This window comes from Acerihabitans sp., assembly GCF_036398755.1.
Taxonomy (GTDB): Bacteria; Pseudomonadota; Gammaproteobacteria; order Enterobacterales; family Enterobacteriaceae; genus Acerihabitans.
Map to the genome: position 1 here is coordinate 57,672 of NZ_DASWOM010000064.1, position 56,420 is coordinate 114,091.

59 protein-coding genes (2 of these 59 cut by a window edge) are annotated in these 56,420 nt (G+C 55.7%); 21 read left to right on the forward strand and 38 right to left on the reverse strand.

Annotated elements, in window-relative coordinates:
* From deoC to VGC33_RS10530, 10 genes are all read left to right on the forward strand, one after another.
* Positions 1-362 carry the 3' portion of a deoxyribose-phosphate aldolase gene (gene deoC / locus VGC33_RS10485; protein WP_331120695.1) on the forward strand. Its footprint begins 340 nt before the window's first position, so only the last 362 of its 702 coding nucleotides appear in the window; the start codon falls outside the window, past its left edge; its stop codon occupies positions 360-362.
* A gap of 87 nt (positions 363-449) precedes the next feature.
* On the forward strand, positions 450-1,370 hold the full coding sequence (locus VGC33_RS10490) for a ribokinase (protein WP_331120696.1): 921 nt from the start codon (positions 450-452) through the stop codon (positions 1,368-1,370).
* A 22-nt stretch (positions 1,371-1,392) separates the two neighbouring features.
* A complete protein-coding gene (locus tag VGC33_RS10495) occupies positions 1,393-1,893 on the forward strand; it encodes an RbsD/FucU domain-containing protein (protein ID WP_331120697.1) in 501 nt (166 codons plus the stop codon).
* A gap of 42 nt (positions 1,894-1,935) precedes the next feature.
* Positions 1,936-3,075, forward strand: a complete 1,140-nt coding sequence (locus VGC33_RS10500; protein ID WP_331120698.1) for a mandelate racemase/muconate lactonizing enzyme family protein — start codon at positions 1,936-1,938, stop codon at positions 3,073-3,075.
* A gap of 44 nt (positions 3,076-3,119) precedes the next feature.
* A complete protein-coding gene (locus tag VGC33_RS10505) occupies positions 3,120-4,070 on the forward strand; it encodes an aldo/keto reductase (RefSeq protein ID WP_331120699.1) in 951 nt (316 codons plus the stop codon).
* Positions 4,067-4,921 carry an amidohydrolase family protein gene (locus VGC33_RS10510; RefSeq protein WP_331120700.1) on the forward strand — a complete coding sequence of 285 codons (855 nt, stop codon included), beginning with the start codon at positions 4,067-4,069 and terminating at the stop codon, positions 4,919-4,921. Before VGC33_RS10505 ends, VGC33_RS10510 begins: the two co-directional genes overlap by 4 nt.
* 125 nt (positions 4,922-5,046) lie before the next feature.
* Entirely contained in the window at positions 5,047-6,351 is a 1,305-nt protein-coding gene (locus VGC33_RS10515; protein WP_331120701.1) for an MFS transporter, read from the forward strand.
* Positions 6,352-6,587: 236 nt separating this feature from the next.
* Complete coding sequence (locus VGC33_RS10520) at positions 6,588-6,917, forward strand: L-rhamnose mutarotase (RefSeq protein ID WP_331120702.1); 330 nt, start codon at positions 6,588-6,590, stop codon at positions 6,915-6,917.
* Between the two features lie 137 nt (positions 6,918-7,054).
* Positions 7,055-8,629: a carbohydrate porin gene (locus VGC33_RS10525; protein ID WP_331120703.1), complete on the forward strand. Its 1,575-nt coding sequence runs from the start codon at positions 7,055-7,057 to the stop codon at positions 8,627-8,629.
* A gap of 88 nt (positions 8,630-8,717) precedes the next feature.
* Entirely contained in the window at positions 8,718-10,091 is a 1,374-nt protein-coding gene (locus tag VGC33_RS10530) for a cation:proton antiporter (protein ID WP_331120704.1), read from the forward strand.
* Between the two features lie 17 nt (positions 10,092-10,108).
* Here VGC33_RS10530 and gorA read toward each other — a convergent pair whose 3' ends face one another.
* From gorA to VGC33_RS10565, 7 genes are all read right to left on the reverse strand, one after another.
* Positions 10,109-11,461: a glutathione-disulfide reductase gene (gorA, locus tag VGC33_RS10535; protein WP_331120705.1), complete on the reverse strand. Its 1,353-nt coding sequence runs from the start codon at positions 11,459-11,461 to the stop codon at positions 10,109-10,111.
* 110 nt (positions 11,462-11,571) lie between these two features.
* Positions 11,572-12,414 (reverse strand): 23S rRNA (adenine(2030)-N(6))-methyltransferase RlmJ, encoded by an 843-nt coding sequence (locus VGC33_RS10540; protein WP_331120706.1) that lies wholly within the window; start codon positions 12,412-12,414, stop codon positions 11,572-11,574.
* A 298-nt stretch (positions 12,415-12,712) separates the two neighbouring features.
* Complete coding sequence (locus VGC33_RS10545; RefSeq protein WP_331120707.1) at positions 12,713-12,982, reverse strand: hypothetical protein; 270 nt, start codon at positions 12,980-12,982, stop codon at positions 12,713-12,715.
* 82 nt (positions 12,983-13,064) lie between these two features.
* Complete coding sequence (locus VGC33_RS10550; protein ID WP_331120708.1) at positions 13,065-13,664, reverse strand: hypothetical protein; 600 nt, start codon at positions 13,662-13,664, stop codon at positions 13,065-13,067.
* 359 nt (positions 13,665-14,023) lie between these two features.
* Entirely contained in the window at positions 14,024-15,931 is a 1,908-nt protein-coding gene (locus tag VGC33_RS10555) for a hypothetical protein (protein ID WP_331120709.1), read from the reverse strand.
* Positions 15,932-15,985: 54 nt separating this feature from the next.
* On the reverse strand, positions 15,986-16,459 hold the full coding sequence (locus VGC33_RS10560; RefSeq protein ID WP_331120710.1) for a hypothetical protein: 474 nt from the start codon (positions 16,457-16,459) through the stop codon (positions 15,986-15,988).
* Between the two features lie 18 nt (positions 16,460-16,477).
* Positions 16,478-17,314, reverse strand: a complete 837-nt coding sequence (locus tag VGC33_RS10565) for a hypothetical protein (protein WP_331120711.1) — start codon at positions 17,312-17,314, stop codon at positions 16,478-16,480.
* A 336-nt stretch (positions 17,315-17,650) separates the two neighbouring features.
* Here VGC33_RS10565 and VGC33_RS10570 point away from each other — a divergent pair, with 336 nt between their 5' ends.
* Positions 17,651-18,103 carry a hypothetical protein gene (locus VGC33_RS10570; RefSeq protein WP_331120712.1) on the forward strand — a complete coding sequence of 151 codons (453 nt, stop codon included), beginning with the start codon at positions 17,651-17,653 and terminating at the stop codon, positions 18,101-18,103.
* A 319-nt stretch (positions 18,104-18,422) separates the two neighbouring features.
* Positions 18,423-18,773, forward strand: a complete 351-nt coding sequence (locus VGC33_RS10575) for a hypothetical protein (RefSeq protein ID WP_331120713.1) — start codon at positions 18,423-18,425, stop codon at positions 18,771-18,773.
* A 47-nt stretch (positions 18,774-18,820) separates the two neighbouring features.
* Here VGC33_RS10575 and VGC33_RS10580 read toward each other — a convergent pair whose 3' ends face one another.
* The 14 genes from VGC33_RS10580 to VGC33_RS10645 all read right to left on the reverse strand — a co-directional run bounded on the left by VGC33_RS10580 (position 18,821) and on the right by VGC33_RS10645 (position 30,897).
* Positions 18,821-19,267, reverse strand: coding sequence for a type II toxin-antitoxin system YafO family toxin (locus VGC33_RS10580; RefSeq protein ID WP_331120714.1), 447 nt, complete (start codon positions 19,265-19,267; stop codon positions 18,821-18,823).
* A gap of 8 nt (positions 19,268-19,275) precedes the next feature.
* Positions 19,276-19,911, reverse strand: a complete 636-nt coding sequence (locus VGC33_RS10585; protein WP_331120715.1) for a hypothetical protein — start codon at positions 19,909-19,911, stop codon at positions 19,276-19,278.
* 651 nt (positions 19,912-20,562) lie between these two features.
* Positions 20,563-23,214, reverse strand: coding sequence for a DUF927 domain-containing protein (locus VGC33_RS10590; protein ID WP_331120716.1), 2,652 nt, complete (start codon positions 23,212-23,214; stop codon positions 20,563-20,565).
* Complete coding sequence (locus VGC33_RS10595) at positions 23,211-23,513, reverse strand: hypothetical protein (RefSeq protein WP_331120717.1); 303 nt, start codon at positions 23,511-23,513, stop codon at positions 23,211-23,213. The genes VGC33_RS10590 and VGC33_RS10595 overlap by 4 nt, the downstream gene beginning before the upstream one ends.
* 2 nt (positions 23,514-23,515) lie before the next feature.
* Complete coding sequence (locus tag VGC33_RS10600) at positions 23,516-23,686, reverse strand: DUF4222 domain-containing protein (RefSeq protein ID WP_331120718.1); 171 nt, start codon at positions 23,684-23,686, stop codon at positions 23,516-23,518.
* Positions 23,679-23,867, reverse strand: coding sequence for a hypothetical protein (locus VGC33_RS10605; protein ID WP_331120719.1), 189 nt, complete (start codon positions 23,865-23,867; stop codon positions 23,679-23,681). The genes VGC33_RS10600 and VGC33_RS10605 overlap by 8 nt, the downstream gene beginning before the upstream one ends.
* On the reverse strand, positions 23,860-24,285 hold the full coding sequence (locus VGC33_RS10610; RefSeq protein WP_331120720.1) for a hypothetical protein: 426 nt from the start codon (positions 24,283-24,285) through the stop codon (positions 23,860-23,862). Before VGC33_RS10610 ends, VGC33_RS10605 begins: the two co-directional genes overlap by 8 nt.
* A 155-nt stretch (positions 24,286-24,440) precedes the next feature.
* Positions 24,441-24,629 (reverse strand): host cell division inhibitor Icd-like protein, encoded by a 189-nt coding sequence (locus VGC33_RS10615; RefSeq protein WP_331120721.1) that lies wholly within the window; start codon positions 24,627-24,629, stop codon positions 24,441-24,443.
* Between the two features lie 1,039 nt (positions 24,630-25,668).
* Positions 25,669-26,451 (reverse strand): antA/AntB antirepressor family protein, encoded by a 783-nt coding sequence (locus tag VGC33_RS10620; protein WP_331120785.1) that lies wholly within the window; start codon positions 26,449-26,451, stop codon positions 25,669-25,671.
* Between the two features lie 193 nt (positions 26,452-26,644).
* Positions 26,645-26,929 carry a helix-turn-helix transcriptional regulator gene (locus tag VGC33_RS10625; protein ID WP_331120722.1) on the reverse strand — a complete coding sequence of 95 codons (285 nt, stop codon included), beginning with the start codon at positions 26,927-26,929 and terminating at the stop codon, positions 26,645-26,647.
* 507 nt (positions 26,930-27,436) lie between these two features.
* Complete coding sequence (locus VGC33_RS10630) at positions 27,437-28,087, reverse strand: hypothetical protein (RefSeq protein WP_331120723.1); 651 nt, start codon at positions 28,085-28,087, stop codon at positions 27,437-27,439.
* Positions 28,084-29,310, reverse strand: coding sequence for a tyrosine-type recombinase/integrase (locus tag VGC33_RS10635; protein WP_331120724.1), 1,227 nt, complete (start codon positions 29,308-29,310; stop codon positions 28,084-28,086). Before VGC33_RS10635 ends, VGC33_RS10630 begins: the two co-directional genes overlap by 4 nt.
* A 561-nt stretch (positions 29,311-29,871) precedes the next feature.
* Complete coding sequence (locus VGC33_RS10640; RefSeq protein WP_331120725.1) at positions 29,872-30,318, reverse strand: RcnB family protein; 447 nt, start codon at positions 30,316-30,318, stop codon at positions 29,872-29,874.
* A 3-nt stretch (positions 30,319-30,321) separates the two neighbouring features.
* On the reverse strand, positions 30,322-30,897 hold the full coding sequence (locus VGC33_RS10645) for a glycoside hydrolase (protein ID WP_331120726.1): 576 nt from the start codon (positions 30,895-30,897) through the stop codon (positions 30,322-30,324).
* Between the two features lie 479 nt (positions 30,898-31,376).
* Here VGC33_RS10645 and VGC33_RS10650 point away from each other — a divergent pair, with 479 nt between their 5' ends.
* Positions 31,377-31,784, forward strand: a complete 408-nt coding sequence (locus tag VGC33_RS10650; RefSeq protein WP_331120727.1) for an ASCH domain-containing protein — start codon at positions 31,377-31,379, stop codon at positions 31,782-31,784.
* A gap of 36 nt (positions 31,785-31,820) precedes the next feature.
* Here the strand turns inward: VGC33_RS10650 and VGC33_RS10655 are convergent, their stop codons facing one another.
* Complete coding sequence (locus VGC33_RS10655) at positions 31,821-32,243, reverse strand: DoxX family protein (protein WP_331120728.1); 423 nt, start codon at positions 32,241-32,243, stop codon at positions 31,821-31,823.
* A gap of 343 nt (positions 32,244-32,586) precedes the next feature.
* On the opposite strand from VGC33_RS10655, the gene prlC reads away from it, so the two are divergent.
* Complete coding sequence (gene prlC / locus VGC33_RS10660; RefSeq protein ID WP_331120729.1) at positions 32,587-34,629, forward strand: oligopeptidase A; 2,043 nt, start codon at positions 32,587-32,589, stop codon at positions 34,627-34,629.
* Positions 34,629-35,390 carry a 16S rRNA (guanine(1516)-N(2))-methyltransferase RsmJ gene (rsmJ, locus tag VGC33_RS10665; RefSeq protein ID WP_331120730.1) on the forward strand — a complete coding sequence of 254 codons (762 nt, stop codon included), beginning with the start codon at positions 34,629-34,631 and terminating at the stop codon, positions 35,388-35,390. The genes prlC and rsmJ overlap by 1 nt, the downstream gene beginning before the upstream one ends.
* Here rsmJ and uspA read toward each other — a convergent pair.
* The gene (uspA, locus tag VGC33_RS10670) at positions 35,387-35,830 is read right to left on the reverse strand and encodes a universal stress protein UspA (RefSeq protein WP_162367300.1); all 444 of its coding nucleotides are present in this window, start codon (positions 35,828-35,830) and stop codon (positions 35,387-35,389) included. The two genes, rsmJ and uspA, sit on opposite strands and share 4 nt — an antisense overlap.
* 581 nt (positions 35,831-36,411) lie before the next feature.
* Here uspA and uspB point away from each other — a divergent pair.
* On the forward strand, positions 36,412-36,747 hold the full coding sequence (uspB, locus tag VGC33_RS10675) for a universal stress protein UspB (protein WP_331120731.1): 336 nt from the start codon (positions 36,412-36,414) through the stop codon (positions 36,745-36,747).
* 81 nt (positions 36,748-36,828) lie between these two features.
* Here the strand turns inward: uspB and pitA are convergent, their stop codons facing one another.
* Positions 36,829-38,334 carry an inorganic phosphate transporter PitA gene (pitA, locus tag VGC33_RS10680; protein WP_331120732.1) on the reverse strand — a complete coding sequence of 502 codons (1,506 nt, stop codon included), beginning with the start codon at positions 38,332-38,334 and terminating at the stop codon, positions 36,829-36,831.
* A 289-nt stretch (positions 38,335-38,623) separates the two neighbouring features.
* On the opposite strand from pitA, the gene VGC33_RS10685 reads away from it, so the two are divergent.
* Positions 38,624-39,820 (forward strand): BaiN/RdsA family NAD(P)/FAD-dependent oxidoreductase, encoded by a 1,197-nt coding sequence (locus VGC33_RS10685; protein WP_331120786.1) that lies wholly within the window; start codon positions 38,624-38,626, stop codon positions 39,818-39,820.
* Positions 39,821-39,949: 129 nt separating this feature from the next.
* Here VGC33_RS10685 and VGC33_RS10690 read toward each other — a convergent pair whose 3' ends face one another.
* The 8 genes from VGC33_RS10690 to aegA all read right to left on the reverse strand — a co-directional run bounded on the left by VGC33_RS10690 (position 39,950) and on the right by aegA (position 50,179).
* Positions 39,950-41,104 carry a hypothetical protein gene (locus VGC33_RS10690; RefSeq protein WP_331120733.1) on the reverse strand — a complete coding sequence of 385 codons (1,155 nt, stop codon included), beginning with the start codon at positions 41,102-41,104 and terminating at the stop codon, positions 39,950-39,952.
* 286 nt (positions 41,105-41,390) lie between these two features.
* Complete coding sequence (locus tag VGC33_RS10695) at positions 41,391-42,008, reverse strand: TetR/AcrR family transcriptional regulator (protein WP_331120734.1); 618 nt, start codon at positions 42,006-42,008, stop codon at positions 41,391-41,393.
* 119 nt (positions 42,009-42,127) lie between these two features.
* On the reverse strand, positions 42,128-43,321 hold the full coding sequence (locus tag VGC33_RS10700) for an MFS transporter (RefSeq protein ID WP_331120735.1): 1,194 nt from the start codon (positions 43,319-43,321) through the stop codon (positions 42,128-42,130).
* A gap of 102 nt (positions 43,322-43,423) precedes the next feature.
* On the reverse strand, positions 43,424-44,353 hold the full coding sequence (locus VGC33_RS10705; RefSeq protein ID WP_331120736.1) for a LysR family transcriptional regulator: 930 nt from the start codon (positions 44,351-44,353) through the stop codon (positions 43,424-43,426).
* A gap of 96 nt (positions 44,354-44,449) precedes the next feature.
* Positions 44,450-45,952, reverse strand: coding sequence for a glycine betaine/L-proline transporter ProP (proP, locus tag VGC33_RS10710; RefSeq protein ID WP_331120737.1), 1,503 nt, complete (start codon positions 45,950-45,952; stop codon positions 44,450-44,452).
* Between the two features lie 263 nt (positions 45,953-46,215).
* Complete coding sequence (locus tag VGC33_RS10715) at positions 46,216-47,499, reverse strand: acid phosphatase (protein WP_331120738.1); 1,284 nt, start codon at positions 47,497-47,499, stop codon at positions 46,216-46,218.
* A gap of 121 nt (positions 47,500-47,620) precedes the next feature.
* Positions 47,621-48,148: a 4Fe-4S dicluster domain-containing protein gene (locus tag VGC33_RS10720; protein ID WP_331120739.1), complete on the reverse strand. Its 528-nt coding sequence runs from the start codon at positions 48,146-48,148 to the stop codon at positions 47,621-47,623.
* A gap of 18 nt (positions 48,149-48,166) precedes the next feature.
* The gene (gene aegA, locus VGC33_RS10725; RefSeq protein ID WP_331120740.1) at positions 48,167-50,179 is read right to left on the reverse strand and encodes a formate-dependent uric acid utilization protein AegA; all 2,013 of its coding nucleotides are present in this window, start codon (positions 50,177-50,179) and stop codon (positions 48,167-48,169) included.
* Positions 50,180-50,576: 397 nt separating this feature from the next.
* Here aegA and VGC33_RS10730 point away from each other — a divergent pair, with 397 nt between their 5' ends.
* On the forward strand, positions 50,577-51,791 hold the full coding sequence (locus tag VGC33_RS10730) for an MFS transporter (RefSeq protein WP_331120741.1): 1,215 nt from the start codon (positions 50,577-50,579) through the stop codon (positions 51,789-51,791).
* A gap of 16 nt (positions 51,792-51,807) precedes the next feature.
* Here VGC33_RS10730 and VGC33_RS10735 read toward each other — a convergent pair whose 3' ends face one another.
* The 3 genes from VGC33_RS10735 to VGC33_RS10745 form a co-directional block, all read right to left on the reverse strand.
* Positions 51,808-52,365, reverse strand: a complete 558-nt coding sequence (locus tag VGC33_RS10735) for a DcrB family lipoprotein (RefSeq protein ID WP_331120742.1) — start codon at positions 52,363-52,365, stop codon at positions 51,808-51,810.
* An 81-nt stretch (positions 52,366-52,446) separates the two neighbouring features.
* Positions 52,447-52,881 carry a GNAT family N-acetyltransferase gene (locus VGC33_RS10740; protein WP_331120743.1) on the reverse strand — a complete coding sequence of 145 codons (435 nt, stop codon included), beginning with the start codon at positions 52,879-52,881 and terminating at the stop codon, positions 52,447-52,449.
* A gap of 47 nt (positions 52,882-52,928) precedes the next feature.
* Positions 52,929-53,594: a 7-cyano-7-deazaguanine/7-aminomethyl-7-deazaguanine transporter gene (locus VGC33_RS10745; RefSeq protein WP_331120744.1), complete on the reverse strand. Its 666-nt coding sequence runs from the start codon at positions 53,592-53,594 to the stop codon at positions 52,929-52,931.
* Positions 53,595-53,868: 274 nt separating this feature from the next.
* Between VGC33_RS10745 and tusA the strand changes: the two genes are divergently transcribed.
* Positions 53,869-54,111 (forward strand): sulfurtransferase TusA, encoded by a 243-nt coding sequence (gene tusA, locus VGC33_RS10750; protein WP_331120745.1) that lies wholly within the window; start codon positions 53,869-53,871, stop codon positions 54,109-54,111.
* Here the strand turns inward: tusA and VGC33_RS10755 are convergent, their stop codons facing one another.
* Positions 54,112-54,738, reverse strand: coding sequence for a lysoplasmalogenase (locus tag VGC33_RS10755; RefSeq protein WP_331120746.1), 627 nt, complete (start codon positions 54,736-54,738; stop codon positions 54,112-54,114).
* A 223-nt stretch (positions 54,739-54,961) separates the two neighbouring features.
* On the opposite strand from VGC33_RS10755, the gene VGC33_RS10760 reads away from it, so the two are divergent.
* Positions 54,962-55,285: a DUF1820 family protein gene (locus VGC33_RS10760; protein WP_331120747.1), complete on the forward strand. Its 324-nt coding sequence runs from the start codon at positions 54,962-54,964 to the stop codon at positions 55,283-55,285.
* Between the two features lie 16 nt (positions 55,286-55,301).
* On the opposite strand, the gene VGC33_RS10765 is transcribed toward VGC33_RS10760, so the two are convergent.
* Both VGC33_RS10765 and rsmD read right to left on the reverse strand, forming a co-directional pair.
* Complete coding sequence (locus VGC33_RS10765) at positions 55,302-55,589, reverse strand: DUF1145 family protein (RefSeq protein ID WP_331120787.1); 288 nt, start codon at positions 55,587-55,589, stop codon at positions 55,302-55,304.
* Positions 55,579-56,184, reverse strand: a complete 606-nt coding sequence (gene rsmD, locus VGC33_RS10770; RefSeq protein ID WP_331120748.1) for a 16S rRNA (guanine(966)-N(2))-methyltransferase — start codon at positions 56,182-56,184, stop codon at positions 55,579-55,581. The genes VGC33_RS10765 and rsmD overlap by 11 nt, the downstream gene beginning before the upstream one ends.
* Before the next feature lie 225 nt (positions 56,185-56,409).
* Here rsmD and ftsY point away from each other — a divergent pair, with 225 nt between their 5' ends.
* Positions 56,410-56,420 carry the 5' end (the start) of a signal recognition particle-docking protein FtsY gene (ftsY, locus tag VGC33_RS10775; RefSeq protein WP_331120749.1) on the forward strand. 1,513 nt of this gene lie beyond the right edge of the window, so only the first 11 of its 1,524 coding nucleotides appear in the window; its start codon is at positions 56,410-56,412; its stop codon lies off the right edge, out of view.

Here is a 56,420-nt window from a genome sequence, read left to right on the forward strand (position 1 = left end):
ATGAGCTAAAACAGGTTACCGCCGCGGCTCATGATGCCGGCATGAAGGTAAAAGCCATGCTGGAATTTGGTTTTATTACCACCGAGGCGCTGAAAATAAAGGCCACGCAATACGCCTATGAAGCCGGCATAGATTGGGTTAAACAATCCAGCGGCTGGGGAAAAGGCGGCTGCGCCGCTACCGTCGAGGACGTCAGGATCCTGAAAAATAATATTCAGGCCCCCTGCCGGGTTAAAGTTTCCGGTAAAGTCAACACGCTGGAAAAAATGCAGGCGATGTTCGAGGCCGGGGCTGAACTGGTGGGCACCAGTTCCGGGCCGGAATTGGTCAAAGGACTGGCCGGGGATATTGCCGGGTATTAAACAGACGGGCCGTAATACCATGCCGGCGAAATACGGCCCTGTTCGCAATGTTATCGGCCGCCGGCAAAAACATAATCGGGTGATGTAATGAGCGTATTTATTCTCGGCAGCTACGCAAAAGCGTTGGTCATGACGGCGGAACGGATCCCCCTGGCGGGCGAAACCCTGATTGGCCGTGATTTTCGCCAAACCTGGGGCGGCAAAGGCTCGGATATGGCGGTGCAGGCAGCGCGCCTGGGCGCCAGGGTGTTTTACGCAGGCGTCGTGGGCGACGATGCCTTTGGCCATGAGTTTATCCGGCTGATGCGCGACGAAGGCGTCGATATTACGGCGCTGGACGTCTCGGCGGAACTGCCGACCGGGGCCGGGCTGATTATCAAGGACCAACAGGCGCGCAATATTATCGTGGTGGATATGGGCGCCAACCGCCTGTTTACCCCCGAGCGGGTGGACGCGGCGCTGCCGTTGCTGCGCGAGAGCGCGGTGGCGCTGGCCCAATTGGAAATTCCGCTGGAAACGGCGCTGTACGGCCTGCGCCGGGCCAAGGCGCTGGGCAAGATTACCGTGCTTAATCCCGCTCCGGCGCGCGATTTGCGCGGCCTGGACCTGAGCGCCATTGATTACCTGACGCCCAATGAAACCGAAGCGCGCGTGGCGCTGGGCCTGGCGCCGGATGATAAGCGCAGTAACCGCGACATTGCCGGGCTGCTGCTGCAAACCGGCTGCCGCCATGTGGTCATGACGCTGGGCGAGGCCGGTTCGGCGGTGTTTACCGCCGGCGAGCCCCTGGAAATCCCTCCTTGCCGGGTCGGCGTGGTGGACAGCAACGGCGCCGGCGATAGTTTTAACGCGGCGCTGGCGGTGGCCCTGGCCGAGGGCCAACCGATCCGCGACGCGGTGGTGTTCGCCAACGCCACGGCGGCGCTATGCTGCACCGGGTGGGAAACCGTGCCGTCCTATCATACGCGCGCGCAGGTCGACGCCTTTATGCGGCAGTCACCCCGCTAACCATAATGATTGAGATAATCCGATGAAAGCCAACAGTATCCTGCATCCCCAGCTGGCCGCCGCCCTGGCGACCCTGGGCCATACCGATATCGTCCTGGTGACCGATGCCGGTTTCCCTATCCCGCCCGGGGCCAACCGCATCGACCTGGGATTTTTCCCCGGCACCGTTGACGCCCTGGCAATCCTGCGGGTGCTGCGCGACGCCCTGTGCGTCGAGGAGGTCAGCTTTGCCCCGGAAGTGCGCGACTGCCATCCGGCGCTCTACCGCGACCTGCAGCAGATCTATACCGGATCCGGCGCGGTGTTCTCCGGCGTTAGCCATGAGGACCTCTGCCGGGATCTGGCCTATCGCGCCAAGGTCATCATTCGCTCCGGATCCTTTAACCCCTGGGCCAATATCGCCCTGGTGGCCAGCACCGATCCTTTCGCCTGGTTTACCGATGTCTCCGGCGTCAAACCGCTGCCGGCCTACGTCGAGCGCCGCCGGCGCATCCGGGACAACGCGGTGCCCGCGTTGCAGTAAACGGCATTCCAGCCACGGCATCATTGATAAGGGTTGGCATTTATGAAAATAACGGGTTATCGCACGCTGCAAACCATCCACCGCTGGGGACGGCCCATCGGCGACGTGAACGGCGTGCTAACGACAGGCATAACCGACGTACCGATCCTGTTGCTCACCACCGACGCCGGGCTAACGGGGATTGGGCTGGGGGCACACGGCGATATCGCGCGGATCTTCCCCGCCATTGAAGGCGAGGACCCGCGGGCGGTAACGGCGCTGTATGACCGCATGCTGGCCTCGGTATTTAAAAGCGGCCACGCCGGCAGTGTCTTCGGCGCCATCGGCGTGGTGGATATGGCGCTGTGGGATCTGAAGGCCAAAGCCGCCGGTGAACCCTTATGGCGCACCCTGGGCGCGCGGGATCCCTTCGTGCCCGGATATGCCTCCGGCCTCGATTACGGCCTGCCGCTCGATGAACTGGTGGCCTTGCATCAGCGTTTTGCCGATCGCGGTTTTACCGGCTTCAAGCTCAAGGGCGGTCTGGACGTGGCGCAGGACATCCAGCGGCTGCGGGCGGTGCGGCAGGTGTATCTGGCCAACAGCGCGGCGCCGGCGGTCATGATGGATGTGAATGAATCCATGAACCGCAAGCAGGCGGTGCGTTATGTGGACCGCATCGAACGGGAAATGGATCTCACCTGGATTGAGGAGCCGGTACGGCGCTGGGACGCGGAGGGCCATGCCCAGGTCGGGCGCGCGGTGAAATGCGCGGTGGCCACCGGGGAAAACCTCACCGGCCTGGAACAGTTCACCCCGCTGTTCGCCGCAGGGGCGGTGGATATCGTCCAGACCGGGATGTGCTGGGGCATTACGCATTTTCTGCGGGTGGCCATCGCCGCCCATGCCCATAACCTGCCGGTCAGTCCGGTCGGCTATAACGCCAATCCGGTGGCTCACGCGGCGGCGGCGGTTCCTAATCATCTGGCCACCGAGGTGCAGGACCTGGCGTTCCCCGTCGGCCTGCGGGTCGATCAGGACATTACCGGCGGCGGCATCCTGCTGGGGTCGGCGCCCGGCCTGGGCATCGATATTGATGAAGACGCCATCGCGGCCGGGCGGGAATCGGGTAACTGGAGCGTCCCCACCGGGCCGCATGTGCGTCCGGAGCGCGCCGGCCTGCGCCTGGGCACGGAAAAATAATGCCCGCGCCGCCCCTGGCGGCGCCCGGGCAAAAGGACAGCAGAATGAAAACAGCATCATTGGGATCCACCGGCATCCGCGTGCCGATCCTCGCCATGGGCGCGGCATCCCTGGGCAGCATCTACCATCCGGTGTCGCAGCGGCAGGCCGATGACACCGTGGCCGTCGCCCTGGCGCACGGCGTTAACTATTTCGACGTGGCGCCCTACTACGGCGCCACCAAGGCGGAAACCGCCCTGGGCCAGGCGCTGCGTGGCGTGCCGCGCGCTGACTATACCCTGGCGACCAAGGTCGGCCGCTATGGCGACAGCGACTGGGATTTTTCCGCCGCCGCCACCCGCCGCAGCATAGAACAGAGCCTGGCGCGGCTGGGCACCGATTATATCGACGTTATCCAGTGTCACGACGTGGAGTATGGCGATCGCGCGCAACTGGTGAACGAGGGCCTGCCCGCGCTGCGGAAACTGCGCGAACAGGGCGTGGTGCGCCATATCGGCATCACCGGTTATCAACTGGATTTCCTCGAACCGCTCGCCATTGAACAACAGGTGGATACCCTGATGGCCTATTGCACCTATACGCTACAGGACCGCCGCCTGGGCGCGGTAGCGCAACGGCTTAATGCCGCCGGCATCGGGGTGCTTAACGCTTCCCCCCTCGGCATGGGGCTGCTGACCGACCAGGGCGCCCCGCAATGGCATCCGGCCCACCAGCGGGTCCAGCAGGCATGCCGCCGGGTCGCGCAGCTTTGCCGTGAATTTGGCGAAAATATCGCCAAGGTTGCGCTGCAGTTTGCCCTGACCACCGCCACGCGCCAGGGTATTGCCAGCACGGTAATCGGCACCGCCAGCGCGGAAAATATGCTCGACAACCTGTCCTGGTGCGAGCAGCCGATCAACGCCGACCTGCTGGCGCATATCGACGCGCTGCTGGCGCCGGTACTCAATATCGGCTGGGATATCCTGCCCGGCAACGGCGGCAAGGCCAACAAATGAAGATCATCGACAGCCATGTCCATCTCTGGGATCCGCACCACCTCAGCTATCCCTGGCTTGCCGATGTACCCGCCCTTGATCGGCCCCGGTTGCCGCAACACCTGGCGGCCGAGGCGCCGGCCCTGGCGGCGGCGATAGTGGTGCAGGCGGACTGCGATACCGCCCGGGCGCTGGACGAAGTGGCGTGGATAGACGCGCTGGCCGATGCCCAAACGGCGCTGCCCATCGCCGGCATCGTGGCCTATGCGCCGCTGGAGCAAGGGGCGGCGGTCGCTGATTACCTGCGGCGGCTGAGACTTTACCGGCGCGTGGCCGGCGTGCGGCGTTCGGTGCAAAACGAGGGTGCCGATATCCTGCGCCGGCCCGGCTACCGCGCCGGCATGCTGGCCGCGGCGCGGGCCGGGCTAAGCATTGATATGTGCGTGCGGCCGGCACAACTGGCCGGGCTGCGCACGCTGTTAACGGACCTGCTGGCGGAAGCGCCCGGCGTGCGGGTGGTTGTCGATCACCTGGGCAAGCCGGAGATCGCCGCCGGCCGCCTTGATCCCTGGCGCGAGGATATCGCCCGGCTGGCGGCGCTGCCCGGTGTCTATTGCAAACTGTCGGGCCTGGTGACCGAGGCCGACCGGGACGGCTGGCGCGAGGAACAGCTGCGGCCGTTTATAGACCATGCCCTGGCAACGTTCGGTCCGGCGCGCTGTATGTTCGGCGGCGACTGGCCGGTGGTAAACCTCGCCGGCGGTTATCAACCCTGGCTCCATTGTCTGTCCAATGCGCTCGAGACGCTGACGGCCGATGGGCGGCGGGCGGTTTGGCACGATAACGCCGCGGCGTTTTATCACCTTTATTAACGGGCATCGATTCACGCTCGCCCTTGTTTAAGCAACCGATACGCCATTACCTGGCGCAAACAGGCTCCCGCCTGTTTTTGCCGGTGCAGATCTACCCTACAAATAAGATAGAAGAGGAAATAACCATGTCCGAAAATGAATCAATCAAGCTATCGGCGCGGGGCATGGCGCCCGCCGGCGCCGACGCGGACCGACCCGGGTTAATTGTGACCGGCCGGCGCAAATGGGTATTGCTCGGCTCGCTGTTTACCAATTTTTTTGTCCTGCTGGCCCTGTATTGCGGCGTGATTTCGGTAATATTGCCCAATCACGTCGCCGCGCTGGACCCGGCGAACAAGGCCAATAACCTGGCGATTGTCATGACTTCCGCGCTGCTGTTCACCATCTTTGCCCAGCCCATTGCCGGCGCCCTGTCCGACCGCAGCCGGTCCGGCTGGGGGCGGCGCTCGCCCTGGATAGTCGGCGGGGCGCTGGTTGGCGGACTGGCGATTTACGGCATTTCCCTGATGACCACCCTGGCGGGCATCGCGGTGTTCTGGCTGATGGCGGCGGTATCGCTCAACTGCATGAACGGACCGCTGGCGACCGTGGTGGCGGATCGCTTTTTAGCGGAAAACCGCGGCATCGCTTCCGGCTTCGTCGGCGCGGGATCCACCGCCGGCGGCACCGTGGGTATTATCGTCGCCGGCTATCTGGCCTATAACCTGCAATTGGGCTACCTGGTGTTCGCGCTGGCCATCGCCGCCTGCTGCATCGCCTTTGTGCTGATTAACCGCGAGCCCTCGGCCAGAAACGTCGCTATCGAACCCTTCGCCTGGGGCGCGTTTTTCAAAAGCTTCTGGGTCAGTCCCAAAAAATACCCCGACTTCGCCTGGGCATTTTTAGGCCGCTTCGCCATGTTCCTGGGTTACCAGGGCGTGGTGACCTATCAGCTATATATCCTGCAGGATTATATTGGCTTAAGCGTCGATGACTCCAATCACGCCATCGGCACGATTTCAGTGATTACCCTGGTCACGCTGTTATTTTCCGGGCTGGTGTCCGGGGTATTATCGGACAAATTCCAGCGCCGCAAAATCTTTGTTTTCCTGTCGAGCATCATCATGGCGGTCGGCTTGTTAATTCCCCTGCTGATGCCGACCCTGACCGGCATGTACTGGTATGCGGCGGTGCTTGGGCTGGGTTATGGCGCCTATACCTCCATCGACATGGCGCTGATGACCCAGGTTTTACCGGGCGGCGGCAAACAGGCGGGCAAGGATATGGGCATATTAACCATCGCCACCGTATTGCCGCAAACGTTTAGCCCGATATTATCCGCGCTGTTGCTGACGCAATTTCACAATAACTATTCGGCCTTGTTTGTCGCCGCGATTATTTTTGTCTTCGCCTCGTCGTTTTTTATCCTGCCAATTAAATCGGTCAGGTAAATCAGTAGTCCGACGGTAATGGATAGCCAACCTGGATAAGGAGTTTAGCCTGATGACCACACCGCGGTTTTCCGGCGTGATACCGCCGGTGCCCACCCGGTTTACCGGCGACGGCCTGGTGGTGGGCAATCCTTTTTACCACCCGCTGACCGGGACATGATGGCGCGGGTAAAAGAAATTCTAATCAATAGCGGCGTGCTTGAATAACAGCCAATCAAAATAATGGAGACAAAGTCATGGCAATGATCAGACGTTTCGGCAGCGTTATCGGCGTTCGCCCGGAAAAGCTGGAATATTATAAACAACTTCATGCCAATCCCTGGCCGGAAGTGAATGCAATGATTACGAAGTGCCATATCCGTAATTTTACGATTTATTATCGCGACGGATTATTATTCAGCTATCTGGAATATACCGGCGATGATTATGAAGCCGACCAGAAAATGATGGCGGCCGATCCGGCCACCCGCCGCTGGTGGGCGGAAACCGCGCCATGCCAGCTTCCATTGCCGGATGCGGGTGAAGGCGGCTGGACGGAAATGACGCCGCTTTATCATCTGGATTGATTGTTTAATACATAGGCCATAAGCGCGCGAATAGGATGTCAATATTCCAGGGGGTAATGCTGTCCATAATAAAGATAAGCCTGTTTATTGATTAGTCGAGCGCTACTACCGGTAATAATCAGAAGGTGAAGTGAATAATGAATATTATTTCTGTAACCACCATGGCCGGGATATTGATTTCCGGCCTGGCTCTCCCTACGTTAACCTTTGCCAATAATAATAATGCCGGCACTATTGAAAGCCGGCTGGAGCAGTTGGAAAAAAGAGTACAGCAGGCGGAGCGCCGCGCGCAGCAGGCGGAATATCGCGCGCAAATAGCCGAAACCAAAGTGCGGGACGCGCGGGACAACACCGAGCGGCTGGAACACGCCATCGCCGAAAACGCGGCGCAAGCCCGGGAAACCCATCAAGCGGTGCAGGAGACGACAAAACGCACCGCGGCCCTGGAAAAGAAGGTCCCGGAAAAGGAGGACGGCTGGTTTGAGCTGCACGGGTATGCCCGTTCCGGGCTGATGATGAACCAACACGCCACCCATTCGCGCGGCGGTCCCTACCTGACGCCCGCCGGCGATACCGGCGGCGCCGTGGGACGCCTGGGCAACGAGCCCGATACCTACGCCGAGGTCTACCTGGAGAAAAAACAGCATCTGGATAACGGCGCCACCACGCGCTTTATGGTGATGCTGGCCGACGGCCAGGAAAGTTACAACGACTGGACCGCCAGCACCAGCACCCTGAACGTCAGCCAGGCGTTTGCCGAACTGGGATCGCTGCCCTCGTTTACCGGCGTGTTCAAGGACAGTACGCTGTGGGCCGGTAAACGCGTGGATCGCGATAATTTTGAAATTCACTGGCTGGATTCCAAAATCATCGCCCTTAACGGCACCGGCGGCGGTATTTACGATGTGAAATGGAACGACTACGCCAAAAGCAACTTCTCGCTTATCGGCCGCAGCTTTGACGGCATAGAAGAGGTTAACGACGATATCCAAAGCTATATCCTGACGGCAAACAACTTTATCGGGCCGGTGCAGTGGCTGGTCAGCGGCATCAAGGCCAAGGATAACGAATATCGTCAGAACCGCACGGACCATGCGCTGGATAATGCCGGCAACAAAGGTTACCTGACTATGCTTGCCTACCATGGCGATGATTTTTACGGGCTGCGACCCGGCATGTCAAAAACCGCGCTGAGCTATGGCCATGGCCTGGGCGCCGAGGTTAAAACCGTGGGTACGCGCGCCGAGCTGACCAATCAGGCCAATACCCTGCGCCTGGCCACCTACGGCACCACGGAACTGGCCAAAGGTTGGGATCTGGCGCCGGCGATATTGGCGCAAAGCAGCACCGACCGCTATATCGAGGGCGATGATTATAAATGGGTGACGCTGAATGCCCGCCTGATGCAGGGCATTACCGAAAACTTCGCCCTGGCCTACGAGGCGTCCTGGCAGTATATGGATCTCGACCCGAAAGGCTATCTTGATTACAACAAAGTCAAAGGCGAGTTTTATAAGCTTACCTTCGCCCCGACGTTCCGCCCCGGCGATCTCTCGCCCTTTTTTACCCGCCCGGAACTGCGGGTTTATGCCACCTATATGAACTGGGATAAGGCGCTGGATAATTACGCTGCCAACGACACCTTGGGCCAAACCGGTTTCACCGCCGGCGGCCAGTGGAGTTTCGGCGTGCAAATGGAAACCTGGTTTTAACCGAAGGGCTCGCCGCCACACATAATCAGAGCTAATAAAAAAAATAGATCATACTTAGAGGGGCATAACGACATCATCAGGTGAACGCATGGGTTTTATGGGGTGGACCGCGGCCGTGGGCGGGTTGTTGTTGGTCATGTCGCTGGCGTCCGGCTGGATCCATCGCGGGCCGGTTACCTCATTCGGCTTTTACCTGGTGGCGGGGATCGTCTGCGGTCCCTGGGTACTAAACCTGCTGCGGGTGGACGTGGCCGCCCATGCTGTCCTTATCCAGCGGCTGACCGAGATCGCCATGGCCGCGTCATTGTTTATCACCGGCCTCAAGCTGCGGCTGCCGTTCCAGGATCCGGGCTGGCGCATGGGCATGCGCCTGGCTTTTCCCGCGATGCTGCTCACCGTGGCCGGCGTTACCCTTGCCGTCCATTGGCTGGCCGGGTTTTCCTGGCCCCTTTCCCTGGCTTTTGGCGCGATAGTGGCGCCCACCGATCCGGTGCTGGCCAGCCTGATTTCGGTTAACGACGCCCGCGACGACGACCGCCTGCGCGTGTCGCTGTCCAGCGAAGCGGGCATGAACGACGGCACGGCGCTGCCGATTTTAATGCTGGCGATGCTGCTGCTGACCAGCCATGAACCGCTGTCGTTCGCCATGCTGGGCCACTGGGCGCTGCGCGATGTCGCCTGGGCGCTGCTGGGCGGCCTGGGTATCGGGTTTGGCATGGGCCGCTTGATTGGGCACCTGGCCACCCACCTGAAAAGTACCCAGAACGACACCGCGCCCAATGATTTCCTCGCCCTGGCCCTGGTGGCATTAAGCTATGCCGCGGCGCAAAGCCTGGACGCATCGGGTTTTTTAGCCACCTTTGCCGCCGGCGTCGGGCTAAGACGCACCGAGCTTGGCATTTTTTCCCGCCATCCGCCGGACCATTTGCCGGAGGAAGAACGCGGCGGCACGGCGGAATCCCTGGTCAACCCCAACCAACGTCATGCGTCCGGGGCGGCGGGGCCGCTGCGCTCCGTCGGGCTGGTGGTCAGCGACGCGCTCTCCTTCGGCGATACCATGGAGCGGCTGTTTGCCGCCGGTATCGTTATCGTGCTGGGCATCACGCTGGCGATGCACTGGGATCCCTTGGGATTGCTGCTGGCGGCATTGGTCTTTATCCTTATCCGCCCGGCGGCGGTCTATCTGGCGACCATCGGCAGCGGCACGCCGCGCCTGCACCGGGCGCTGATCGGCTGGCTGGGCATCCGCGGCATCGGCAGCATCAACTATATTACCTGGGCCTATATCCACGGACTGGCCGGCCCCGATGCCGAGCGCATGGCCAATATGGCCTTCACCCTGATTGTGGCCAGCGTTATCGTACACGGCATTTCGGTCTCGCCGCTGCTTAACTGGCGGCAGGACAAAATGACGGCGGCGGCGAAACGCGCGGATAAACCGGATCCGCCGGGTGAGGGTTAAGCCGGTGTTTTACCCCCTTACCTCATGGTGACCAATTCTTCCGCCGCCGTCGGGTGAATCGCCACGGTATTGTCGAAATCACGCTTGGTGGCGCCCATCTTCATCGCCACGGCGAAACCCTGCAGGATTTCGTCCATGCCCAAACCGATGCCGTGCAGGCCGATCACCCTTTCTTCCGGCCCCAGGCAGACCAGCTTCATCCGGCACGGCTGGCGATGGCCGGTGACGGCGGTGTACATAGAGGTAAAGGCCGTTTTATAAATCTTGATCTGCTTTTCGCCGTATTTGGCAATCGCGTCCGGCTCGGTCAGGCCGATGGTGCCGATGGGCGGATGGCTGAACACCACGGTTGGGATCAGGTCGTAATCCAGGTGCTCTTCCGGCTTGCCGTTAAACAGGCGTTCCGACAGGCGGCGCCCCGCGGCCACCGCCACCGGGGTCAATTCCACCGCGCCGGTGTTATCGCCGACGGCGTAGATGCCCTGGACATTGGTGTTCTGGTATTTATCCACGCGGATATACCCGTTGCTGTCGGTTTCCACGCCGGCCGCGGCCAGGTTGAGTTTATCGGTGGACGGCTCGCGGCCGATGGCCCAAATCAGCGTGTCGACGGTAAATGCCTGGCCGTTTTCCAGCGTCAGGGTCAGGCTGTCGTCCCGGTTTTTCACAATGGCTTGCGGGATCGAACCGGTATGCAGGTTTGGACCTTCCGCCTGCATAATTTCCACCAGCGTGTCCACCACCAGCGGATCGAAGGTGCGCAGCGGCGCGTGCTTACGCACAAACAGATGGGTCTCGGCGCCCAGCGCATTCACCACCCCGGCAAGCTCCACCGCGATATAACCGGCGCCGACCACCGCCACGCGCCGCGGCATGGCGTCCAACGCAAAAAATCCGTCGGAATCGATACCATATTCGGCGCCGGGGATATCGATATGGCTGGGGCGTCCGCCGGTGGCGACCAGAATATGATCGGCGGTCACGCGTTCGCCGTTGATCTCCACGGTATGCGCGTCGACAAACGTGGCGAAACCCTCGATAACATCGACTTTATTGTTGCCCAGTACCCGTTCGTAGGACTGATGGATACGGTCGATATAGGCGCTGCGGCTTTTGACCAGGGTCTGCCAGTCAAAATGATTAATCTGGGTGTCGAAACCATAATCCGGGCCGTATAGCTTGATGGCTTCGGCGATTTGCGCCGCGTGCCACATGATTTTTTTCGGGACGCAACCGACATTCACGCAGGTGCCGCCAAGATATTTGGCTTCGATAAGCGCGCACTTCCGGCCGTACGATGCGGCGCGGTTGATCGAGGCGATACCGCCGCTGCCGCCGCCAATAGCGAGATAGTCGTAATGTCTGGTCATCAGGATTCCCTTTTGGATTTATGATGGGCACAAGTTTAACGCGCAACGCGCCGTTGTCGCAAAGTTTGCGTCAATACCTCCGATAGGCGGAATAACGCCGACGGCCGGCGTTATTCAGGCACCACCCAGCGCACCAGGGTATGGCCGTGGCCGGTGGGCACCAGCGCCTGATGCAGCCAGGGCAGCAGCTCGGCCATCTGCTGTTCCAGCATCCACGGCGGATTGATGACAATCATGCCGGAGCCGGTCATGCCGCGCTGATCGCTGTCCGGCCTGACCGCCAGCTCGATTTGCAGGATGCGGCGAATCTCGGTTTTCTCAAGCGAGGCGAGGATTTTTTTCACATGCTGGCGCAGCACCACCGGATACCACAGGGCGTAAACGCCGGTGGCAAAACGCTTATAGCCTTCCTCAATGCCGGATACCACGTCGGGATAGTCGGATTTCAGCTCATAGGACGGATCTATCAGGATCATCCCGCGCCGGCTCAGCGGCGGCAACTGTGATTTTAACTGGCCGTAGCCGTCGGCGCGCAACACCTCGGCGCGCGCGTCCTTCTGGAACTCATTGCGCAGCAGCGGATAATCGCTGGTGTGCAGCTCGGTCAGGTGCAGCTTATCCTGCTCGCGCAACAGATGGCGCGCAATCAGCGGCGACCCGGGGTAATAACGCAGGGTTCCGCTGCGATTATAATGGCGAATCGCCGTCAGGTACGGCTCCAGCAACGCCGGGCAATCATCGCGCTGCCAGATTTTGCCGATGCCGTCCAGATACTCCCCGGTACGCTCGGCGCGTTCGCTGCTGAGTAAATAGCGCCCGGCGCCCGCGTGGGTATCGAGATAAAGGAAAGGTTTTTCCTTTTCCTTCATGGCCGTCAGGATCAGGCTCTGGACGGTGTGTTTCAGCACATCGGCGTGATTACCGGCATGAAAACTGTGGCGATAACTCAGCATTTTTCAATTACCATCTGAAATTTATAGATATTTTTATTTTTTTTCATCTTTTTTACCATTTATTACCCCACGGATCACCCCACGGGAATTTGCACAGTTGCGGAAACAAGAGAACTATAAGTGGGCAGTATAAAGCAGAATGGCCTATATATGGACACGGCTTCTGTGATATTGAGAGGTCAGGGCAGGGTAGGGTGAGCAAATTGCCAGCCAAGAAGAGCATTAACGTTGGCTGGCTTGGCTTTACATCCGGTTTTCCCCACCTAAATCATGGATGCCGCAAAGCGCTGTCATCGACTTAACCGGGGTAGACGCATTCACCAGGCTGTATATCATCGGCTTTGATCTGATAACCCTCATGATATCCAGTAGCCCCCGTTACGGTTATTTTCTGCCCAAATCGGCACAGCATCAGCTCAAGCGCCAGCAAATCGAATCCCACTACCCGTAACGGGTAAGGCGTCCGCTTGTCTGTCTCAACCTGAATTGCGGCCACAGCCATCACCTTGCCTGTTCGGGTCTTGATACGCTTTGGGGCTTTGGTGATCCTGCCAGTGATAGTAATCATGGGTTACCTGATTGGCATTGGGAAAAAAGGCCGGTATCTAACCGGCCAAAGGTGGAGAATAACCGGGTCATCGCCCGTTTGCTTAAATTCTCATTGATTGGAAAATGTCGCCGGCCAGCACATACAGCAACTCAGGAATAACCGGGTAAGTGTCTGAGTCATCCTTGGTCACATAAAGCACGTACTCCCGGCATTGATACACAACATCCAGGGCTGATAGTCCGAAAGCGCCACCGGCAATGATTTCCCCCTCTTCATGCTGCGGTGATTCGTTAATAGCCAATCGATAGCCGCCAAACGTCATGGGCGGGTTATCAGGGCCTTCACTTAAATAGAGACCTACCGCCTTAGCCGCCACTGCCGCCCGCTCGTCATCACCCATGCTGTCCGCCTGGCCTGCATAATCTGACAATCGTTGCTTGATAACAGCGATGCTCATTTCAACATACCGCCCTGTTTCGCTGCCGTTAACCTTGGGCGCTTTTGTCGTCGCTGTTTTTTTCACGGCGTTCTTGGTGCGCTGATCGTGGCTGTCGCGGTAACGAGATAAATAATCGTCGCTGGCCACCTGGTCAATTCTTCCATCGACCCGCGCCGGGAATCCCTGCTTGCTCTCCCAATTATAAAAAGCGCGGCGACTCATTCCGGCATGGTTGGCGTATTCACTGACTGACATCAACATTAAAATATTCTCCGTAATCGTCCGACTGTGAACCTTCACACTTTTGGGTTCACACCTGTGAAGGGGTTTACACTTATTGTCGAGAATGTGTGAATCAAGTGTGAATCAAATTTCAATAGTTTTTAATATTAACTTTTTGTTTATTAAATCAATTATGAAATAACTGTGAACCGCAAAATGTAAAGTGTGAATCAAATTCAAAAGTTGATAGCTAGACGGAAAACACGGCGCGCAATGCCCGTGTAATAGGCACCCCTCCAGAGGGACCCAAATGATATTGGTTATCATTGATGGCATCCAAACCATAGTGATTTAAATATTTTGAGCATATTTTTTCACCCTAATCTGCAATGATGTAATTACGGGAAAGGTAAGGATGCCGCGACCTTAGGCCCCTGCACTGTTACTACTTTCTTTTCGCCGGTCTGACTATTAACTATCGTCAGCTCAATCTGCGTTTTATTGTCTTTAAGTGCATCCGAAATGGCTTTTGCTATTTGTTCAGAACCATTAGCAGATTGATGCTGCTGGTTAATATTTTCTTTTTCACCGGTTATAATTGTCGGGATTTGTTCTTTGCCTCCCTCCCCGTTTGAGTTTTCCTTAGCCGGTTCCGATGGCTGAACTTGGGGTGCGCCCGCGACTTGCTGATCCGTATATTGCGTTTGGCTTTCCTCTCTGCTTATAACTTGGCGTATCTGCCCTGGGGTATAACGGCTGTTCCCTTCCTGTCTGAATATAGCGGCCAGCACCCTGGCACGAAGAGTTGAGTCAGAAAGGTTTAGCGGAGCGTCCTTATCTAATCCCAATTCACTACTTGCGCCACTTATCATTCCTTCGGTGTTATTGCCATCTTTCCGGGGTGATGCCGTGCTGATTATGTCCGTTAAAGTTTGCAATGGTTGATAATGAGCGGCTTCTGACTTCCCGCTGTAATAAAGCTGTAATTGCCTGTCTGCTGCCAGAATACCTGCTTCTGGTGTCGGAAACCGAGCAAATCTAGGCTCCGCGACGCCTTGCTCACGTGTTGCGCCGGCTTGGCGAGCATAATTAAGATTCCATGGATTATTATTGCGTACAGATCGGGCGTTTGGGTCTACCACCGGGTCAATGGGCGGAACTGTTACTGGTCCAGGCACATGTAGCGCCTGGACATCACTTGCAAAATCAGTGGCTCTATATGCTGGGATATACCGCGCATCGATTTTTTTTCTCAATTCAGGCGACTCATACCCAATGTTGAGTTGATATTTTTCGATATCAGTCAGCGTTTTCTTGAAGCCTTCGTCCTTTGACGCCTTCCTCATGCGATCGTAGTCGCTTTCGTTGTTCTGGCCCATGCTGAAGAAGTGAGCGACAGAATAGCGGTCAAAGGAGTTTTTCATCAGGTCGGAAATCTGGCCCACCTGATCCTTGATAAGCTGACTTTGACCCATCCAGGCTTCGCTGCGCATCAACATGCCATCCCAAGATGACGACATTTGGTTAATCTGCTTTCGGAATGCGGCGGCGTTCTGGAGATCCTTTTCGCTGAATATTAATCCATCCCGCTGGGCTTGGTCCTTCAGGCGCTGGACCTCGGTAGTGGACTGACGCAAATAGTTCAGCATTTCCGGCGATAACCCTAACTTCCGGGCAATAAGCGCCTGGATGCCCGGCGTGAAATTTTGGAACTTGCCGTTCAGGTCTGTTATCAGCTTGCCCACATCGACAAGGTTTTCCTTGGTTAAGCTGAAACCAATGCCCTCTTTTGCCAAAATGGCTTTGATGGATAAGTCCCCACGATTGTGGGCTACTTCGTTGGCATTTTCAAAAAAACTACTCACCGATCCCTCAGCTGCTTCCCTGGTCGCGCCGTTCTCCACCATGGCGCCTGTTAACTCCTGAAACGCCTTGGTAGTCATGCTAATGTTTTTTGCCGTGGTCTGGATCCGGTAGCCATTATTGGCAAAATCCACCAGATTATTTTTCATGGAATTAATGGCGGTCGCGGCGCCTCCGATCCCAACCGCAAGACCGGTAACCATTTTCAGCGGAGGCACTATATCCCCGATAAACTGGACCGACTGACGGGCACCCTTTGTTAAACTATCAAATTGTGAATTGATGTTTAGCAGCCCATCAATAGACTGCTGACCACCTAATTTCAGTTTTTCAGGGGTCTGGTCAAGTTTCGGGATAAGATTATTGACCGCTTCGTTAATACGGTTAATGCTCTCCGTTGCTTGGTCTTTTGCTGTTAACTCGAAATCAAATTTGTTAGCCATTATCCCACCCGTAAATGTTTCTGATTATTTTTGACATATCTACAATAGTGCGATTTAGATAGGCGTAATCATGTCTTCGATATTCCAAGGCTCGATATATTTCTCAAGCACTCTTAATGCGCCTGTAAATCCCGCCTGATAACCGTTTGTGTCTTCGTGTGTTATGCCGTACATAAAAGATGCAAGGTTGCGGTCTTCTGTATCCAGACATTCCCAGCCAGGGAAAACCTTAATCATTTTCCGTTTCGTGAAGTCGCTGAGGTGTCGGGGGCTTATAGCCAAAGTGCGAATAGCATCTAAGTGCGGCGTTTCTTTGGCTATTAATTTTAGCGCCAGTACAGGGTTATTTTTCGCTTCTTGGCTGGCGGCTATCCAATGCGCGTTACCATGGCGGTCCGGCGTTTGCTGGCTTTGATCTGGTTTAATATCAAACCCTGCCGCGTTGCTGGCATATCGTCCGCGACCAGGGTGAGCACGCTGGTTATTACTCGCATTGGGTTGTTGTTTCAGGTGATTAAAATTATGCATTTATTCTAACCCCCCACCTTATTGCGACAAGATTCCCGGCGCTGGCATACCTGCATCCAATTGCGCTTTTATTTTTTTAGCCTCATTCAACGGCGTGGCCGCTTTACCGTCAACGCGCTTACTGTCGCCGGGCAATGCTTTACCAGTGGCGCGGAATTTCGCGTTTCGCTGGGCTGCTGCCTTGGCTACAGTATCGTTGTATTCTGCATCGGCTTGGCGGCGGGCGGCGATATTATCGGGTGTCTCAGGATTGGCGTCGTTGAGCATTTGAGATGTTCGGGCTATTAGCGCCTGAACTTCATCTACCGTCATTGGCTCTACCATCTTTTCAAGCGACTTTGAGGCCTGAACCCGTGCGGCGTGGTAACCATTTTTATCGCCGTTTTGCGCTGAATACATGCTCGCCGTGAGGGCTTGCTCCTCGTCATCTTGGAACTCCCAGGTTGGGTCGTTCTCTTCCATGTAACCCTGAGTAAATTTTGAAAGAGCTTGGGGAGCATCAACCAATTGGGCTTTGATTTTTTTTGATGAAAAATCGGTAGTTTTCAGCAAACGAATAGCCAATACCGGGTTTTCTTTGGCTTCATCGGAAACAGCGACATTGTGCGCCCGGCTATGTTTGGTTGGAGCTGCCGTTTCACGCGACACATCCTGATCAAGGCGCTGTTGGGTATTCTGATTCTGATACTGCTCATCCGCACCTGGGCGAATGTTCGCGCCGGGTTTCAAGTGATCGAAATTCAACATTGTTTTTTTGTCCTTCTCGTGAGGTTTATCAGTATGCGAACGGGCAGATTCGTAAGAGGGTTTCGATGGCCTAATGCCGAGCAGGGTAGCAAGACTGAACGCGGCCATTATAGCGCTACTCCGCTCAGTGCCTTGTCCACCAGCTTACGGGCCACTTCGTGAATGGAGGGAGTGATACCGAACTCAGAACGCCCACGTTCCATTTCTTGCAATAGCCGAATTTGATCAACCTGCTTCTGGGTTAGTAAAACTGCCTGTGTAGTCGGCTTACGGTTCATATCGCTACCTATGTACTGGTTGGTTATCCAGTTTATATTATTTCATAAATAGGGATAATTTCAACTACAGTTGCATTTTATGCAATACTGATTGCACTCACACCGTATACACGTTTACAGCATGTGGCACGGTTCCGGCACTTATAACTGTTTACGGTGTTTACATATGGCGGATAAAAAACAAAGCAGGCTTTTCTCTTTCAGAGCACCAGCGAATTTAGCCGATCTGATTGATGAGGCGGTGAAAGACTCAGGGAAAGATAAATCAGCGTGGTTATTGAGCGCTGTGATGGACAAGTTAGGCTGTCCAGATGGCTTGCCTTCCGCAGAATCACGCATGGAAGGCCTTATCAGCCAAATGGAAACCCTGCTAAATGGTACAACAGCGTTGCCCAATATTTGCAATCAGACTTTAGCTAACGCCAGAACAACCGGCGCAGCACCTTTAACAGCAAAAGAAGCAATCACGCTCATGGTGAAGGACGCCGAACGGCAGGGTATCCAGTCCAGCAATAAGTTGATGGTGGCTAAGCTTAATGAATTGGGTATCAGGCCAGCCAGAGGCGGCCCCTGGACTGTCAGCGCCGTTGATAGCATCAAGAGACGGATGCAGAATTGATAAATTGACCAGTATCAAATATATTTTTATTGCATTGCAATTGATGAAAGTCAGATACGCATCCCTGTATTCAAGTCTGTCATTTTACGACAGAGACTGTTATTTTTCATTTTCTTTAGGCGTTTGCGATCGTGAGTATAACGAAAGTAAATGAGTGAACTGGCAAGAATAGAGACAATTGTAATCGGTTAATAATCTGGCGCAAGGATGCGCATTTAACTTAAAAATGCGTACAACGGAAATTTTCCTGTACTGTCTAATTTTTAGCCCTGATACTAGTGACATCAGATAGTTATTGCTTGCCATTGTTGGAGAGATCATGAGCCTTAAAGCAGATCATTTGCGCGACGGGTGTCAATCGCTAGTTCGAGAATTGACTCGTCTATCACAGCTTAGAAAGCCCTTAAGCATTGATGAATTTTATGAATATACTGCTAACGAATTATTTTTAAAGAAGATTTTCGAACTCTATGGCGGGGACATCATCAGCCTAGGAATACTTGACCATAAAAATATCGTTCACGATCAAGAACTAATTAACTATATTGAAAATGCTTTTAGCCGTCATTCTAACGCAGTTTCGCCAGAAGACTACGGCGTCAATGATAACGCCTATTTACTGGCCATAAATATTGCAGTGGCGATATTAAGAGAAGCCGACGAATTTTAGCGCTGATGCTGAGCGCTAGATAGCAAAAAACCCACGGCTGGGTGGGTTCAAATGGTTTGACTAGAAAACTTCCTGGCATAATCGGCCAATCTTCTCATTCTGTCTTCATCATTGGCTTTTCTATGGGCAGGTGGGGTAAACACGGCAATCAGTGAATAGCTATTCTCATCTAAGAGACTTTTTGCGTAGACTAACGCTGTATCTGATGTTCGATACCATTGTAAAACTACGGGATCCGCTAAATTAGCATGCCGGGGCGGAGTTATGAACCTATCACCGTTTATGGATAAATGAACATGCCAAAGACCTGAATCTTGTATATCATCAGGCCTATCATAGGCGGTATCACGTCCGAAATAATCTGGCAATTTACCTGTGGCTTTATAGTTTCTGAAATCTTCTAGCAATGTTTTATCAAGCCCAGGAAACTGCAAAAACACTGGGGAAAGATAATATTCATAACTATCAACGTTGTATTCAACAGTTATGTGCAATATTCACCTCAGTGAAAGCTACCAGATTCAAAAACATTAGTCCCATGTTTTGCAAGTGCGCGTAAAGCATGTATATCTATATCGCTTGCAAAAACCCCCACAGCCTTAGTCATCTGAAGTATTAAGTGGTTTAACTTGGCGGCAGACGCCCTTGCCTGCGCTGTAACAAGTAGAGGCCGTTTTAACAAATGACGCTTTTCTTCCGGACACTCTTTGTAAATATTTTTAATGGCACCTTCAAGCCCGCGTAACTGAAGCTCAATCAGATCAGTTTTGACTGGATCTAATGTCTGAATCACCATATCACGCTTGGACTCTGGAGACTCAACAAGCAAGCGGTATGCCACGTTCAGGGTGTCCGTCAATTCTTTGATAAAGTCCAATGCCCGATCCATCATCAACCCCCGAGCCTCTGTGCTATGCTCGGCATTGAAATTATAACCGCAAGGCGCTAATGACAAGAAATTGTTTTCTTGACAATACAATGCTGTGGAATGCTGCATCAGCAAACCAATTGCAGCGGCTGTCTTGACGGAGTCGATAAATGGCATTCTGGTTTTATCTTCTTGATTACTATGCATAATGTCCTCCTTGTGAACAGGAGCACTTCTGACAATAATGCCGGAGAGGCTGATCTCCGGCATGTTTCACCTTCAGGTGTCTGTATTCATCTTAATACCATCGGTCATATTTGGGCAAGCTAATGGCAGGATGGATACCTGCACGTTCGGCGACGTTAGGAAAGGCGGTCATGCAAGATCGACGATCTTAAGTATCAAATTACCGATTAGGTAGTGCTAATTCTGCGATTTATCACCAAGATAAATTTTTGTGATTTTTTGTCAATGAACACAGAAAGGCATTTTCTGCTACATGATTTGGCAGGCACTTCTGCTAAAGAGCGTTATCCGTCGCTTCTCCTTTTACGCCTCCATCCCTGCACCGTCACGGTGATGGCCCCTATGGGCGTTTGTCACGATTATGTTCTGCGTTTTTTTATATATAAGCAAAAGTGGGTCGGTTCGGTCGGTTCAGTCGGTTCATGCCTTTAAGATATTGATATTTAACAATTAGTCTCGCCACATTGAACCGACTCGTGGGTCGGTTCAGCACTATGCTACGTCGGTTCACTACGCCAGCCAGGAAAGAAGCTTTCAAATAAGGTCGGTTCAAAGTGGTTAAGGTCGGTTCATGGTCGGTTCAAAATAAAGGAATAAATATATATAAATCATATTACTAAAAAATTGAACCGACTGAACCGACCGAACCGACCCACTTTTACCTTGTGTGAGAAATTAATCCTCATCATCCGGCATCATCAACACAACGAAACGCGGTTGCTTACCGTCTATGCGCAGTGATTTGCGTGTAACTCCCTTGCCGGGCTTATCCAACATGCCCGCGTCGGCCAGAATCTGAGCGAAAGCGGTAGGATTGGCACCGATCGCAATCTCATCATTAAATACGGCAGGGAAGGTATGAAATACCAACGTTTCACCCCCCGGCTTTTTTACGCGATATCCGGCCAGGTCTTTTATCGGCAGGTCACGCGGATCACCGTTGGGACGCGGCAAATACCGGCTATAGCCAAATCGCTGCAAGAATGCTTCCGCCTGTTCAACCCATGCTTTCGCCTCACGATTACCCATGCCGAATTCATTCACCCAGGCGTTAAAGCTGTGCTGGAGCGCGTCCCGGCTGTCTTGCTCAGCCCACCCGGTCAAATGCTGTGAGAGGATTAGCGCGGCTTCCAGAATGGCGAACCGTGACGCCACCCGCCGTACCTGCTCGCTGGCTTCACCGGGCAACAATCCTAACCACCGGCGCTCGGCTAACTGCACAGCTTGTATTGAGGCTTCTTTCTGGCTGGCAAGGTTCTTGATCCACTCACGTCCGACCGCGCCATAATTCGCCTTGCTGGCATCACGCATCGCATCAGCATGGGCCTTGCCGTCCGTATAGCCGTGGTACGCTGTGGCTTTGCTGATGGGGACATTCAGCAGGCGCACCAGTTGCCCGGCGTTAACCTTACCGCCATCGGCCCGGATATAGCTTTCCATGTCGATTTCACCGGTACTGAACGCCATGGCCCGCCACCGCTTAACGTCCCGGTTGCCGCCTTCCTTCGCTCCTTGGATTTTGCCCACACCGTTAAAGAGCGCATAAGCGGCTTCAGCTACGGCGCGGCGATTACTGCCCTGTCCGATTTCGTCCAGGGGCATAAATCCGTCATTGTGAGCGGCGGCCTCATTCACCAGGCCCAACGCGGTTGAGTACCAGGTTAGCTTTAATGCTTCCGGCTCGCCGTATACGCTACTGGCCGCATTGCCGGTTGTCGTTTTACCGACCGATGACCCGCCGAACAAATGGACACCGAACCCATCGGCACCCGCGATACCAATCAGCGGCGCGGCCAGGGCGCAGGCGATACCCAACATCATTGATGGGTTACCTTGCGCCAGCATTGCCACACTGTTGCGCCAGCTCTCCGCCGTTCCTTTGACGGTATAGCCCCTTGCGGCGGCAGAACGGCCATTAAACAATACCGGATGCTCAGATTCACCGATGACCGACCCGTCCGGCATGATATAAGCGCCGCATTGCCAACCTGAGGCACCAGCAATCGCCCACATCTGGCGGTTACCGCTGCGTTGCAAATGATCGGCCAGGATGGCCCGTAAGCTGCTTTTTGTCGTGACAGACAGACCGCCGGACTTCAACTTCGCCCAACCCTCACGCTCCCCGATATCGCGCATGGGAAGCGCTTCCGTCCGTTCGGTTTTACTGCCTTCGGGTTGCCAGCTTAAAACCAGATAGCGCTCGTTATCATCCTGCCCGATGCCGGACACCAGCAACGGCGCACTTAACCAGCTTTCATTGTTGATGATTTCGCCGCTGTCTTTATCCACCTTGGGAGTGATCCAGAAAACACCATCTTTTCTGTTCTCTACATGGGGTTTGAGCGGGTCAGACCCTTGGCGGTCTTTTTTACCGCCCTCTATCGCTTTCAGTTGAACCGCCACGCCTGCCCCCTTAGGTTGGTACTCATTTTCTGCAAAAGCCGCTGTAGCCGCCTCTACGCCGTTTTGTTGCCGATAGTCGTCCCAGTCCGCCTTATGGTCAGTCGGTGGCAAGGTGACCCAGCCAGCCACGGCAATAGCGGCTTTCTCGGCGGATTCCTTCCCCACATTGCTATGTCCGGGTTTCACATCATTATCAGCGGCAATGATGATCCGCGCCGTCGGGTATTTTTCCCGAAACCCCTGTGCTACAGGCAGAAGGTTACCGGCGTCAATTGCTGCGACAATCATCGCCTCGGGGCGCATCAAGCCGACAGATATCGCTGTGCCTATCCCTTCGGACAAAATGATGACATCGGGTAACTCGATGCGGTGCGTGATGTGATATGCGCCTTTCTTTTTGCTGCCGGCTAACAGCTTTTTCTCTCCATCAGGCCGGATAAGCTGTGCGCCGGTCACCGTGCCGTCCATCGTTTGCAGCGTTAGCACCAGGGAGCCATCGGCCAGGATTGGCATGTTGGGGCAATCCAGCCCCTTATTTTGCAGGTATGCCGATATCCCCGGCTTTGCCTTTGCCACCAGCGCCGCCACCTTATCGGTGATCGACTGATTCGATTGGGGCTTCTCCCTGGCGGGCTTGGGTTCGGGCAGTGGTATCGCCATCACATTGGCTACCAGCTCGGCGGCTTGCCGGGCGTCACACCTTTTCACCTTGATGACCAGATCCAGCCCGGTGCCAGCCCCGCAATGCGAACAGTGATAGGTTCCCCGGCCTTCCTTATCGTCGAACCGGTAGCGGGTAGCGCCGCCACAGCTCGGGCATTCGCCCTCATGCCGGTTGATGGGGATATCTAGCCGTTGCAAGATGACGGGCCAATGGCCGGTAGCCTTGGCGCGAACGTCATTAACGAGATTGTCCGTTATCATTTTTTGGCGGCCTCCCGTTGCTTTAATTCAAAATCTGCGCTCTGGGCATTTTCATTGAACGCCTCGGCAATCCTCGGCAGATGCATAAGCGCGAGACCCATCGAGCGGAGATCCGCCGCGGCTAAATCGTCGCTGTAGTCCGCATTACCGGTGGCCCAAAATGCCATGCTGCCCATTGCGCGGATACCCTCCATGATGCCGGATAGAGCATCCTCGCTATGGCAGCGGAGAGATTGAAGCGTATCGGCATCCATTTCACGGAAATTGTAAACAGCGATGTGATCGAAAATATCGGCCATGCTCATGCCCTCCCGGCAAAAGTGAATTCAGCGACAAAGCGCACCAACGGATAGCTACAGGGATGCTCATACCCTTTGCGGGTAAAAGTGACGCGATTAAACTCGACAGACTGCACGGTCACGAGCTGGCCGCGATTGTCTTTGTATTGGTCGTGCGGCAAGGGTTCACGCATTGCCGACCTCCTTGTCGAGTGAATAGCGGATCTCGTTGTTGGTGTCACAGGCAATGGAAATTAAGTCAAACAGCACCGGGGATACCTTTTCGTCACTGGCCATATTCATAATGACCTCAAATAACGAGCTGGTTATGCCTGCCTTGTATGCGGCATCGTCTAATGAGATTGGCTCACGCATGATTCACCTCCACACCGATATCGTTTTGCTTTAAACCCCGATTGGCGTGTTTGAGCAATACCTGCGGATCTATTGCGTCAAGACCGGTCATATACGGTGCCATTTCCGCCAGGCACTTTTCTATCTCGCTAAAAAAGCCCACTGCCTGGCCGGTTCTCGTATCATCAATGCCCAGCGTTTCCACGCCAAACATATCTAAAGCGATATGCTGGAGGATCCCGCCAGGACTGCGTGAATGCTCGCGAAGATGCTTGATAAAAATCAGTGCCAGTGCTTTTCCTGTTTCACATCCACCGTCATATCCGCCTGTTGGTGGGACGTTCCATAATGACAGCCCTATTTTCCCCTGCTTTTTGCCAACGAACGGCAATCTATGGGTCTGGTTTTTCCGGCTGTTATTAAATTTGAGGTTAGACATGACGCACCTCCTGAACCGGCACACGCTTAACTAGGAACGTAATAAACCGGACTCTCAATGCTGCGCGTGCTTCCCATAGGGTTTCCGATTCAACGTAAATACGGCGCTGAAGGCGCATGTCTTTGCGAGATACCGCATCAAAGTAATAACGGTATTTAGTCATGGCGTGCCCCCTGCACCGGCAGGCGGCCAGCGAATACCATCACGCAGCCAGCGGGCGACAGCTCCCGCGCTTCATGCTCGGTTGTGGCGACGATGTGAATAACGTTGCGTTCCGTGGCGCTTAGGGCCAGAAAACGGTACTGAAACTTTCGGCAAAACTGGGTAGACTGGATGTCAGCCATGATCGTTACCTCGTTTAACGGTTTGGTAAGAGGCCCCGCCAGTGTTCGAGCACTTCGGGGCTTCGCTATATTTAGCAGTTGCAAAACATTATGAGTTACGTTGTAATTACAACCACGGGATAATAATAGGAGTTTTGTAATTACAATGTCAACAGAAAAGGCAAAAACCGACCAATACCAGATTCGCCTGGCGCATGAACTTCGTTCCCAATTAGAAGAAGAAATGCGTAAGGACGGTGATTCATCCCTAGCAACATGGATAAAACGGATAATCAGAAAGGAACTACAGCAGCGCGGTATAGAGCCAAAGGGTTGATCCCCTTTGGACTCAGCCAACGGCTGGGTTAAGCCAGCATAGGCCGCTAAGCTGGATTTCCTGCTTAGGGCATCAGCTAATACCGTACACCCTTCAATATCGAACTGCGCCAACGACGCACACCCCAAAGCCCGAATATGGGCTTTGATAACCAAAGTGTAAAAATACACTTTGCTCGCCATCCAGAGGGAAGGATTTGAGACCCCGCCCTTTTTGTTTGCGCCTGACTGACCTACGAAACTTTCGTAGATGCTTTCGGGTTCCCAGATGATATCGGCCTGACTCAGCGGGTAACTTTCGGTTACTTGCAAAGGCTCCCCTCTTAAAGAGGGTAGGTTCACTGGGTTACTTTCGGTTACCCTGTCAACTAATTGATTTTCCTCATGGCGCAAATCGGCTCCGTCTAAAGTGATGGCTTGCGCCGTGCTGCCATTTTCATGGTGGGAAAGGCAAACATCCCGCAAGCCCCCGACGAAATTCGTTCCGACCTCCAAACCGGAATACTGTTCGTGTTTGATTTGCACCAGCGGATTTCGTCGGCACAAAATTTGCGCACTGCTAACAGAGTTGTGCAAAGCTTTAGCGTGACATGTAGTCACGCGCAGATCAGCGGCTACCCCCATTCGGGGACGTTTGCGGCCATCGTTACTGCGTAAAGGCATGGCACCCTGGGGGAATGGGAAGCCAGCCAATGGAAAGGCTTCTTCCTGGCTGGCGGCGCAGTTAGTCATGGTGGGCCTCCAGGCGCTTGGCTAACCAGCGTTGTGATAGGCGAGTTAATTCATCCTTCCGTTGGAAATAATCCATGCCCATATCAATCATGGTTGTGTTGGTCTGTTCCAGGTAAGCGAAGTGCTCCAACTGGTCGGTGTTCATGCCATCACGCGGTTGCCCAGTGATCCCGTTTACCTGTGCCCATTGCTTGGCTGTCAGTCCGCCTAGAACCATTTTGGCAATCATGTTGCTTTCAGTGCTGTAGTGGCGCTGTTGCGTCTCCTTGCCCAGTTCGGCGCGGGCCATATCAAGGGCGGCGCACATTGGTTTATAAAAACTGGCGGCGCTAATCCGTGCGCGGAGTTGTTGGCGTAACTGTGCGGCAATTGCGGGAGCAGAACGGCTTAGTTCTTCTTCGCACTGAATGAAGTAACGGCGAACGGCGCGGCCCTGCTCGTTGCGCTCAACCATTGCCAATTCTTTAGCCATAGACAGGCTTGGGTAGTAATCCTTCTCAGGGCGACCACGTTTTTTATTTTTCCCCGGATTCGGGGAATAATGCTCACTAATCAACCATGCCGCATCGTGATTCTCATCGTTGAAATAATCTTCCCCTTGAACAAAGCCATATTCCTGAATACGTTCATTGATCCATGTGGAGAAATCACGCCCCACGCCTAACGCTTTATGTAATGCTTTGGCGCTCACAATTTTGGTTTCACGACCGGCAATCTTGCCGGGAATGACAGGGATCAATTCAGCAAAGCTGTTACCGTTGGTATCGCTTCCCATGCTTTGGGCGTAGGGGTATCCGCCCCGGCTATTGCCAGTTTCTTTTTGTTCCATTTCTTTTGCTCCGATTAGTCGTTAATTAGAGCCGCCGCGACAGCATTTGTAATTCTGCTTGGTATTCTCCGCAAACTCTCGCAAACCTTTTCCTTTTCGCTGATCAAACGATATTGCGGGTATTTGCGTTATTTCTCTGCTAGGCCGATTTACGGCTATACGGGTTATTAACGTTCTCAACGGCGGGAGGGTTACGTACCCACCAGAGCACATCAGAAAGGAGCCAGGCGCAGGAGTTGCGGCCAAAGTGGCAACGGGGTGGAAACTTGCCCTCATTTTCAAAAAGCCAGCGGGAGGTACGGGACAAACTGGTTATCTCTTGGCATTCGCTCTCTCGGATACGGCGATCATAAGGAATGCCGTATTCAGACAGGAGCGAGCGCCGTTGCTCGGGGGTGGGCGGGGTATAGGTGAGATTTGGCATGTTGCCTCCACTGTTTCTATGTTATGGAGGTGATACTATTTGATGTGCATACAGTTTTCCATCGAGAATGGAATCCATTGAAATAAAGAATATATCCACTGAAAAAATATTGATCCATTAAGATATAACACACTTGTTTTTTTTTAATAGAAGTAACACAACCATCTGTTTTTATTATTAAAATCAAATGAAGTTAAAGTGAGTTTTCATAATACTATTGTACGACAGTGAACGGACATGAACGGACATGAACGGTAATAAACTATAAGCAACAATGACGTGCAATGACGTGCAATGAGGTGCAATGAGGTGCAATGACGTGCAATGACGTGAGGTGACGTGAGGTGACGTGAGGTGACGTGAGGTGACGTGAGGTGACGTGAATGGAGCATGCCGATCCAAAACTGGCGTTTGGCGATGAGTCGTTTTATTATTGAGTTCGGTGACCGGCTGAACGGTCACATTTAATAAGATGGCAATTACACAGAATCATTTACAGGGTCGCCGTTAACTTTCATCATGTATAGCCTTAAGGGCTAATGAGGCTTTAGCATGGAAAGCTGAACGCTTGATGCCTTTTTCACTAACTTGCTCTTTTTCAGCCAAAGCTAATATATCTTTGTAAATTTCAGAAATGGTCGGTTTCTGCACCGTTCCATACTTACCGTTGGGATGCTTATATGCTAAAAGCTTGATTAGTAGCCCCATCATTTTTTGCGTTCCTTGTTCTTCGTCACTCTTTCTGTGTTGACCTCGGCCTGATTTTCTCGTTTGTGACACTAGTTCAACTAACGGCCTTCCTCCAAAAGCCATCATGTACTTTTGCCAATCATTGGAATAAGAATAAGCTATCACTGCTTCTTTTCCTTTTTCAATAATAATTTCAGGAGTAATGCCCTCTCTCATAAAATCATGGGTAGCAGCAAACACCAAATCTGAATTCATTTCATCATTCACACTACTTACTTGAATATTAAGAGATCGTATGTTTCTGGATATAGTCTTTTTAATATCTTGAACTTCTTCAACCATTTCTTCTTTTAAATCCTTAGTTTTAGTATTTGGATTTAGTCCGAACAAAGAATTAACTACCTCTGAAATTGTAACTAATCTTTGTGAGGCCAATCTCTCAAATACATTACTGTTTAAAATTATCATTTTTCACCAGCTTTTAAAATAACAACGTTTTCATGTTTCCCGGCCAGCACATCCAGCCGTTCTACCCATTTATTCAGAGCGTCCAGTTTTTCAGGTAAGTACTGACTACGGTTATACACCGCCATGATACCGGGCAAAGAGTGGCCCAATAGCAGCTCTACGATATGCGGCGGTATACCTAAGTCGCTCATGCCAGTGGAGAACGTCCGACGTAAATCGTGCAGCGTCCACGATTCAGAATGCCCTAGGCGTTCCCATACTCGCCCGCCGGTTGAACTTACGGCTGTATTTTCCTTAAATTCTCCCAATATCAGACCTGATTTATGATTCTCATTTTTCATAGTCTCAATCATGGGTAAAAGTTTGTCAGGGATGGGGCGGAATATTTTTTCACGAGTTTTACTGTGCGCCTCTGGGACTACCCACATTTTAGCATCAAGATCCCATTCGCTACATTTGGATAATCTCATTTCCACCGTTCGAGCACCAAAGACTATCAGTAAGTAAAAAATATTATGATAATAGGGCAAGAAAAAATCATCTTTGAGCGCGACTAAAAAATCTGTAAGTTCTTTTCTACTTAATATCCGTTTGCGTCTATTGACCTTAACGCCAATATCTTGCATGGTTAAGCCATCAAGGCAGTGACAGACCGAATAACGGCGTACCCGGCAAAATTTAAATGCTTGCTGGGACATTTGCAAAATCATTCCCGCAACGCTAGGGGCTTTTTTCTTTATTCTGCCAAGGCATATAAGCCAGTGATGTGTATCGCAATCCGCAAGCGCCATTTCGCCTAAATAGGGGTATACGTGATTATTAAATCTTTCACGGTATCGCGTAGCATTAACAAGATTGCCATCTACGTATTCAGATAACCAATATTCCAAAGAATCCTTAACTGTAACGGGTTTTAATGTTGTTTCGCGGTCGAGCTTAAGCATTCGTTGCGGATCACGTCCTTCCGCTAGCCAGCGGCGGCACTGGTCACGTAACTCTCTCGCTTTCGATAATGTCAGGTCGGGATATCTTCCCAGGGTGGCGAGTGTGGCTTCCGTTTCACGGCCACCAAGGCGGTATTTAAACAACCAAGTGATTGTGCCGTTTTTGGTTATGCGCACCATTAGCCCGCCACCATCAGATATCTTGGTTAGTTTTTCAGTAGCCACCCCAAGCAGGGAGCGCAATTTTCTATCTGAAAGGCGATTGAGCGCGGTTGACATCCCTAACCCCTTAAGCGCAATTCTGTTACCCCACCGATTACCCCACAGTTTGCCGCATAAATGCGAAAACGTCAAAAAGCACTGGAACAATACACAGTATGAAATTTAGTTAAATTATTGATTTAAAAATATTTTATGAAAACATGCGATAGCACAAAAACACCATTTGGAATTGGTGGCGATAACTTAACATAGTGTTTTGCGCTTTCAGATGATGTTGTTATTTACAGTATAATCAGTGTGTTACCGAAATTGACTACTGTGCGTTGCTGCGGCGCCGACGTTTCGCGACCCTAACGGCAAGACTCATAGGGGACGCGCGGCACAGGGCACAGCATATCATGAGCGGTAGTATAAACCGCCTTGGGGGTAAAGGGAGATATGATTTATACAGCCGTATTCCAAAGGCTTGACGCTATAAACGCACTACAGGATGGGCTTTCCTATTCGACAGAGCCTGGGCCAAATAAATAATAGGACCTTTCGGTCCTATTATTGAGATGAACGTATTGAGATGAACGTATTAATACGAACGGCATAGCGCGCGAGCGGATTGCGGTTTTAATTATGCAGCATGCTGCCCACGATAATTGAGGTTATCACCCCGGTCGCCACCGCCATCAGTACGTAATTGCCGTCGATATAGGCCCATTGCTCGCCTCTGGGCGGCTCATACAGGCCGCGGCCGCGCCAGTCGTCTACCCGGTAATGTTCACGATAATAACGCGGCATCGGATGTCCGCGCCTGAAATCATGGCCGTTCCAGGCAAAGTGGTCGCGTTCGCCGCCGCGCGGGCCGCCGCGATCGCCACGGCCACGGTCGTCATGTCCGCCACGATTATCATGGCCGCCGGGGCCGCGATGGTCGCCGTGATCTTGTCCGCCCCCATTGCGGGGCTGCCAATCGTGGCCATTATTCCCGCCAGGACCGTCGGCGTATGACGCGATGGGTAGGCAGGCGCTCGCCGAAATTAAGGTTATTACCATAGCCAGCGTTGTTTTTTTCATTAGTTAATCCTCGAATAAGCGACTGCTTCGCCAAGCCAGTGAGGACACTATCAGCCAGATCATACGGGGCGGCATCAGGAAATATCTTAAAAAAATCCCCTTCTGACAATGATTTACCCCGCTTATCACATTCCTTACATATGTGAAGATTATGCTGTCGCGAGCCGGCGATAAGCCTGGGCTAAACGGGCGTGCGGCGTCCAGCCAGCGAAATCCAGTCAGCGCTTTATTCCACGGCACGGCGTGCAGCGGACGGAAGATGGCATCCGTCTTTCGCATCTCAGGCAGTCTGGCGGCGAGCGCGGCGCGGTTCAGATGGTACATCGGCGCGGTGTTATACAGTCCGCTAAGCAACGTCCGGGTATTTTTTACCTCGCTTAACGTGAGGTTATCCGAATGCCAGTGGTGGCTGCCGATCAGGGCGTCATGGAAAACCGCCTGATAGGGCGGGATACGGTTGCGCGGGTCAAAAACGACGCTGCGGTAGGGCTCCCCAACCCTCGCCGGGGCAAAGAAGAACGCCGGCTGGGCATCCGGCCACCAGGCGCCGAGATACCAGGGGGCGCCGGAACCTGGCATTGAACCAGGCCAGGCGGGCATTGCGGTCAATAATGGTCTGTTCCGCGCCGTTTGGGTGGACCGGACGATGGTCATCCGAGGCCAGCGGCAACAGCGGTGTTTTCACCGATGCGGCCAAGGTAACCCAGGTAAAGCGCTGCGGCTGTTCGTGGTGAAATCGAGATAGACATCTCCGGGAAAGGGAAAGCTATTTTTCGGGGGGTTATGTTCTTATATGCCGCATTGACTACGGCGCGACTATATCATGGCGGGGCGCTACCGGCATCAAACAGGCAAGAAACGAACCATCAGTTAATAATCCGTTTATAGTTCAGCGGAAATGGGAGTGCAACCCGCTTGACCCCGGCGCGCAAAGCAAATAAACGGGGAAGGTTTTAAATGATCTTTAAATGAATAAATACGGGTTTATCATGAGCGTATTGAATCAATTCCCCGAACGGGGTGATGTGCTGTTATAACGCACGGGAGAGGAAAAAATAATGCCGTACGCTACCTTGACGGAACGTTATCCCGGCGCCCGATTCTGGTCCTTCGGCGACGGCGCCGAAATGGCCGATGATCTGCTGGCGCTGGTCTTGCGCGGCGAAAAAACCGCGTCCTGCTGTTCATTTTCCGCCTTTCGCCAGGATGGCGCGCCGTCCGTCGGCGGCTTCCATGTGGTGCTCGACGGCGCCGACAACCCCGCCTGCGTCATCCGCACCGTGGCGCAGCGTCTGGTGCGTTTTTGCGATGTGACCGCCGGGATGGCCGCCCTGGAGGGCGAGGGGGATAAAAGCCTGGCGTACTGGCAGGCGGCGCATCGGGATTTTTTTCAACGCGAGGGCGATTTTTCACCCGAGATGTTGCTGGTATTTGAGCAATTCGAGTTGGTTGAAGCGCTGGGCTAGCGGATGGCCAGATTTCGCCACCCGCAGGACCGGGGGTTAGCGCAGGTTGGGGTTGCGCATCACGCTATAGCGGCCGCAGCCCAGCAGCGCAATGGCGATGCCGGCGAACAGGTACACGGCGATAACCTCAAATCCCCAGCCGCCCATTTTATCCAGGGTCAATACCATGCCCGGATTGGTGATAAGCCAGGCGAACAGCATGGTAAAACAAAACACCAGCGCGGCGGGGCGCACCAGGATGCCGAGGATAAACAGGATCGGCATCACTATTTCGCCGAGAAACACGCCGTAGGCAACAAATGCCGGCATGCCGTGGCGGACCACCATGCCCACGATACCCTCGATGCCATAGATTGCCTTATGGATACCATGGAACATCATCATGCCGCCAAAAGCGACGCGCAGGACCAATCTTCCTAAATCCGGTTTATCCAGCATACGGTTGAAAGCAGCGATCATTTTACACCATCCCATTTTCATTACATTTGAATGATTATCGTTGCAACCATTATTACTCTTTTAAATCTTAAAAGCCCACCGTTTAAGTGAGCCAGATCAACCGAATAGCAGCAATAACCAAAATAAATGCCCCCGAGGGTCGATCGGCATATCGGCTTGCCGTCGGCGGAGGGCGCTTGCCGGCGGCGGTGCTATTTCCTTCTCTCGCCGCCGTGATATTCCCCCGGCCGGCCGGCGCCGATAGCGTTAAACGCGCAACACATTCCACTGCCCGCCATTGATTTTCGCTATAGTTAGCCTCATGTTACTTTCATATCCTTTAAACAATGATCAGGGCCGCGCTATGACAAATCCGTTGTTGACTCCATTTTCCTTGCCGCCGTTTTCCGCAATCCTGCCCGAGCATATCGTCCCGGCGGTAAAATCCGCCCTTGCCGACTGCCGGCAGGCCGTTGAGGACGTCGTTGCGCAGTCCGGCCCTTATACCTGGGACAATTTATGCCAGACGCTTGCGGAAGTGGACGATCGCCTGGGCCGCATCTGGTCGCCGGTCGGCCACCTCAACGCGGTGCGCAACAGCCCGGAGCTGCGCGAAGCCTATGAGCAGAGCCTGCCGCTATTGTCGGAATACAGTACCTGGGTAGGCCAGAATAAAGGGTTATACGACGCGTATCGCGATCTGCGCTACGGCGAATACTACGATGAGCTGAGCCTGGCGCAGAAAAAAGCGGTCGATAACGCCCTGCGCGATTTCGAGCTGTCGGGTATCGGCCTTTCCCCCGAGAAGCAAAAGCGCTACGGCGAAATCGCCGCCCGTTTGTCGGAGCTGGGTTCGGCCTATAGCAACCATGTGCTGGACGCCACCATGGGGTGGAGCAAGCTGATTACCGATGAAAGCGAACTCGGCGGCATGCCGGAAAGCGCGCTGGCCGCCGCCCGCGCCCAGGCCGAGGCGAAGGGGCAGGATGGCTGGCTGATTACCCTCGATATCCCAAGCTATTTGCCGGTGATGACCTATTGCGATAACGCCGCCCTGCGTGAAGAATTGTACCGCGCTTATGCCACCCGCGCCTCGGACCAAGGCCCCAACGCCGGCAAGTGGGACAATGGTCCGGTCATGGAAGAAATCCTGGCGCTGCGGCACGAATTTGCCCAACTGCTGGGCTTCGGCAGCTATGCCGATAAGTCCCTGGCGACCAAAATGGCGCAAAACCCGCAGCAGGTGCTGGATTTTCTCACCGATCTGGCCCGGCGAGCCCGTCCGCAGGGCGAGCAGGAGCTGGAGCAACTGCGCGCCTTCGCGGCCAAACACCACGGCCGCGATACGTTGAATCCCTGGGATATTACCTACTACAGCGAAAAGCAAAAGCAGCATCTTTACGCCATCAGCGATGAGCAACTGCGGCCCTATTTCCCCGAGCAGCGGGTGGTCAACGGCCTGTTTGAAGTGGTAAACCGTATCTACGGCATCACCGCCGAGGAGCGTACCGATGTGGAAACCTGGCATCCCGAGGTGCGCTTTTTTGATTTGTTCGATGAACAGGGCGAACTGCGCGGCAGTTTCTATCTCGATTTATACGCCCGCGACAATAAACGCGGCGGCGCCTGGATGGATGACTGCGTCGGCATGCTGCGCAAAGCCGACGGCAGCCTGCAAAAGCCGGTGGCCTACCTGACCTGCAATTTCAACCGTCCGGTCAGCGGCAAGCCGGCGCTGTTTACCCACGACGAGGTCACCACCCTGTTCCATGAGTTCGGCCACGGACTGCACCATATGCTGACCAGAATCGATACCCCGGGAGTGGCCGGCATCAGCGGCGTACCTTGGGACGCGGTGGAACTGCCCAGCCAGTTTATGGAAAACTTCTGCTGGCAGCCCGAAGCGCTGTCCTTTATCTCCGGCCATTATGAAACCCATGAACCGTTGCCGGAAGCCATGCTGGATAAGCTGCTGGCGGCGAAAAACTACCAGGCGGCGCTGTTTATCCTACGCCAGCTGGAGTTCGGCCTGTTTGATTTCCGTATGCATTATGAGTACAGCCAGGAGCAGGGCGCGCGCATCCTGCAAACCCTGGCGGAAGTGAAACAGCAGGTGGCGGTAATGCCGGCGGTGGAGTGGAGCCGTTTCCCCCATGCCTTCAGCCATATCTTCGCCGGGGGTTATGCCGCGGGCTACTACAGTTATCTCTGGGCCGACGTGCTGGCGGCGGACGCCTGGTCGCGCTTTGAGGAAGAGGGCATCTTCAATCGGCAAACCGGTCAGTCGTTCCTGGATAATATCCTCTCGCGCGGCGGTTCCGAGGAGCCGATGGCGCTGTTTGTCCGGTTCCGCGGCCGTGAGCCCGAACTGGACGCCATGCTGCATCATTACGGCATCCGCGGATAATGCCGTTGGAGCCGCTGGCGCTGAGTTGTGAACCGGGGGTGGACCGGGCGCGTTTAAACGCCCTGGCGGCACGCTGGGGCCTGCTGCATGAGGCGTCGGCGGTGATGGAACTGGTGCTGACGCCGGAGCGCCTGGAGCTGCGCAAGCGCGACGAGCCGAAACTTGGCGCCATTTTCGTCGATTTCACCGGCGGGGTCATGGCCCATCGCCGCCGCTTCGGCGGCGGACGCGGCGAAGCCATCGCCCGGGCGGTGGGGGTAAAAGGCAATACGCTGCCTGAGGTGGTGGACGCGACCGCGGGCCTGGGCCGCGATGCGTTTGTCCTGGCGTCCCTCGGCTGCCGGGTGCGGATGTTCGAGCGCCACCCGGTGGTGGCGGCGCTGCTGGACGACGGGCTGCAACGGGCCTATGACGACCCGGAAGTGGGCGCATGGCTGCGCGATCGCCTGACGCTGGTGCACGGCTCCAGCCTGACCGGCCTGGCAGGGCTGCGGCCGCGCCCGGACACGGTTTATCTCGATCCGATGTTTCCGCACCGGCGCAAGAGCGCGCTGGTGAAAAAAGAGATGCGGGTATTTCAATCGCTGGTGGGCGCCGACGAGGACGCCGACCAGCTTCTTTTACCGGCGCGCGCGCTGGCGACCCGGCGGGTGGTGGTCAAACGCCCGGACTATGCCCCGCCGCTGGCGGGCATTGCCGCCCAGGCCCATATCATCACCAAAAACCATCGGTTTGATATCTACACCCCGCAGCCCGGTTAATCCTCGTACACTTCCTCGTCGTTCAGCGGCACGATCAGCATATCCACATGTACGGTATTGATAAGCTGGCGGGCCGATGACATCAGCTTGCTCCAGAAGTCCTGGTGATGTCCGCACAGGACCAGATCGACATCGTACTTATTGATGGCATCCACCAGCACCTGGCCCAGGTCGCCGCTGCCGCTGAGGATTTCGGCAATCGGATAATGGGCGTTCTGCGACAGTTGCGTCATCGCATTTTGGGTTTCCTCGGAGATGCGTTTTTGCATATCCCCAAGATTGACGTCGATAAGTCCCGTATAAAGATCGGAATAGTTGACGTCAACATGAATCAACGAAATCTTGGCGTTGTACGGCCTGGCCATCGACACTGCTTTTTCCACCAACACATTGCTTTCCGGTGAAAGGTCAACGGCGATCAGTATGTGTTTATAAGACATAATCAGACTCCTTGCAAAATGTCACTCGTTAACGGCGCGCGACGTGGGTAACCTATCCGGCATGTCTGTGATGCCTTAAGTTTAACACTCGGCGGCCTGCCAGAAGTGATGCCGCGATCACACCTATCCGTATGATATTTATCAACCCGCCGCAGGTTATCGGCCGGGGGCATATTCCGTCGCTAAAGCTTATCAGTAATAATTATCACAAATAGAATAATAAATATTAATTTTTCAATGTACTAAATTTAGTATAGCTTTTAATAATGAGGGTGGCGTGCAAAATCCGGGTGGCGATGCGGCACGGTATGCACCCTGGGGCGGCGCGGTAAGGCTGCGGGCGTCGTTGAGGAAAAACGACCAAAAATACAATTTTTGTCGCTTCGTTTGCTTTCTTTTGACAAACTTTTCTACACTCAATAGTGCAAGGTACGGCAGTTTTCAACTGCCTATATCCATTCTCGGTTATATCAATTTTTGGGGTGGGCTTCTTCAGCTCTGTGGTCAGTTGCTATCGCGCGTATACCGCTGTCGGCCCAGGCGTGGGGGGCTATGTGGAGTCGCGTTGCCGGGGGGGATTTATGATCAACACCGTTGCGCTTTTCTGGGCTTTATGTGTCGTTTGTGTCGCCAACATGGCGCGCTATTACTCATCGTTACGGGCATTACTGGTGGTACTGCGGGGATGCGACCCGCTGCTATACCAGTATGTGGACGGCGGTGGTTTTTTCACCGCCCACGGGCAGCCCAGCAAGCAGCTCAGGCTGGTACGCTACATCATTGCCCAGCGATACCTCGATCATCACGATCCGGAGTTTATCCGCCGCTGCGAGCGGGTGCGCGGGCAATTTATGCTGACCAGCATGCTATGCGGACTGATCGTCGTCAGCCTGGTGGCCCTGGCCATTTGGCACTGATGGCTTAAACCGGCGCCCGGAAACCCGCCAATAAAAAAGGCGACCGCGGGTCGCCTTTTTTCACCGCGCGCGGCGGGCAGGCTAAATCAGTTTCAGCGCCAGCCAGTACAGGCCACCCGACAGCACGATAGCCACCGGCAGGGTCAGTACCCATGCCAGCAGGATATTCTGCACGGTTTTGCTCTGTACGCCGCCGCCGTCAACCAGCATGGTGCCCGCCACCGCGGAGGACAGCACATGGGTGGTGGAGACCGGCATGCCGGTGTAGCTGGCGGCGCCGATGGACACCGCGGCGGTCATCTGCGCCGAGAGGCCCTGCGCATAGGTCATGCCTTTCTTGCCGATTTTCTCGCCGATGGTGGTGGCGACACGCCGCCAGCCAATCATGGTGCCCAGCGACAAGGCCAGCGCCACGGCCACGATAATCCACAGCGGCGCGTACTCGACGGTGGCCAGTAAATCCTTACGCAGGGTGTTCAAAAAGCGCTTATCTTCGCCGGTGATTTGCGGCAGCTTGGCGGTCCGGTCCGCGGTATCGGCGATGCACATCAGCAGGCGGCGCACATGCGAGCGCTCAAACGGCGTGATCTTGTCGTAGCTCTGTAAATTATCCAGCAGCGATATGGCGCGGGTGATGGCGATAAGCGCCCTTGAGCTGTCGCAGTGAAACGCGGCCGGCGTGGACGGCAGGGCGTTGACGTCGGGCGCCGGTATCATCGGTGGTTCGATGTTTACCACCTCCGGCAGCGCCCCTTGGTGTTGGGTGTAAAATTGCTGCAGGTTGACGACCGCGTCGCGGGTACGGGCGATATCATAACCGGTGGAGTTCATGTTGACCACGAACCCGCCCGGCGCCACGCCTATCAGTACCAGCATAATCAGGCCGATACCTTTCTGTCCGTCGTTGGCGCCATGGGCGAAACTTACCCCGGCGGCCGACAGGATAAGCGCGGTGCGGGTCCAGAACGGCGGCTTGCGTTTACCGTCTTTCTTTTCCCGTTCCGCCGGCGTTAAATGGATGCGGCGGCGTTTGGGGGTGCTGCTCCAGTAACGGCGCAGGGCGAACACCAGCACGCCGGCCAGCACCAGCCCGACAATCGGCGAAATAATCAGCGACAGGAAAATCTCAATCAGCTTGGGGATATTCAGCGCGTCCAACACCGACGAGTCGGTTACCAGGGCGTTGGTCAGGCCGATGCCGATAATGGCGCCAATCAGGGTGTGCGAGCTGGAGGCCGGCAAACCGAAATACCAGGTGCCCAGATTCCAGATTATCGCCGCCAGCAGCATGGAAAACATCATCGCCAGGCCGTGGGTGGAACTGACGTTCAGCAACAGGTCGACCGGCAGCAGATGCACGATGGCGTAGGCCACGCTCAGGCCGCCGAGCAGAACACCGAGAAAATTGAAAATCCCCGACATGCCCACGGCCAGCTGTGAGCGCAAGGCGCGGGTGTAGATTACGGTTGCTACCGCATTGGCGGTATCATGAAAACCATTGATGGCTTCATATACCAGGACAAAAATTAATGCGAGCACCAGCATAAGACCGGTATGAAACTCCAGGCCGGTAAATAGATGTAGCATAAGGTTACGCCATAGAGTGGACATGAACGGGGCGCATTATCTGCGACAACAGGGCCGATGGAAAAGCAAAATATGCCCTTTTTATGACATTTTTATGTAGCCTGCAACAAGAATGAATCACTTTTATCCATAAAAACATAAAGATATGTCTGTTTACCGATTTTATCATCCTGTTACGTTGGCATAAGGCCACGGTGAACATTACAATCGGCCCCGCGCCTTGGCGCGCGACGGCCGCGGGGATACCCCTTTTGCGTGTTCATGTAAGCATAAGCAGAGAGAAAGCATGGTGGAACAGTTTGATGTGGTGGTAATCGGCGCCGGCGCCGCGGGCATGTTCTGCGCCGCGCAGGCGGGCCGGCTGGGCCTCCGGGTATTGCTGCTGGATAACGGCAAAAAACCGGGTCGCAAGATCCTCATGTCCGGTGGCGGCCGCTGCAATTTTACCAATCTCTACATCGAGCCGGCGGCCTTTCTCTCGCAAAACCCGCATTTCTGCAAGTCCGCCCTGTCGCGTTATACCCAATGGGACTTTATCGACCTGATGCGGCAATACGGTATCGCCTGGCATGAAAAAACCCTCGGCCAGCTGTTTTGCGACGACTCGGCGCAGCAGGTGGTGAATATGTTGCTCAGGGAGTGCGAACTGGGCCAGGTTACGCTGCGCTGCCGCAGCGAGGTCGAGGCGGTGGAAAAACGCGGCGATGATTTTTTCCTGACCCTGCCGGGCGGCGCCATCAACACCCCCCGCCTGGTGATCGCCACCGGCGGCCTGTCGATGCCCGGCCTGGGCGCCACGCCCTTCGGTTATAACATTGCGCGGCAGTTCGGCCTGCCGGTGATCCCCACCCGCGCCGCGCTGGTGCCTTTTACCCTGCATAAACCCCTGCTGGAGCAGCTCGGCGCGCTGTCCGGCATCGGCGTGCCGGCGGTGGTCGGCGCGCAAAGCGGCGTTTCTTTCCGGGAGAACCTGCTGTTTACCCATCGCGGACTGTCGGGGCCCGCCATGCTGCAGATTTCCAGCTATTGGCAAAGCGGCGAATTCTTGACGCTTGATCTGTTGCCTGATACCGATTTAGACGCCTTCCTGGCGGCGGAGCTGCGTGAGCATCCCAACCAAAGCCTGAAAAATACCCTGGCAAAGCTGCTGCCGCGGCGGTTTGTCGAGATATGGTTTGCCCTGCTGGCCATTCCGGAATGCACGTTAAAACAGCTTACCCGCCGCCAGCAGGCCGACTGGGTCCTGGCCCTGCGACAATGGCGGGTACAGCCGAACGGCACCGAAGGCTACCGCACCGCCGAGGTGACCCAGGGCGGCGTGGATACCCGCCATCTCTCGTCCAAAACCCTGGAAAGCCGGCAGGTGCCGGGGCTGTACTTTATCGGCGAGGTGGTCGACGTGATAGGCTGGCTGGGCGGCTATAACTTTCAATGGGCCTGGAGCTCGGCGTGGGCCTGCGCCCAGGCGCTCGGTACCGCCGCATAACATTGTTGCCGCCCGTTTTACCGCCAGATCGCGATTGCAACGGTTTAAGATAAAGCGTCATCGGGGTAAAACGCCGGCACAACGGCGGCGGAGGGTAACAGCATTTTTGCATTAACCATGGCATCGCGTTTATGTTATATCGCCGCGCAGCTCGTCCCCGACATCAATATTTTTCAGGGCGAAAATACCTATCACGTAAACTTTTCTATTGTCCTCCAGTTCAGCGGTAAATTTCGCCGCTTCCACATTATAATTATTCTCTGTCTTGCCAGTGTAATCATTCATTTTATCATACGAAGGTCGGGTATTTATTTTTGATATTATCCCGTCGCGATCCAGGTAGATGGGTAATGTGGCGGAGTTTGAACCGTCTGAGGCGCAGTGCCTTGCAATATCAATGATTCGGCCATTCCGGAGATATCCGCCATTGGTGACGGCATCTCCCGGCTCCGGGGAAAGGGTTTTGCAGAACGATTCAAAATTTTCAGGCACCAGGGTCCCGGCATGGACGCCCACGCACGCGCCCGCGGAAATCGGCTGGCTGGCGGTGACATACCACTGTCCCGCATAATTCTCTTTATGATACGACAGATCATCTATTTGGAATTTTTGCACCGAGAGATTTTGATATAATTTTAACCGGGCTAAGGGATCAAGTGAAAATTTTATAAAAGGCGTCACCAGGGCGCTGGAATATTTTTTATCTCTTGATAGGGGATAAACCGTCTTTATTTTTAACGGCTTTCCGTCCGGATTTCTATAGGGATAAAGTCCCGTTGTTTCGGGGTAATAATCATCAATGCGCGCATTCAATGCTATCAGGATCTGATGGTTCAAATCGCTGTTAAGGCGCTGTTCCATCAAGTCTTGCGCCATTAAATGAATCAGCGCCCGATCGCCGCTGGATAGCAGTTGGTTTTTTTTCCCGCCGACTCTGAGCATTAAACTCTCAAATAAAAAATCCCGATTACTGTTTTTTACAGATAAAATGTTACCGCCGATTTTTTGCTCATCCTGTGGTGTAACAAATGACCCGGCGAGATTCCTTATCCTTGTTACGCCGTCGAGTACCGATTCCGCAGGATGAACGCCGGGCGTAAACCCATTCATGATGTCGGCCACGATGCCATGGTGATAGCGCCACGCTCCCCGGCAACTATCACAGCAATTTTGCACCAGGATTAATTGGGCTGTTATATTTTTTATCTTCTGTTGTTCTTTTCTAAGCGGTTCACTGTACCTCAGGATAAATTCCTCGAGATAAGGTGAAGAAATCTTGTCCATGATACTTTCCTGATTTTCGTCGCGCGAAGCATAAAGAGACAGTAAGCTTACCGGCTTTGGACGTACTATCAAGGCTTCAGGCCGTAGGGACTTTATCAGTTAATCCGTGGCGCGCAGGGACTTGAGGCGGGCATATGTGGGCATAATGCGCGCGGACGCCGCCCCGGCAGAAGGCGCGTCATAAAAGCCGTTTCCGCATGGCGGGAAAATAGCGTTGATATCGCACAGAATGTATCCGCGCAATCGGTCGCGTGAATGCCGGGTGGCATATCGCCGCCAGAGAGGGTCAATCCAGGATTTTTAACGCCAGCGCCACCAGTGCCGCCATGTCGTCGACAGTACGTCCGGTTTTACCCACCACCCGCATCCCCTGCAGGAGGCTCAGCATAAGCCTGGCGGCGGCGTCGCTGTCGACGCCGGGCGCAATGGAACCGTCGGCCTTGCCTTGATCAATCAGCGCCGCCAGTTGGCTCTCGTTGCGGTGAACCGCCTGGAGCACCAGCCCGGCCAGCTCCGGATCGAAGGTATCCAGACTGATAACGCTGCCGACCACCAGGCACCCGCGGCGACCCTCGCCATCATGGGACGAATCGGCATAAAACCGGAGTACGGCGCGCAGGCGATCGCGTCCGGTTGCCGCGCTGTTGATCCTGTCGGCCAGGGCGGCGTTGCGTACCGAGGTATAACGATCAAACGCCGCCAGGAACAGGGTGCGCTTATCGCAGAAGGCTTTATAAATGCTGCCGGCCGACAGCGCCATCGCCTGGCTGAGATCGCCGATGGAGGTTGCCGTATAGCCTTTCGACCGAAACGTCAGGACGGCCTGATCGAGCGCCCGGTCCATATCGAACTCGCGCGGCCGCCCAGGGCTGCGGGCCGGGGGGGATAATTTTTTTTCTTTCATAACGCCATTATAGGGAAATGAGCATTTCCTAAACAATGATTATTTTTTCTGCCGCCGCAACGGCGGCCCGGCATAACGGCCGGCGCGTTGCCTTGGTCGCCGGCCATGCCACGGCGTTATCAAGCCCGGCGCGTTTTAATCGCCATAAAGACGCAGGCCAGGATCGAGAGGACTATGGCAAAATAGCCTACCCCTTGCCAGCCGGCCCGTGCCCAGGCCATCATCGCGCCCATGGATCCCAGGGTGCCGCCGAGAAACATGCCGCCCATAAACAGGGTGTTTACCCGTCCTTTGGCTTCTTCGCGCAGGCCATAGATAACATGCTGGTTGGCCACCAGCGCGCTTTGTACGCCGAGGTCGAGTAAAATCACCCCGGCCGTCAGGCCGATAAGCGAGGTCCAGCCCATAAACACCAGCCAGGCAAGTAGCGTCAGCGCGGCGCCCATGATAACCACGGGGCGCGCGCCGAGGCGATCGGCCATCCTGCCGGCAGCCGGGGCGGCGAATACGCCCACCGCGCCCACCACCCCGAACAGCCCGGCGACACCGGATCCCAGATGATAGGCCGAATGATCCAGGTAAATGGCCAGGGTCGTCCAAAAGGCGCTAAAGGAGGCAAACAGGGCGGCCTGGGTGAAGGTAGCCTGGCGCAGGCGCGGCTCTTCGCGCCATAGGTGGACCAGCGAGGCCATCAGCGCCGGATAGCTCAGGGTGGAACGCGTTGCCGCGGCCGTTTTAGGCAACATACGGTACATCAGCAGCGCGCCGAGCAGCGCCAGCGGCACGCCGAGCAGGAACATGGCCCGCCAGCCTGCATATTCGGCCACCAGGCCGGCCAGGGTCCGGCTCAGCAGGATGCCGCTTAATAAACCGCTCATCACGCTGCCCACCACCGCGCCGCGCCGGGCGGGAGAGGCCAGGGTCGCCGCCACCGGCACTATTTGCTGCGCCGCCGTGGCGCCAATGCCCAGCATTAACGACGCGCCCAGCAGCGTCCAGCCCGAGGGCGCCACCGCCGCCGCCAGCGACGCTATCGCCAGCATCAGGAACTGCAGCACAATAAGCCGGCGCCGTTCAAACAAATCGCCCAGCGGCACCAGCAGCAGCAGCCCGGCCGCGTATCCCAGTTGGGTGATGGTCGGAATAAGCCCGGGGCCGGCCTGGCCTGGGAAGCTCGCGGCGATAACCACCATCATCGGCTGGTTGTAATAAATATTCGCCACGGCAATGCCGCTGGCCGCCGCCATGGCGAAAATCAGCAGTTGGCTGATGACGCCGGTTTGCCGCTGGGCGGCGTTGGTAACAATAGACATGATTTTTTCCGTCAGGTGAAATGCCGTCGCCACCGCGACGACCGTTACGTCAAGAGTACCGCCCGGCAGGGCGCGCCGGTAGACCGCGGAGATCGATAGCTTTTATTCCGGCTGGGAATAGACGACGCGTGGCGCGACGACCGGACCGGGTCCAAGAATGGCGGCGAAATATTCGACGAACGCGTGCGCCTTGGCGCTGGCCAGACGGCCGGTGGGAAACACCGCCCATAAATCCATCATCGGCAGATGCCAGTCATTGAGCACAGTCATCACTTCGCCGCTCGTCTGCTCCGGGGCGAACATCCAGCGTGATGCCATGGCCAGCCCCACGCCCGAGCGCACCAGGGTACGAATACCCTCGGCGGCCGAGACCTGCACCCGACCCTGGGCATTGATGGTACGCGTCTCTTCACCGCGGCTGAAAACCCAGCGGGCGCCGCCGCCGCGGCTTCGGGTGTAAACCACCGCCTGATGGTCAAGCAAGTCTTCCGGTTTGCCTGGCTCGCCGCAGCGGGCGAAATAGCCGGGCGTGCCGACAATTTGCAGCGGGGCGGAGCTGAGCTTGCGCGCAATCAGGCTTGAGTCGCTGAGCGCGCCCAGGCGCAGCGCCACGTCGATTCCCTCGGCAATCAGGTCGATATTACGATCGTCAAGCACCACGTCGACATGCAGATCGGGGTGACGGGACAAAAAAGGGCCAAGGTGCGGCAATACATTCATCCGGGCAAACGTCACCGGCGCGCAGATACGCAACCGGCCGGTCAAACCATGGCCCGCGCCGCGCGCCGCCACGTCGGCGTCGTTGATATCGTCGATGGCGCGCTTGGCCCGCAGGTAGTATTCCTCGCCCGCCTCGGTGGGGGTAAGGCCGCGGGTCGAGCGCAGCAGCAGCCTGACGCCGAGCCGCTCCTCCAGTTGGGCAATGGTCTTGGATACCGCCGGCTGGCCTATGGCAAGCCGGCGCGCGGCGGCGGAAAACGAGCCGGTTTCCACGACATAGACAAAGGTTTCCATTGCCGCTAATCGGTCCACAATATTCCTCCGGGGAATGGCGAAATCACCATTCGCAGTTTAACCGCCTTGTGCCCGGATACGCCAGTTGCGGATACGAAGCGCCCCGGGCCTGCGTTAACTGATTTGCGGATGCTGGACCGCCAGTGCCTGGCGTTTTATTTCCAGATCCTTGATTTGATTATCGATATCCTCGATACGTTGCTCGATATTATCGTACTGTTCCTGCAACAGTTCCCTGGCTTCCGTTTTGTCCGAGGCCGCCGGCGCCGCGCCTTTCAGGGGCAGGTTGGCGGTTTCCTTCATATACAGCCCCGTCAGCAGGCCGATTACCGCCACCAGCATCAGGTAATAGGCGGGCATATACAGATTCCGCGTTTCCTCGACGATCCAGGCGATAAGCGTAGGCGTCAGGCCCGCCACCAGTATCGAGATATTAAACGCGATGGCCAGCGCGCTATAGCGGATGTGGGTCGGGAACATGGCCGGCAGGGTCGATGCCATCACGCCGGTAAATGCGTTCAGCAATACCGCCAGGATCAGTAGCCCCAGGAAAATCAGCCCGATAATGCCGCTGTTTATCATGATGAAGCAGGGAATGGCGCAAATAAACAGTCCGATGCTGCCGCCAATGACAAAAGGTTTGCGTCCATACCTATCGCTCATCAGGCCGATAAGGGGTTGTACAAACAGCATCCCCACCATAATGGCGATAATAATCAGCACGCCGCGGTTTTCCGAATAATGCAGGCTATGGGACAGATAGCTCGGCATATAGGTCAACAGCATGTAATAAGTGACATTGGTGGCAATAACCAGGCCGACGCAGCTCAGCAGGCTTTTCCATTGTGTGGCCGCGATTTCGCGAAAGGAAACCTTGGGCGGCGCCTGGAGGGTGGTTTTGGCCTCTTTGTCGATACTGTCGATATGCTGTTGGAAGGTGGGCGTTTCCTCAAGGGCATTACGCAGGTAAATGCCGATAAGCCCCAGCGGCGCGGCCAGGTAAAACGGAATCCGCCATCCCCAGGCGATAAAATTGTCTTCTCCCACCATGCTGGAAATAAACACCACGCAGCCCGCCCCCAAGACGAAGCCGGCAATGGAACCGAAATCAAGCCAACTGCCCAGGAAGCCGCGCTTTCTATCGGGAGAATATTCGGCGACAAAAATGGCTGCGCCGGAATATTCGCCGCCCACCGAAAATCCCTGCGCCAGCTTGGCGGTCAGCAGCAGGATCGGCGCCCAGATGCCGATTGAGGCGTAAGAAGGAATCAGGCCGATGCAAAACGTACTGGCGGACATGATAATGATGGTTACCGACAGCACCTTTTGCCGTCCGAACTTGTCGCCCAGACCGCCAAAAAACAGGCCGCCCAACGGCCTGACCAGAAAAGGTACCGAAAAGGTCGCCAGCGCCGCAATCATCTGCACCCCGGCATTGGCGCCGGGGAAAAATACCTGACCCAGCGCGTAGGCGACAAAACCATAGACGCCGAAATCAAACCATTCCATGGCATTGCCCAGCGCGGCCGCGGTAATGGCCTTTTTGAGCTTCACGTCGTCGATAATGGTGATGTCCTGTATCCGCATGGGCTTCATGCGTTTTTTTCTCAATAACATTATTCGTTTCCTTGGTCCATAAACGCCCTCCCGACAGCCCGTAGCGTCGATATACCCTGATGGCGGCAGGACTAGATGCGCGCAGAGTATAGTGTTAAATGGCCAAGGTAGTTGAATATATCGTTATTTTCGTCCGTTTGCCGGCCCGACCGGTTCCACCGGCGAGATTCGTGGTGTTTTATACCGCGGTGCTGACCCGGCTTTCCGGCTCTTCGCCACACTGAGACCGACAGAGACGGGGAGCCGGTAGCCTTGGCCCTTTTTTATCGACCCAGCGACGCGCTGACCACCGCGTCATGCAGATTCAGACGTTGCCAGAAATTCTGCTCGCCGTTGCCGCCGGACAGGGGATAACCGTCCCCCAGGGCGGTTTTGGCCATTAATGCGCGCCGCTGCGCCGCTGAAAGGCCGGGCAGCGGGGCCTCAAGCAGCACCTCCGCGCCCGCGGGCACGCTGACGGGCCTGGCCGCGGTTTTTTCCGCCGGCAGGCCGTAGCTCATGGTATATCGATAAAATGCCGTCAGGGCGCGATTGCGATAGGGGTCGGTCCCGGCGTCGCTTTGGGCGCAATCAGCCAGGGTGGCGCCGCACTCCTTTTCCAGCGCGCCGCGCAGCTGGCTTTTGGCCTGCTCGAACAGCGCGCGGTATTGCGCGTCATTAAGAAAATGCGCCACGTTGCGCTCGGCCACTATTCTCGACCCGATAATATCCAACGGATAATGCACCCCGAGTACGATACGGGAATAGCCGTAGCGGGCGCCGCGATCGACAAGCGGCGTAAACCGCTCCGGCAGCATCTCCGCCAGCAGCAGGGCATCGGTATAACCGGTATTGGTATGGCCGCTTGGAAACGCGCCGGCGGTGGCGGTATAGGGATGACCGTCCTTGACCACGCTGTCGTCCGGCACCAGATGGATCTGGTTGCCCGGACGTAAAAAGGGCCGGTCATAATTGAAATGATCCTTCGCCGCCGAGGTGCTGATTTCCGAGGTTTTAATCAATGCGGCGGCTTTATTGATTTCGCCTTTTTCGTAAGCGTCGAGAAAAGCGTTGCCCAGCCGGGGGCCCAAGGCGTCGGCCAGGAAAAAAAGATAATTTTGTCCTTCGGCGTCCACCAGCGCCTGACGGCGCTGTCCCTGGGTGGCGTCGCGATTAATCCCGGTCACCGTGGCCAGGCTTATGGCCTGCACCGCCGGCGACAGGCGCGTGAAATCCTCCAGCAACGCAATGCCCGCCTGCTGGTTCTGTTTGACGGCGAAATTATAGCCGCTGGCGGCCAGCCACTTTGTATCCGCCTGCGTCGATGTCTGCCTGGCTTTCTCCAATTGGGGGCGGGCGAGTGTCGCGGCGTCGCCTTGCAGGGACTGGCGCAGATCCTGCTGGATGCGTTGTTCGAGCGCAACAAACTGTGGATCCTGGCTTGCCGGCGTGGTGGTGTCGACGATAGCGCCGATCCGCCGCGGATCCGGAACCGCCGGCCGAGACAGGGCTGAGCCGATAAACAGCATCGCGGTGGACGCGATGATCAGGGAAGAAAGAGGGCGCATGTCGGGTCCTTATGTTTATTTCGTATGGTCAAGGGAAATGGACGTCACGAAATAAAATTAGGCCGGATGTATGACAGTTTCATGTCAGCGATGAAACCTGGATAACCCACGGCGGGCGATGCTATGCGCCCAGCCCCGGCAGCGCGCCGTTGGCCGCGTGCCGCTGCAGTTGTTTCAGCCTGCGTTCCAGCTCGTCCGCGCGCATCAGTTTCAGCGCGCCGGTGGGGCAGACTTCCACGCAGGCCGGTCCCTGGTCGCGTCCGCTGCAGATATCGCATTTGAGCGCCGTGGCCCGGTATGCGGCGGGCCGGGTAGCGGTGGCGGCCATCGGCGCGGCGCTAACGGAAATCATGCCGTAGGGGCAGGCCAGCACGCAGGACTTGCAGCCGACGCACAGGGACTGGAGCACCTGTACGCTATTGTCGAGATAACGGATGGCGCCGGTGGGACAGGCGTTGGCGCAAGGGGCGTTTTCGCACTGGCGGCAAAGCACCGGCGTGGTAACGCTTGAGGTCTTGACCACCTTCAGGCGTGGCGCGAAATTCTGCGTGGTCACGGCGGCACCCCCGCTATGCGCCGTGGCGCAGGCAATCTCGCAGGTGCGGCAGCCGATGCATTGGCTGCCGTCGGCGATAATAAACTGGTTCATCACCGTCTCCCTTTTCCGTTAACGCACATGCAAATAACAGCTGATGCTTTCGGCCGCCTTGCGTCCTTCGGCAATGGCGGTCACGATCAGATCGGCGCCGCGCACGATGTCGCCGCCGGCAAAAATCTTGGCATTGCTGGTCTGGTAGGGATAACCGGAGACCGTGGGCGCCACCACCCGTCCCTGCTTATCCAGCACCACGTTATGATCCGCCAGCCAGTTCATACGGTGCGGCTTAAAGCCAAACGCCATAATGACCGCGTCGGCGGCGACCACATGCTCTGATCCGGCAACCGGCACCGCCTGCCGCCGGCCGTTGTCATCCGGTTCACCCATGACGGTGGTGACCATGGTGACGCCGCTGACCCGGCCCCGCCCATCGACTTCAATGCGCAGCGGTTGCTGGTTAAACATAAATTCCGCCCCTTCTTCGCGGGCGTTTTTCACCTCGCGCTTGGAGCCGGGCATGTTTTTTTCGTCCCGGCGATAGGCGCAGATCACCTGGCGCGCGCCGTGGCGCAGGGAAGTACGCACGCAGTCCATGGCGGTATCGCCGCCGCCGAGCACCAGCACGGTTTTATCCTCCATGCTGATATAGGCATGCTCATCCGTGTCGGGGTACTCCATCAGGTGGCGGGTATTGGCGATAAGGAAAGGCAGGGCGTCCAGCACGCCTTCGGCCTGTTCGTTGTCAAGCCCCGAACGCATGGACTGATAGGTGCCGACGCCCAGGAACAGCGCGTCGAACTCGCTTAGCAACTGCTCCATGGTGATATCCCGGCCAACTTCGGTATTGAGCCGGAAATCGACGCCCATGGCGCTGAAAATCTCGCGCCGGCGGCTCATGACGCTTTTTTCCAGCTTGAAGGCCGGGATGCCGAACGTCAGCAGCCCGCCGATTTCCGGATAACGATCGAACACCACGGGCTGGATGCCGTTACGCACCAGAACATCGGCGCAGCCCAGGCCGGCAGGGCCGGCGCCGATAACCGCCACCCGCTTGCCGCTGGGTATCACCTGCGACATGTCCGGCCGCCAGCCTTGGGCAAAGGCCGTTTCGGTAATATAACGCTCGATATGGCCGATGGTCACCGCGCCGTGGCGGTCATTCAGGGTACAGGATTGCTCGCACAGGCGATCCTGCGGACAAACCCTGCCGCAGACTTCAGGCAGGCTGCTGGTTTGATGACTGAGTTCGGCCGCTTCCAGGATCCGTCCCTGGTTGGCCAGCTTAATCCACTGCGGTATCGCGTTATGCAGCGGACAGGTCCACTGGCATATGGTGCGATCGCCACAGTTGAGGCACCGCTCGGACTGCTCGCCGATTTGCGCTTCATTAAACGGCTGGTAGATCTCGGCAAAACCGTTTTTACGCTGTTCAAGCGGGATTTTAGTCGCTTCCAGCCGGGGCGTGCGCGGCATATCCAGCAGGTTAATCGCGGGGTGCCGGCTGCGCGCGTTGATTTCAGGCGGCGCGCTGAGCGGACGGGCGCCGGCTATCTGGTAGCCGGCCGGGTCTTTTAACGCGGCGGCGAAGCGCTTTTGCTCCTGCCGCGCGGCGATCTGCGGTGCATCCATCAGCGTCAATGCCTGGGTCGGGCAGGCGCCGACACAGGCCGGTTGGTAGTTTTCCGCCGCGCACAAATCGCATTTTTGCGCCTCGGTCCGTTCAAAGGCTTCCGCCAGACGCTGGCTGGCGGGCTGCACGGTCTCCGTAACCACGGTCATCATGCCGAACGGACAGGCGATAACGCAGCTTTTGCAACCGATGCATTTTTCCTGCATGACCAGGATGGCATCATGGCTGCGCACTATGGCGTCGTTCGGGCAGGCGCTGGCGCAGGGCGCGTCCTCGCAGTGATGGCAGGAAACCGCGATGCTGGCCGTTGCCCCCTTGATGACCCTGAGCCGCGGCGTAAAGTATTCGCGCTTGCTGGGGAACTGGCCGCCATGGTGGGCGACGACACAGGCTACTTCACAACTGCGGCAGCCAATACAGGATGCTGACTCCGCCACGATAAATCGGTTCATACGTCTTTCCTGCCGGGGTAAGCCCCACGGCGCAACGTTAAAGGTATTTTGCCCGTTCTGGCGCAGGCTTGGCGCCAGGGGAATATCCCTATATTTATAATGGTTACTGTTTCCGTAAAGCAATCTTTTTTGTCCGGCTTTGATGAATGTTCTCCGCTTTTGTTCGCTGGATGCGGCCGCTTTGTGCAGGCTGTGCAAGAAAAAGGGATCCGTTGGGGTAAATGCCCAAGCCGAACCGCTGGTTTGCCGCTGGCCTGCAAAAGATGCTTTTTAGGCAAACGCCTGGAATATTTGGCATTCCGACCATGATCGCCCGGAGACATTTGGTTATACTTGTTAATTATTTGTTTACCGGGCGAGCCCTGTACCGACGCCCTTTGCCGTGAGTATGATGTCCATGCCTGGTCCTTCACCATTGCCGGCCGCCAGCGGATGGCGTCTTAACCTTGATATCCTCTCCATCGTGGTCTTCAACTTCGTGAATTATCTCTCTATCGGCCTGCCGCTGGCGGTATTGCCCGGTTATGTGCATAACCATATGGGATACAGCGCGTTTTGGGCCGGCCTGGTGATAAGCCTGCAATATCTCGCCACCCTGTTGAGCCGTCCCTGGGCCGGACGCTATGCCGATCGCTTCGGGCCAAAGCGCATCGTGGTGCTGGGCTTGTTCGGCTGCATGCTAAGCGGCGTTTTTTACCTGTTTTCCCTGATCGGCGACGCGCTGCCGCTGACGGCCTTAATCCTGTTATGCGCCGGACGGGTAATCCTCGGCGTAGGTCAAAGTTTTGTCGGCACCGGCGCCACGCTTTGGGGGGTGGGCGCGGTCGGTTCGCTGCATATCGGCCGCGTGATTTCCTGGAACGGGGTGGCAAGCTATGGCGCCCTGGCTGTGGGCGCGCCATTGGGCGTATGGCTGTATTATCTTGGCGGATTGGGCTTACTGGCGGGAACGATTATCCTGGTGTGCGCGGTGGCGATTATGGCGGCGATACCAAGACCCCGGGTCAAAACCGCCTCCGGCGCGCAAATCCCCTTTAAGGCGGTGGTGGGGCTTATCTGGCGTTATGGGCTGGTGCTGGCGTTCGCCTCATGCGGTTTCGGCGTGATAGCTACCTTTATTACGCTGTTTTATGCCGATAAAAGCTGGAGCGGCGCCGCGTTCGCCCTGACGCTGTTCAGCGCCGCGTTTGTCGGCACCCGGCTATTTTTCCCCAACAGCATTAACCGCTACGGTGGGCTACGGGTATCCATGGCATGTTTTAGCGTGGAAGCCGCCGGCCTGCTGCTGGTCTGGCTGTCGGGCGCGCCGTGGATGGCGCAGGTGGGCGCGTTTCTCACCGGCGCCGGCTTCTCGCTGGTTTTCCCCGCGCTGGGCGTGGTGGCGATGAAGGAGGTGCCGCCGCAGAACCAGGGCAGCGCGCTGGCCACCTTTACCGCGTTTATGGATTTGTCGCTGGGTATCGTCGGCCCGCTGGCCGGGGTGCTGATGGCCCATGCCGGCGTCTCGTCCATTTATCTGGCGGCCGCCGTGCTGGTATTGTTGGGGTTATTGATGACGCTAACGCTCCGGCGGCGGGTATTGCGTAATAAAGCCTCCGGGCTGACGCGCTAGCGCCGGCCCGGATGGTTTATTTGACGACCAGGGTATTGAGAATGGACTCGGCCGCGGTTTGCGCCGACTGCTGGTTTTCAGCGGGGAGAGTGATTTGCATGGTCAGCAGATGATTGTCCACTTTGCCGATGGCCACCGACGAATAGGCCGGTTTGCCGCCGCTGGAGACAATACTGTCCAGCTGTTGAAAGGTTTGGCCGTTGACGGTAATGGCTTTATTGGTCACCACCTGCAGATCGGGATCGCGTGAGCGCTGCTGATCTTCCAGGCGCTGCGCCAGCACATCCAGCCCTTCGGTGGTGTTGTCGCCGAGGATGACGATGACCGCCTTGTGGCCGGTGCTATCGGCGTAGACGTGCATATTGTTTGCCTGGGTACCGACCTTGCCGCTCTGGTCGCTCATATCCCCGGGCAGGGTGAAGGCGAGCTTCCCTTCCAGCAGGCTGACTTTGGTTTGCGACTGGCTTTGCGCCGCGCCGTTGTCGACCGTGGCGTTGCTATCGTTTTTATTGTCACAGGCCGCCAGCCCGATTACCAGTAAACCGATGCCAAGATACTTCGCTGCTTTCTGCATAAATTTCCTTGATTACTCCATTTGTTCAGCCGTTCCGCTGTTGATAATCCGATGAGCCTGGAAATCACAACTAACTGATCGTCATATTTTTTTCTCAAAGCAAACCTGAGTTTCCCCTTCATCATCCTGCGTTTCGTTGCGCGTGGGCAGATAGTGATTTGATATAAGAAACAATAGCATCCCCTGGAAGCGGCTGCGCGTATTTACATTGATGATGTGATATCCCCGCGCTTTTGCCCAATCTTCCTGCGCGGCCAGCAGCGCTCGCGCCACGCCGTGGCGGCGAAAACCGGGCAAAACTCCCGCGAGCCACAGGTGAAATACATCGGCGTTAAGGGCATAACCCGCAATAAAACCCACGGGACGGCCGTTGACCTCGGCGATAATCAGCTGATGCGGCCGGTGCTGCAGCCGCATTTCGATATCCATCAAGGAGTGGCGCGCGTTCAGCTCCGGCAACTGAGCATACAACAGATGAATCTCTTTCGCGCTGGCGGTACGTTGGTTAATTATCATGGCAATCTCCCAAAAGCGAGTAAGCCAAGAATAACGCAATATTGAGGTTAACTCAGTTGGAGAAATCCGTTATTGCCCGGCCGTGCCATTCGTTTAAGCAGCATATTCAGCACAACACCGTACATCGGCAGGAAAAATATAAGGCTTATCAGTAGCTTGAAACTGTAATCCACCAGTGCGATCTCCACCCAGTGGGCGGCCATGAACGGGTCGGTGCTGTGATAAAAAGCGATAAAAAAGAACGCCAGCGTATCGCTGATATTCCCAAGCAGCGTGGAGGCCGCCGGCGCCACCCACCAAGGGTAGCCGCGGCGCAGCCGGTTAAAGACATGGACATCAAGGATCTGACCCAGGGCGTAGGCCATAAAGCTGGCGCAGGCGATGCGGGCGACAAACAGATTAAGCTGCGCCAACACGGCCACGCCCTGCCACGCCCCCTGGAAAAACAGCGAGGAAACGATATAGGACACCACCAGCGCCGGCGCCATCACCGCCAGGATAATCCTGCGGGCCAGCGGGGCGCCGAATATCCGCACCGTCAGGTCGGTCGCCAGGAAGATAAAAGGGAAGGTAAACGCGCCCCAGGTGGTCTTCAGGCCGAAAATAGCGATCGGCAGCTGCACCAGATAGTTGCTGGAGGTGATGATGACGATGTGGAACAGCGTCAGCCAAAGCAGCGCGTGCAGCCGCTGGCGGGGAGTAAATTTAAACATATATGGCCTTTTTTTGATAAATGGGGTGAGGGAACCCAGAACAATAAATGCGCCGTTCAGCTATTAATTAACCACTTGTCGGCGCGGCGCGCATAATACCCGGTTGCGTTAAAAATGCAACCGTTGAGTTTATCATCAATTTCAGCCAAGCTTGCGGGCAATAACTTACGCAGACGCCAGATTGGCGGCAAACAAGCGCCTGACCCTTAGGCTTCGGGCCGCGCGGTTTTGTCTTCCCATTCTGAGCGGTACATTACCGAATAGTGGAATCCTTATGCCAGATCCCTTTGCCGATGCCGATCTCACCCTTGACGCCCAGGGCCTGCGCTGCCCCGAGCCGGTCATGATGGTGCGTAAAACCGTGCGCCAGATGCAAACCGGCCAAACGCTGCTGGTCATCGCCGACGATCCGGCCACCACGCGCGATATTCCCGGCTTCTGCCGCTATATGGAACATGCCCTGCTGGCGCAGTCGACCGGGGAATTGCCCTATCGCTACCTGCTGCGCAAAGGATAATCAAAAATACAGCGACCGCACAATCAGGAAGTGGCCGGTGAAATAACTGGCGGCTATCACCGCTTTCGCCGCCCCGAAAGGGTAACGGAAATGGCTGATAAGCCATAGCACGGTGGTCAGCAGCAGCAGGCACGCGCCCGCCAGCAGCGAAAAACTATGATCGGTGCTGCGGGCGAAGTACTGTTCGCCGGCGATCCACACCATGAGCAGCGTCATGCCGATATAGGTACAGATGGCCCAGCGCAGTTCGGCCAGTCGCGGCCACAGCACCGCAATCAACACCGCCCCGATAATCAGCAGCGCCACGGGCAACGGCCAAAAGACGGTAAAGGTCATCTGGCTGGCAAAGCCAATGGTGTACAGCAGGTAGGACAGGAAATAGGCGCCGATAACATACATCATGCGTTCATTGGTCAGCAGCAGCAACGCATCGCCGACCATGGTCGCCACCAGGCCGAGGATAATCAGGTAGCCGGGGACGGTCAGCACCGGCGCCTGGGCGGCCAGGGCCAGCAACAGCAGCAGGGTAACCGGTTTGAACAACCAGCGCTGCCATACCGGGCCGCGATAGGTCGCGTCGACAAACAACCATCCTGAAAAAACGACAGCGATAAATGACCAGAGCATAGTGTTTTATCCTTATGTGCGGTGAGGGTGCGTTCCCTGGGATCTCATTTGGTACGATTGACGCAGAAATATAATGACGATCGTAAATTCAGTGTAGGGTTCGATATGGGTTTAACCCCGATTGAGGGACTGAGTGTGTTGTTACAGCGCTTTATGCTATGTTAGCGCCAGAATTTTTCCATGCAAACGTCAATTCGCCAAAAAGGTGGGAGAGAGCCGGGTTATGAGCAGCGAACTGCCTTTATATCGGATTCAATTTATCAATAACGGCAAAAACTATCAGCTTTATGTACGCGAGCTCAGCCAAAGCCCGATGTTCGGTTTTATCGAAATCGGCGAGTTTGTGTTTTATAGCCAAAGCGCCGTATTGGTCGACCCTTCCGCCGAGAAACTGAAAACCGAATTCGCCGGGGTCAACCGCAGCTATATTCCGTTGCACGCGGTGATCCGCATCGATGTCGTGACCGAAAAGGGCAGCGCGCGCATTTCCGATCTTGGCGATAATGTCGCCACCTTCCCGTATTTTCCCGGCAAAAAGCCCTCTTAAGCGTCGTGCGCGCGCACTATTTATCCGGGCCGGCCGGGTTATGCGCGCGCTGCTTCTTTTGCCAGGCCAGCATTTCGAAGACACCGAACAAAAACATCCGCGCCTGGAAAAGACGGCTGAGTTTCCCTTCGTCGCGAGTCAGGGTGGCTTTGAGCAGCGTAAGCTGTAAACCGTGCATAATCACCATGAATATCATGGCGATATCAAGAAAGTATTTCAGCGGTCGCGGAAAGGGATGGATCAGGTTAAACACCAGAAATCCCCAGATAAGCAACATCAGCACACGGCCCAGGTTAATCCACATCATTTTGCTCCTGAAGGCGGTCTTGACGAATGTACAACCGGCAGGCCACCTGGCCGGCGATTTTTTCCCGGTGCAGCCGCCAGTGCGCCGGCACCTTGAGGTCACGGTTTTCCGTTTCGGTCTCGAGATAAATCCAGGCGCCGGGCGCCAGCCAAAGATGCCGTTCCAGTAATTGCACCGTCTCATCGATAAGACCGCGGCGAAAAGGCGGATCGAGAAAAACCAAATCGTACGGCGTGCCCGGCTGATTCAGCCAGCGCAGGCTGTCGGTCATGACCACCTGGCCGTTGGCGGCTCCCAGCAACCCTATATTTTTCACCAACTGGGCGGCGACGGCCCGGTCCTGCTCGAGCAGGGTGGCGGCGCCGGCGTGCCGGGACAACGCCTCCAGGCCCAGCGCGCCGCTGCCGGCAAAACAATCCAGGCAGCGCGCGCCCTGGATCATCGGCGCCAGCCAGTTGAACAAGGTTTCCCGCACCCGATCGGTGGTCGGGCGCAGCCCCGGACTATCCGGTACCGGCAGTTTACGCCCGCGCCATTGACCGCCGATAATCCGGATTTGCCCGGCGGGGCGCGCGGGGATATTTTTAGCCATAAATGTCTTATTGTTCGCCAAATCAGTCAAAAAACCGGGTCAGGGTCCGTAGCCGGCTATTCTACCGGGCCGGCGGCGCGGTGGGAATGTTAATTCGCCCTTCTTCGCCGCCAGGGGCAAAACCCACGCCAGGCGTGTTGAGTGGCCGCGAAGGTGATAAACTATCAGGTTTATCAGTCATGTTATTCATCCGCCATGATTCTTCGGCGAGGAGTGTAGTCGCAAATGGCAAAAGA

Bases quoted from the DNA above. Each gene is read 5' to 3' on its own strand.
- VGC33_RS10490 (WP_331120696.1), top strand. From the start codon at position 450: ATGAGCGTATTTATTCTCGGCAGCTACGCAAAAGCGTTGGTCATGACG.
- VGC33_RS10495 (WP_331120697.1), top strand. From the start codon at position 1,393: ATGAAAGCCAACAGTATCCTGCATCCCCAGCTGGCCGCCGCCCTGGCG.
- VGC33_RS10500 (WP_331120698.1), top strand. From the start codon at position 1,936: ATGAAAATAACGGGTTATCGCACGCTGCAAACCATCCACCGCTGGGGA.
- VGC33_RS10505 (WP_331120699.1), top strand. From the start codon at position 3,120: ATGAAAACAGCATCATTGGGATCCACCGGCATCCGCGTGCCGATCCTC.
- VGC33_RS10510 (WP_331120700.1), top strand. From the start codon at position 4,067: ATGAAGATCATCGACAGCCATGTCCATCTCTGGGATCCGCACCACCTC.
- VGC33_RS10515 (WP_331120701.1), top strand. From the start codon at position 5,047: ATGTCCGAAAATGAATCAATCAAGCTATCGGCGCGGGGCATGGCGCCC.
- VGC33_RS10520 (WP_331120702.1), top strand. From the start codon at position 6,588: ATGGCAATGATCAGACGTTTCGGCAGCGTTATCGGCGTTCGCCCGGAA.
- VGC33_RS10525 (WP_331120703.1), top strand. From the start codon at position 7,055: ATGAATATTATTTCTGTAACCACCATGGCCGGGATATTGATTTCCGGC.
- VGC33_RS10530 (WP_331120704.1), top strand. From the start codon at position 8,718: ATGGGTTTTATGGGGTGGACCGCGGCCGTGGGCGGGTTGTTGTTGGTC.
- gorA (WP_331120705.1), bottom strand. From the start codon at position 11,461: ATGACCAGACATTACGACTATCTCGCTATTGGCGGCGGCAGCGGCGGT.
- VGC33_RS10540 (WP_331120706.1), bottom strand. From the start codon at position 12,414: ATGCTGAGTTATCGCCACAGTTTTCATGCCGGTAATCACGCCGATGTG.
- VGC33_RS10545 (WP_331120707.1), bottom strand. From the start codon at position 12,982: ATGATTACTATCACTGGCAGGATCACCAAAGCCCCAAAGCGTATCAAG.
- VGC33_RS10550 (WP_331120708.1), bottom strand. From the start codon at position 13,664: ATGTTGATGTCAGTCAGTGAATACGCCAACCATGCCGGAATGAGTCGC.
- VGC33_RS10555 (WP_331120709.1), bottom strand. From the start codon at position 15,931: ATGGCTAACAAATTTGATTTCGAGTTAACAGCAAAAGACCAAGCAACG.
- VGC33_RS10560 (WP_331120710.1), bottom strand. From the start codon at position 16,459: ATGCATAATTTTAATCACCTGAAACAACAACCCAATGCGAGTAATAAC.
- VGC33_RS10565 (WP_331120711.1), bottom strand. From the start codon at position 17,314: ATGGCCGCGTTCAGTCTTGCTACCCTGCTCGGCATTAGGCCATCGAAA.
- VGC33_RS10570 (WP_331120712.1), top strand. From the start codon at position 17,651: ATGGCGGATAAAAAACAAAGCAGGCTTTTCTCTTTCAGAGCACCAGCG.
- VGC33_RS10575 (WP_331120713.1), top strand. From the start codon at position 18,423: ATGAGCCTTAAAGCAGATCATTTGCGCGACGGGTGTCAATCGCTAGTT.
- VGC33_RS10585 (WP_331120715.1), bottom strand. From the start codon at position 19,911: ATGCCGGAGATCAGCCTCTCCGGCATTATTGTCAGAAGTGCTCCTGTT.
- VGC33_RS10590 (WP_331120716.1), bottom strand. From the start codon at position 23,214: ATGATAACGGACAATCTCGTTAATGACGTTCGCGCCAAGGCTACCGGC.
- VGC33_RS10595 (WP_331120717.1), bottom strand. From the start codon at position 23,513: ATGGCCGATATTTTCGATCACATCGCTGTTTACAATTTCCGTGAAATG.
- VGC33_RS10600 (WP_331120718.1), bottom strand. From the start codon at position 23,686: ATGCGTGAACCCTTGCCGCACGACCAATACAAAGACAATCGCGGCCAG.
- VGC33_RS10605 (WP_331120719.1), bottom strand. From the start codon at position 23,867: ATGCGTGAGCCAATCTCATTAGACGATGCCGCATACAAGGCAGGCATA.
- VGC33_RS10610 (WP_331120720.1), bottom strand. From the start codon at position 24,285: ATGTCTAACCTCAAATTTAATAACAGCCGGAAAAACCAGACCCATAGA.
- VGC33_RS10615 (WP_331120721.1), bottom strand. From the start codon at position 24,629: ATGGCTGACATCCAGTCTACCCAGTTTTGCCGAAAGTTTCAGTACCGT.
- VGC33_RS10620 (WP_331120785.1), bottom strand. From the start codon at position 26,451: ATGGGAAGCGATACCAACGGTAACAGCTTTGCTGAATTGATCCCTGTC.
- VGC33_RS10625 (WP_331120722.1), bottom strand. From the start codon at position 26,929: ATGCCAAATCTCACCTATACCCCGCCCACCCCCGAGCAACGGCGCTCG.
- VGC33_RS10630 (WP_331120723.1), bottom strand. From the start codon at position 28,087: ATGATAATTTTAAACAGTAATGTATTTGAGAGATTGGCCTCACAAAGA.
- VGC33_RS10635 (WP_331120724.1), bottom strand. From the start codon at position 29,310: ATGTCAACCGCGCTCAATCGCCTTTCAGATAGAAAATTGCGCTCCCTG.
- VGC33_RS10640 (WP_331120725.1), bottom strand. From the start codon at position 30,318: ATGAAAAAAACAACGCTGGCTATGGTAATAACCTTAATTTCGGCGAGC.
- VGC33_RS10645 (WP_331120726.1), bottom strand. From the start codon at position 30,897: ATGCCAGGTTCCGGCGCCCCCTGGTATCTCGGCGCCTGGTGGCCGGAT.
- VGC33_RS10650 (WP_331120727.1), top strand. From the start codon at position 31,377: ATGCCGTACGCTACCTTGACGGAACGTTATCCCGGCGCCCGATTCTGG.
- VGC33_RS10655 (WP_331120728.1), bottom strand. From the start codon at position 32,243: ATGATCGCTGCTTTCAACCGTATGCTGGATAAACCGGATTTAGGAAGA.
- prlC (WP_331120729.1), top strand. From the start codon at position 32,587: ATGACAAATCCGTTGTTGACTCCATTTTCCTTGCCGCCGTTTTCCGCA.
- rsmJ (WP_331120730.1), top strand. From the start codon at position 34,629: ATGCCGTTGGAGCCGCTGGCGCTGAGTTGTGAACCGGGGGTGGACCGG.
- uspA (WP_162367300.1), bottom strand. From the start codon at position 35,830: ATGTCTTATAAACACATACTGATCGCCGTTGACCTTTCACCGGAAAGC.
- uspB (WP_331120731.1), top strand. From the start codon at position 36,412: ATGATCAACACCGTTGCGCTTTTCTGGGCTTTATGTGTCGTTTGTGTC.
- pitA (WP_331120732.1), bottom strand. From the start codon at position 38,334: ATGCTACATCTATTTACCGGCCTGGAGTTTCATACCGGTCTTATGCTG.
- VGC33_RS10690 (WP_331120733.1), bottom strand. From the start codon at position 41,104: ATGGACAAGATTTCTTCACCTTATCTCGAGGAATTTATCCTGAGGTAC.
- VGC33_RS10695 (WP_331120734.1), bottom strand. From the start codon at position 42,008: ATGAAAGAAAAAAAATTATCCCCCCCGGCCCGCAGCCCTGGGCGGCCG.
- VGC33_RS10700 (WP_331120735.1), bottom strand. From the start codon at position 43,321: ATGTCTATTGTTACCAACGCCGCCCAGCGGCAAACCGGCGTCATCAGC.
- proP (WP_331120737.1), bottom strand. From the start codon at position 45,952: ATGTTATTGAGAAAAAAACGCATGAAGCCCATGCGGATACAGGACATC.
- VGC33_RS10715 (WP_331120738.1), bottom strand. From the start codon at position 47,499: ATGCGCCCTCTTTCTTCCCTGATCATCGCGTCCACCGCGATGCTGTTT.
- VGC33_RS10720 (WP_331120739.1), bottom strand. From the start codon at position 48,148: ATGAACCAGTTTATTATCGCCGACGGCAGCCAATGCATCGGCTGCCGC.
- aegA (WP_331120740.1), bottom strand. From the start codon at position 50,179: ATGAACCGATTTATCGTGGCGGAGTCAGCATCCTGTATTGGCTGCCGC.
- VGC33_RS10730 (WP_331120741.1), top strand. From the start codon at position 50,577: ATGCCTGGTCCTTCACCATTGCCGGCCGCCAGCGGATGGCGTCTTAAC.
- VGC33_RS10735 (WP_331120742.1), bottom strand. From the start codon at position 52,365: ATGCAGAAAGCAGCGAAGTATCTTGGCATCGGTTTACTGGTAATCGGG.
- VGC33_RS10740 (WP_331120743.1), bottom strand. From the start codon at position 52,881: ATGATAATTAACCAACGTACCGCCAGCGCGAAAGAGATTCATCTGTTG.
- VGC33_RS10745 (WP_331120744.1), bottom strand. From the start codon at position 53,594: ATGTTTAAATTTACTCCCCGCCAGCGGCTGCACGCGCTGCTTTGGCTG.
- tusA (WP_331120745.1), top strand. From the start codon at position 53,869: ATGCCAGATCCCTTTGCCGATGCCGATCTCACCCTTGACGCCCAGGGC.
- VGC33_RS10755 (WP_331120746.1), bottom strand. From the start codon at position 54,738: ATGCTCTGGTCATTTATCGCTGTCGTTTTTTCAGGATGGTTGTTTGTC.
- VGC33_RS10760 (WP_331120747.1), top strand. From the start codon at position 54,962: ATGAGCAGCGAACTGCCTTTATATCGGATTCAATTTATCAATAACGGC.
- VGC33_RS10765 (WP_331120787.1), bottom strand. From the start codon at position 55,589: ATGTGGATTAACCTGGGCCGTGTGCTGATGTTGCTTATCTGGGGATTT.
- rsmD (WP_331120748.1), bottom strand. From the start codon at position 56,184: ATGGCTAAAAATATCCCCGCGCGCCCCGCCGGGCAAATCCGGATTATC.